Source organism: Streptomyces mabaensis (assembly GCF_053763515.1).
Map to the genome: position 1 here is coordinate 115343 of NZ_JBSOPZ010000007.1, position 55868 is coordinate 171210.

Sequence of the window (55868 nt, forward strand, 5' to 3'; positions counted from 1 at the left end):
GCCCCACCCGTACGTGTAGTCCATGGTGCGCTGCGGGCTCACTCCGCGTTCCGGTACGAGGAAGCGGGCCTCACGCTGGACGACGAGGTCCGACCCGGTGTTGGTGATCAGGGCGAGCGAGCAGACCGTCGAGGGGACGGTGCACTCGCCGAGCGAGAACTCGATCGGGGCGCCGTTCAGCGGCTGGAGGGTGACCGTCGCGTCCAGGTCCGCGAAGCTCCGGGCGCCCTCGTAGATCGTCACGAAGATGACGACGCGCCGCAGCTTGTCCTTGTGGTCCAGGTTGATGGTGAGATTCTCGCCGCTGGCCGATCCGCCGGTGCGGTCGTCGCCGTCGAGGTGGATGAAGGGCGGCTGGTGCAGCGAGCCGAAGGCGTTGCCGAGCGCCTGGACGACTCCCTTGCGGCCGTCGGTCAGTTCGTAGAGCGCGCACAGGTCGAGGTCGAGGTCCGCGTGCATGGCGACGGCGCGGCCGAGCTTGGCCCCCCAGCCCTTGAACTGCTTGCGCACCTGCCAGCTGAGGTTGACCCGCATGGCACCGGAGGTGCCGCCCTGCTTGGTGAGGGAGACCGACGGGGACTCCTTGGTGAGCGTCACCTTGGTCAGCCGTACGGGGGTGCCCGCCGGGGCCGCCGAGGCCTGGGCGGGGGCCGCGACCGGAGCGGGCGGAGCCGGCTGTACGGGCGGCGTGACGGGCGCGGGAGCGGCGACCGGGGCGGGAGCCGGTGGGGCCGCCGGGGCGGCGGCCTGCTGCGGTTCGTCCACACTGATCCCGAAGTCCGTTGCCAGGCCCTGGAGTCCACTGCTGTAGCCCTGCCCGACCGCCCGGAACTTCCAGGCACCCTGGCGGCGGTAGAGCTCGCCGAGGACGAACGCCGTCTCGACGGTGGCGTCCTCGCTGTCGAAGCGCGCGATCTCCGAGCCGTTCGCCGCGTCGACGACCCGGATGTGGAGGCCGGGCACCTGTCCGAAGCCGCCGCCGTCCGAGGAGGCCGCGAGGACCACCGTCTCGATGGCCGGCTCCACGCGCCCGAGGTCGACCGACAGCGTGTCCGTCACGCCGTCGCCGGCCGTCGCCTTGCCCTCGTGGCGCACTGCGCCCGAGGAGTGCACCGCCTGGTTGTAGAAGACGAAGTCCGCGTCGGAACGGACCTTTCCCGACACCAGCAGCAGCGCCGAGGCATCCACGTCCGGTACACCCGGACCTGAACGCCAGCCCAATTCCACGCGCACGGCCTGTGCCGGCACCGGAACGTTCGTTCCCTTACGCATTGACATGCTCGCCCCCATCGCGAGTCCGGGTGCCCGAAACTACGTGCGGCCAACCTATTACCTCGGGTCCACCGGGGTCCCGAAAGGTGTCGGAAGATCGCCGGCCGACCCGCCGGTAACCCCCCACAACCTCGTCCTTTACAGGATCCTGGCGTTTGTGGACGACCGATTTTCCCAAGTTCGCTCACATTGGGGACGCCCGGTCACTCACCGCACAGGAAACAACCCTCTTATCGGGCTCCCCAACCAGCACATCGTGGGCTTAACTTATGTGCCATGACCTCCCCCCGCTCCACCTATGGCGGCGGTTACTACTCCGCGCCGTCTTTCCCGGACACCCCGATCTACGACTCGCTCGTCGCAGAGCGGGGCACGCCCCAGATCGCCCCGATCCGGGTCCCCTCCGCGTACGACACCGGCAACGGCTACCTGCCCGCGCTGCCCTCGGCGCTGCCGGCCCTCCCGGCCGCGCCGTCCCAGTACCAGACGCCCCCGCACGCCTACCAGTACCAGCAGGCCATGCCGCAGCCCGTTCCGCTGCAGCACGCGCCCGCGCCGTACATCCCGCAGCAGTCCGCCGGACCGCGCGGATACCCGGGTCCGCAGCCGCAGCAGCCGCGTCCGGTCGCCACCGGGTACGAGGCCATGCGCCCGGCGGCGCCGCGCCCCGCGCCCGCTCCCTACGAGGACCCGTACGGCCGCCAGTACCAGAGCCGCGGATACTGACCGGGGTCCGTCCTGCCGTCCGCGAGGCTGGCAGGATTGACCTCATGTCGAACTCCTTTCTCCAATCGCTTCATGTCCACCCCGTCAAGTCGGTGGCGGGGTGTGCTCCCGGCGCGGTGGCCGTGGAGCCTTGGGGACCGGCCGGGGACCGCAGGTGGGCGCTGGTCGACGGTGACAGCAAGGTGGTCACCCAACGCCAGCAGCCACGCCTGGCGTTGGCGGCCGCCGAACCGCTGGCCGGCGGGGCGGTCCTGCTGACCGCGCCCGGCCTGGAGCCGCTGACCGTCGACGTGCCCGAACCGCGGGACACCACCGTGATGGAGATCTTCGGACGCAAGGTCGAGGGCGTACTCGCGCACGAGGTCGCGCACGCCTGGTTCAGCGACTGGCTGGGCGCCCCGGTACGGCTGATGCATCTCGACGATCCGGCGCGCCGCCGGCCGATCGACCCGGACTTCGCGCTGCCGGGTGAGACGGTCAGCCTCGCCGACGGCTTTCCGCTGCTCGTCACCACCGTCGCCTCGCTGGACGCCCTCAACTCCCTCATCGCACAGGGCGACCACCCCGACGAGGGCCCGCTGCCCATGAACCGCTTCCGGCCCAACGCCGTCGTCGAGGGCACCGCGCCGTGGGCCGAGGACGACTGGAAGCGCGTCGCGATCGGCGAGGTCACCTTCCGGGTGGCGAAGCCGTGCGGCCGCTGTGTCATCACCACCACCGACCAGCTCACCTCGGAGCGGGGCAAGGAGCCGTTGCGCACGCTCGCCCGCCACCGGCGCTTCGGCGACCAGCTGGTCTTCGGCCAGAACCTGGTCCCCGAGACCACCGGCACGCTCCGGGTCGGCGACCCGGTGCGCGTCCTCGGGTAACGCGGGTCCTCGGGCGGTGCGCGCCCGGCGCGCGCTACGGTGGACCGGACAGATGCTGATCGGCCGTACAGGCCCCGGTCAGTCGCGTCGGTTCGAGGTGGGGGCACAACAGCGCCATGGCACAGGGCACGGTCCAGGTGACGCACACCGGCTCATCGAGGTGGCGCCGCCGCACAGGCGAATACGCCTCTCTCGCTGCGGCCCTGGAGGCCGCCGGAGACGGCGACGTCCTGTCCGTCGCCCCCGGCACCTACCGCGAGAACCTCGTGGTCCGGCGTGCGGTCACGCTGCGCGGGCCCGAGGGGACCGCGGGCTCGGTACGGATCGCCCCGGTGGACGGTGTCGCGCTCACCGTGCACGCCTCCGCGACCCTTCAGGACCTGCATCTGGAGGGCCAGGACTCGGCCGCCCCCGCGCTGCTGATCGAGGACGGCGCACCGGAGTTGTCCGACCTGCGGGTGGTCACGCGTTCGGCCGCCGGTATCGAGGTGCGGGGCGGCGCACGGCCGACCGTCCGCCGCTGTACGGTGGACAACCCGGGCGGGGTCGGCATCGCCGTACTGGACGGCGGCGGCGGGGTGTTCGAGGACTGTGAGGTCGTCTCGGCCGGCCAGTCAGGCATCTCGGTACGCGGCGGCGCGCACCCCCGTCTGGAGCGCTGTCGGGTGCACCACTCCTCCGGCGCCGGGCTGGCCGTCAACGGCGAGGGCAGCGGCCTGGAGGCGATCGGCTGCGAGGTGTACGAGATCAAGGGCACCGGCGTGCAGATCGCGTCCCGGGCCGCCGCCCATCTCACCGACTGCACGGTGCACCGGACTTCGGCCGACGGCATCACCCTGGACACCGACGCCGTCCTCACCCTCTCCGACTGCGACATCCACGACATTCCCGAGAACGCGGTCGACCTGCGCTCCCGCTCGGTGCTGACGCTGACCCGCTCGACCGTGCGGCGGTTCGGACGCAACGGGCTGTCGGTGTGGGACCCGGGCACCCGGGTGGACGCCAACCAGTGCGAGATCCACGACAGTACGGGCGACTATCCGGCGGTCTGGATCAGCGACGGCGCCGCCGCCGTGCTCGACTCCTGCCGGGTGCACGACGTGCCGGACGCGCTGTTCGTCCTCGACCGCGGCTCGCGTGCCGATGTGGTCGACAGCGACCTCTCCCAGGTCCGCAACACCGCCGTCTCGGTGAGCGACGGCGCCACCGCACAGCTGGACGACTGCCGTATCCGGGAGGCGTCGACCGGCGCCTGGTTCCGTGACCACGGCAGCGGCGGCACGCTCGCCAACTGCACCATCGACGGCGCCCAGACGGGAGTCATCGTCACCAAGGGCGCGGACCCGACTTTCGAGCGCTGCACGGTCACGTCACCGGCCGAGGCCGGGTTCTACGTCTCCGCCGGCGGGCGCGGCACGTTCCACGGCTGCCGGGTGACGGGCAGCGGCGGCTTCGGCTTCCACGTCATCGACGGCTGCCGCACGACACTGACCCGCTGCCGCACCGAGCGCTGTGCCCGCGGGGGCTACGAGTTCTCCGAGTCGGGCCCGGTCGCCGAGGACTGCACGAGCGACGAGAGCGGTGTACGGTCCGCCTCTCAGGCGGCGTCCTCTCAGGCGGCATCTGCGCCCGCCGTGCAGACGGCCGCCCAGTCGCCCGGGCTGCTCTCCGCGGTTCCCGGTCCGCGCACCGTGGAGCCCGCGCCGGGACCGGAACCGGAGCCGGCCGTACGCAGCTCGACGGCCGTCCTCGGTGAACTGGACACTCTGGTGGGCCTGGAGAGCGTCAAGCGCGAGGTGCGCGCCCTCACCGACATGATCGAGGTGGGCCGGCGCAGACAGCAGGCGGGCCTCAAGGCCGCGTCCGTGCGCAGGCATCTGGTCTTCACCGGCTCCCCCGGCACCGGCAAGACCACGGTGGCCCGGCTGTACGGCGAGATCCTCGCATCGCTCGGGGTGCTGGAGCGGGGCCACCTCGTCGAGGTCTCGCGGGTCGACCTGGTCGGCGAGCACATCGGCTCGACGGCGATCCGCACCCAGGAAGCGTTCGAACGGGCGCGCGGCGGTGTGCTGTTCATCGACGAGGCGTACGCGCTCTCGCCCGAGGACTCCGGACGTGACTTCGGCCGGGAGGCCATCGACACCCTGGTGAAGCTGATGGAGGATCACCGGGAGGCGGTGGTGGTGATCGTCGCCGGGTACACCGTCGAGATGGAGCGCTTCCTGTCGGTCAACCCCGGGGTGGCGTCCCGTTTCTCACGGACCATCAGGTTCGGCGACTACGCTCCCGGGGAGCTGCTGCGGATCGTGGAGCAGCAGGCCGAGGAGCACGAGTACCGGCTCGGCTGCGGCGCCGCCGAGGCGCTGCTGAAGTACTTCACGGTCCTGCCGAAGGGGCCCGCCTTCGGCAACGGCCGGACCGCGCGCCAGACCTTCGAGTCGATGGTCGAGCGGCACGCGGGCCGGGTGGCCCAGCTCACCGAGCCGAGCACGGACGAGCTCACCCTGCTGTACCCGGAGGATCTGCCGGAGCTTGTGTGAGGCGCTGCCCCGGAACCTCCGGGACATCGGCCACGTCCGGCCCGCCCGGCCCGTCCGGCGCGCACGGCTCCAGGCGGTCGAGCAGGGCGTCGCGCTCGACCGCGAACACGGGGTCGGCCTGGTAGTCGGAGTGGCCCAGGATCGGTTCGGGCAGCGGGCGTTCGGGGGTCCGTCCGTACACCACCGGGTCCTTGAGCGGGCCGCAGTCCACCTCGGGGGTCTCGTCGCCGGGCAGGACCGGGCCGCCGATCGGGTCGGTCGCGCGCCAGAGGTTGCGCCAGCAGTCCAGCTCCCCGTGCAGGGCGGCGAGCGGGCCGGGTCCGAAGTACGCGGGGAACCAGCGCCCGTACAGCCGCTGCAGCGGTGAACCGTAGGTGAGCAGCGCGACCCGGCGCCGGGCCCGCGGCGGCAGCTGCCAGACCGCGGCGGCCGCCAGCACGCTGCCCTGCGAGTGGCCGGAGATGACCAGCCGGCCGCCGGTACGGTCGGTCCAGCCGGCCATCCGCCAGGTCAGGTCGGGGACGGCTCGCTCGGCGTAGCAGGGCGGTGCGAAGGGGTGGGCCGCGCGCGGCCAGAACGTACCGACGTCCCACAGGATCCCGATGGTCCGGCGGGCCGAGGCGTCCTTGTAGGCCCGGCGCCCCCAGGTGACGAACAGTATGAAGCCGAGGCCGATCAGCCAGGAACCCAGTGCCTGCGCGGTCTGCACCCCGGACGCGACGAACGGGTGCGACCCGTCGGCGGCCTCGCCCGGCACCTCGTGGCTCGCCCAGGCGCCGGCGAGGGCCCCGGCACCGAGCAGCAGGGTCACCCCGGAGATCATGCCCACCAGCCGGGGCGCGGCCTCGGTGAGCGCGGCCGTGGCCCGGGCGCTTGCGATGCTGCGGGTACGTGCCGCGTCGGGCCGTTCGCCCGGGTAGTCCGCCTCCACCCGGGCGAGCAGGCGGTTGCGGAACCGCAGGGTGCGCCAGGCGTACCAGACCGCCAGCGCCAGTACGACGACCAGCAGCGGCGGAATGACCGCGGCCTGCCAGGAGAGCAGCACCGGAGGGCCTGCGATGGAGCCGCGGCCCATGCCCGGCGTACCGCCGTCGTCGAGCCAGTCGGCGACCCGCTGGGCCACTCCCCCGGACATCACCCCGCCGAGCGCGCAGGCGAGCATGGCGATGGCCGGCCCGCCGAGTCCCCACAGGGCGGTGGTGGCTTCAGGGGGTGTCGTATGGATCAGGCCGGGCCCGCGACGCCTGGCACCGCGCCTCGCGGCGTTGTCGTCAGTCGCCGATGCTCCGCATCGACTCCCTCCTCCGCCTTGCGATCCACGGCACCAGACGCCGCAGGCTGATCCGGCCTGATCCATACGACACCCCCTCCGCCGGTGGAGCCGCCGGGCGGTCACGGCGAGGGCGACCACCAGCGCCCCTTGGGCGAGGGTGATCACGCCGAAGGTCCGGTCGCCCGGGAGCATGCCGTGGGAGGCCCAGCCCGGGCGGGACCATCCGGCGTACACCAGGGCGAGGACGAGCAGCCCGAGGGCGGCGGCGGGCAGCAGCCCGACCACGGCCGCGTCAAGCCGGGCGTCGGGCCGCGACTCCTTGCGGCCTCTGCGGCACACCACCCAGACGACGGCGAGCGCGCCCACGGCCAGCAGGCCCTCGGTCACCCATCCGCAGATCTCCAGCAGGGCGCTGCCGCCGTCCCGCCGGTCGTAGCGGGCCGCCGCGCCGGCGACCGCAGCCGCCACAGTCAGCAGGCCGGCCGCGGTGTGGGCGGCGCGCAGCCGGGCCACCAGCCGGCGGCCGTACCAGAACCCGGGCCGGCCCATCGCGGGGCGCGGGCCCGGCGCGTGGTCCAGGGCGTCCTGGCCGGAGGGCAGCGGCTGCTGCGATTCGTACGCGCTCCAGGTGCGGTGGGACAGGTACCACAGCAGCCCGGTCAGCGCGGCGGGCACCAGCGCGGCGAGCGCGAGCCGCCGGCCGGGCTGCGACCACCAGCCGGCCCGCTCGGGCGAGAGGAAGCCGAGCCAGGAGCGGGAGGCGGCGCAGCCGGCCGAGCCCGCGCACTGCCAGGCCACCAGGTCGAGCGCGACCTCGCAGGCCGCGGCGGTGAGCAGCACGGTGAGGCTGAGGGCCACCAGGCGGACGAGGACTCCGTACGCACGGACGGTCCCGGCCATCCCCCGGCCCGCGGGCCGCATCCAGTGGGCGAGGTTGGCAACCATGAAGGGGAGCAGCATCAGCCACAGGGCGCGGGCGCTGTTGCCGGAGGTCAGCCGGGACCAGCAGTACGCCTCGGGGATCGGCCGGTCGCGGTACCGCTCGGGGTGGAGTTCCGCGTCGGCGTCGTCGGTGCGCCGGAAGACGGCGGCGGTCTCGTCGCCGGTGATCCGCACGGTGCGCGGGTCGCCGAGCATGCCGGAGGGGGTGGCTCCGCCGACTCCGTGCACCAGCAGTTCGAGGGCGAGTTCCCCGTTCTCCGGGGCGGGGACGGCTCGGGGCACGGCGGCGGCTCCCTCTCGGGTGGATCGAGGCGTGGGTGGGGCAGGCACAAGGATCCCGGCACGGCGGCCCGCCCGGCACCCCTCCTCACCGAATCTCCCCAGCTCCCGGCCCGTTCAGCCGATGGGACAGGGGCCGGTGCCCCATGGCAGGATGTGGAATCCTCAGCACTCCCGTGCTTCACTCCCGTGCTTCACTCGCGTGCTTCATGAACTGGAAGGACCGGCCTGGCGGTGAGCGAGAATCAGAACCTCCTCGCGGAGCAGCGCCGCGCGATGATCCTGGACGAGGTCAGGCGGCGCGGCGGAGTGCGCGTCAACGAGCTCACCCGGAAGCTCAACGTGTCGGACATGACAGTCCGTCGCGATCTGGACGCGCTGGCCAGGCAGGGCGTGATCGAGAAGGTGCACGGGGGTGCCGTGCCGGTGGTCGAGGCGAGCACGCACGAACCGGGGTTCGAGGCGAAGTCGGGCCTGGAGCTCAGCGCCAAGGAGGACATCGCGCGGGCCGCGGCGGCGATGGCCGTGCCAGGCAGCGCGATCGCCCTGTCGGGCGGGACCACGACCTACGCGCTGGCGCACCATCTGCTGGATGTGCCGGATCTGACGGTGGTGACCAACTCGGTGCGGGTGGCCGACGTGTTCCACTCCGCGCAGCGGACGTCCCCGGGAGAGCACGGTGGCGCGGCCACGGTCGTCCTCACCGGTGGGGTGCGCACGCCGTCCGATTCGCTGGTGGGACCGGTGGCCGACCAGGCGATCAGCTCGCTCCACTTCGACACCCTGTTCCTGGGCGTGCACGGGATATCGGTGGAGGCGGGTCTTTCGACACCGAACCTGGCGGAGGCCGAGACGAACCGCAGGTTCGTCCAGGCCGCGCGGCGCGTGGTGGTCGTGGCCGACCACACCAAGTGGGGGACGGTGGGGCTCAGTTCCTTCGCCTCGCTGGCGGACGTCGACACCCTGGTGACGGACTCCGGGCTGCCGGCGGAGGTACGGGCCGAGATCGCCGAGCATCTGCCGGGGCTGATCGTGGTCGGCGGACCGGAGGAACCCGCGGAGCCGGGGACGGACGACGCAGCCGCCGCAGACAACTGACAGTACGTCAGCTATGGTGTCGGGGCCCGTCAACCACCCGATCACCCTGGGGGTCTTCGTCCCATGGCACGCCGACTCCGCCCCGTCGGGCTCGACTTCGTCGAGACCGCTCCGCTTCGTCTGGTCTTCACGGCCGAGGTCGCCGCGCCCCCCGAGGCCGTGTACCGGGGGCTGGCCGACGAGGTCGAGGCCTGGCCCCGCTGGTTCACCTCGGTGACCCTGGCCCGGCCCGTCGCCGGCGGTGCCGGCCGTGAGGTCCGGCTGAAGGGCGGCACCCGGTTCCTGGAGACGATCATGGCGAAGGACCACGCGGAGCGGTACGCGTACCGGGTGGACGAGACCAACGCCCCCGGTCTGCACGCGCTCCTGGAGGAGTGGCGGCTGACTCCCGCGGGGTCCGGCACCCGGATCCAGTGGACGTTCGCGGCGGCCGGCAGCGCGCCCCTGCGGATCTCCCTCAGGCTGGGACGGGCGGCGCTGGGGCGGGCCTTCCGGGACGCGGTGGGAAACCTGGACCGGCGGCTCACCGCCACCGCCACGTAACCGACGCCACCGTCACGTAACCGGCGGTCAGGAGGGCCAGACGCCCGTCGCGAGGAGCGAGTCGATGGTGGCGGAGTACGGCGCGATGTCCAGGCCCTGCTCCGCGAGCCAGTCGTCGGAGTAGTACTTGTCGAGGTAACGGTCGCCCGGGTCGCAGATCAGGGTGACCACACTGCCCTTGCGGCCCTCGGCCACCATCTCCGCGACGATCTTCAGCGCGCTCCACAGCCCGGTGCCGGTGGAGCCGCCCGCCTTGCGGCCGATGGCCTGTTCCAGCGCGCGGACGGCCGCCACGCTCGCCGCGTCCGGCACCTTCATCATCCGGTCGACGGCACCCGGCACGAAGCTCGGTTCCATGCGCGGCCGGCCGATGCCCTCGATACGGGAGCCGCAGTCGCTGCTCGCCAGCGGGTCGTGGTGGGTCCAGCCGTCGAAGAAGCAGGAGTTCTCCGGGTCGGGCACGCAGATACGGGTGTCGTACTGCATGTAGTGGACGTAGCGCGCGATGGTCGCCGACGTGCCGCCGGTACCGGCGGTGGCGACGATCCAGGCGGGTTCCGGATACCGCTCCAACTTCAGCTGCTGGTAGATGGATTCCGCGATGTTGTTGTTGCCACGCCAGTCGGTGGCCCGTTCGGCGTAGGTGAACTGGTCCATGTAGTGGCCGCCGGTCTCCGCCGCGAGTGCGGCCGACTCCTCGTACATCCGGCGCGAGTCGTCCACGAAGTGGCACCGGCCGCCATGGAATTCGATCAGGCGGCATTTCTCCGCGCTCGTCGTACGCGGCATCACTGCGATGAAGGGGACGCCGATCAGCTTGGCGAAGTAGGCCTCGGAGACGGCGGTCGAGCCGCTGGACGCCTCGATCACGGGACGTCCCGGCCGGATCCAGCCGTTGCACAGCCCGTACAGGAAGAGCGACCGGGCGAGCCGGTGCTTGAGACTGCCGGTCGGGTGGGTCGATTCGTCCTTGAGATAGAGATCGATCCCCCACTGCTCGGGCAGTGGGAAGAGCAGCAGATGGGTGTCGGCCGAACGGTTGGCGTCGGCCTGCACCTTGCGTACGGCTTCCTTCAGCCATGCCCGGTAATCCGGATCACTGCGGTCCACATCGGCAGTGCTCAGGGCTCCGCCGGTCCGCGCCTGCTCGGTGGTGCTCATCCGCGCCGCTCCTCGTCGTTTCTGCGCTCCGCACGGTGCCGTCCGGACGCTCGTCCCCCCTCGCAATTTACCCCCCTCACCTGCACAAACGATGACTTTGGGTTTCCATCGGGATCGCTTGTGGAAGGCGCACTGGTGCGGGAGGGCGGGCCCATGCAGACTGCCCACCAGGAGATACCACCTGACGGTCCGCGCGGGGGCGGCGTTCGGCGAGAAGGGGACGACGTGTCATGGCTGAGCCTGAGTTCAGTGCGACGGGCGTACGGATCGAACGATGGCCCCGCGCGCTCACAAGGGCCGGGAAGGTGCTGATCAGGGACGGCAGGCTGTCGTTGCTCACCAGCAACGACACGGAGATCGACAGCGCGCCGCTGGACTCGGTGAGCGCGGGCAGGCCCTGGTTCGCCGGCGGCGAGAGCACGGTGGCCCACGTCAACGGCGCGCGTTACCGGCTGCGGATGGGACAGCGCGACCACACACCCGAGGCCGCCGACGAGGCAGCCGGCCGCTTCCTGGAGGCGGTGCGCCGCGGGCACGACGCGCGGGCGTGAGGGTCACGAGGGGTGGAGCAGCACCGAGTTGCGGAGCGGCACCCCCTGGTTCACGCTGATGTCATCACTCAGGGTTCACCGGCGGTGACGCTGCGAACCAGCCCGCCGGACCACACAGCAGGCAGCCACTGCTGGATCCGATCTTCGTCTTCTTCCGGACCTCATTCGGGGAGTCGCAGCCGTGATCAGCCATCCAAGCAGGCACTGCACGGTGGAGCTCCAGGCTCTGCCGTCGCGGATCGGCCAGGTCCGCAGGATCGTTTGCGCGCATTTGCGCTACTGGCATCTGGACGCGTTGATCGACCGGGCGGCGCTCGGTGTCACCGAGCTGCTCACCAACGTCCACCGGCACGCGCAGCCCGACAAGACCTGCACCGTGGAGATCGAGCTGCTGTTCGACCGGCTGACGGTGTCGGTCCGTGACAACGATCCGCGGCTGCCCGCCGCCGGGCAGGCCGACGACCTCTCCACCGGCGGACGCGGCCTCGCGCTGATAGCGGCCGTGAGCGAGAGCTGGGGCGTACGCCCGGAGAGCAGCGGGGGCAAGGTCGTCTGGTTCACCCTGCCGGCGCCCTCGCCCGCGGAGATGCTGCCGGCTCGCCCGGTGTACGGCGCGACGACCACCGGTCCGTTCGCGGGCCAGGAGCTCGAACCACAGGGTGCGGCGCCCGTACGGGAGCACGCGTCCGCCAGGTCGGCCCTCACGAGCTGACCCGACGGCACCGCGGGGACCCACCCCTGCTCCGCATGTTCCGTTGGAAAATGCCAGAACCGCCTCCCCGGCACGCGACGTTGCGTAGCCTCGTCCTCACTGCCGCACCCGCAGTGACGGAACGATCACCCAGGGGAGAGGGCCGACGCGTGCCCGGAATCGACGAGTGCCTGCTCGAGGCCATGACTCTGCCGGGGGCGCGCGGCGCCGCCGTGGTCGAGTGGATCAGCGGGCTCGCGCTCGGCACGATCGGCGACGCACCGAACGGCAGTCATGAGACAACCGCCGCCGAAACGGCGGAACTTGCCCGGATGGCCGCCGAGCAGACCGCGTTCGCCGACCCGGCGGGCGCGGGCCTCGGCGGCGACGCCGCCAAGGCCGTGCCGGTGGAGGACGTCGTCATCACCACGCCCACCGCGTACCACCTGATGCGTTTCGTCGAAACGGCCTTCGACAACGGCGTGTTCATCCACCTGTGGCTCGGCCGCGACGAAGGCAACCTGGCGCTCGCCCGGATCCGCCTGCGGGACCTGGCGGATCGGCTCGCCCTGATATGAGTGCGGCGATCTCCCCGATGCTCGTCCGGCTGGCGTCCGAACGCGCCACCGGAGCGCTGCTGCGCGACGCCGGCACGCTGTACCTCGTCGACGGCCGGGTCGTACATGCCGAGAGCCCCGCCTCGCCCGGCGTCGACGTCCTGCTGACCGCGACCGGGCGGCTGCCCGCCGAGGGCTGGCAGGAGGCGCTCGACCGGGCCGGAGCCCGCCGTCAGGTGGGCAGGTTCCTGGTGGACAGCGGCCGGCTCACCGACGGCGAGCTGGAGATATGCCATCTGGGCGCGTTGTTCGACGCGGCGTTCTTCGTGCTGGCTCCGGCCAGCGGACCGACCCGCTTCCGCTACGGAGCCGTCCACTGGCTGGGTCCGGTACGTCCGGTGGCCGCCGAGACGGTCGAGCGCGAGACCCTGCGGCGCAGAAAGCTGCTGGAAGACCTGTGGCCGAGCCCGGAGGTGGACAGCGCGCCCGTCGTACGCCGGCAGGCCGTACGCAGTCCGCCGGTCACCCCACGCCAGCGGGCCGTGCTGGACCTCGCGGACGGAGTCCGCACCCCGGCGGCCATCTCCCGGCTGCTGGGCCGCCCCGCCTTCCACACCCTCATCGACGTACGGCGGCTGGCGGCCGCCGGGCATATCGCGACTCCCCGCGCCCCGGACCCGTCCGGCCCCTCCCCCGCTCCCGTCCGGGTCCCGGAAGTCTCCGCCGACCCGGACATCGCCCTGCTGCGCCGGCTCCGTGACGCCCTGGAGGCACACCTGTGATGGTCCGATCCGTCCCTGAGGCTCCCTGCACCCCGCCATGAAACGCGTACTCAGACAGCGCGCCGAGAGGAGGCAGTTGATGGCGGTGGAGCCCGAAGTCCTGGATGAGCTGCGGAGGTTGCGCGCCCGCGTCCCCCATGTGACGGGCGCTGTCGCGGCGAGCATCGACGGTCTGGTGCTCGCCCAGGAGGTGGCGGCCGTGGAGGCCGAGGGGATCGCCGCGCTGACCGCGGCCGCGCTCGGGGTCGCGTTGCGGCTCGCGGACACCACCGGCCAGGGGGAGTTCCGCGAGCTGCTCGTACGGGCCGAGCGCGGTTACGTCGCGACGTACGCGGCGGGTTCGGCGGCCGTCCTCACCGTGCTGGCCGGGCCGCACACCAACGTCGGCCGGCTGCATCTCGAAGGCCGCCGGGCCGGCGCGCGTATCGCGGACCTCGTGGACGCCGCACTCGACCGGCCGGAGAGCAGCACCCCGTAGCGCATCCCCGCAGTCGGCAGATCGACAGATCCACAGATCCACAAGACAAGAGTGTCAACGGAAGGAAGCACGATCATGGCCAACACCGAAACCGCCCTCAAGGAAGCGATGACCTCCATCGAGGGGGCCCTCGGCGTCGCTCTCGTGGACTACGCCAGCGGTATGGCCCTCGGCACCCTGGGCGGTGGCAAGGACCTCGATCTGGCGGTGGCCGCCGCCGGCAACACCGATGTGGTCCGCGCCAAGGCGCGCACCATGGAGCACCTGGGTCTCAAGGACGGCATCGAGGACATCCTGATCACCCTCGGCACCCAGTACCACCTGATCCGGCTCCTGTCGGGGGGCGGCAAGGACAGCCTGTTCCTCTATCTCGCCCTGGACAAGGGCCGGGCGAATCTTGCGATGGCCCGGCACCAGCTCAAGCGGATCGAAGCGGAGCTGGAGGTCTGACACCGATGCGGGCGGCGGGGAGCCGCCGGAACCCGGCCGGCTCCCCGCACCGCGTTCAGGCCAGCGCGGCGAGCGGGTCGTCCAGGACCGGCTGCCAGGCCAACTCGGCCGCGCCGACCAGGCTGTTGTGGTCCAGAGTGCACGGCAGAATCGGTACGCCGCCGCTGCGGCCCCAGAGACTGCGGTCGGCGACGACCGCGCGCAGCCGCTCCGGATCGGCGTCCAGCAGCTCGCGGTGCAGACCGCCGAGGATGATCCGGTCGGGGTTCAGGATGTTGACCAGACCGGCCAGCCCCAGGCCGAGCCGGTCGATCAGCTCCTCGGCCGCGTGCCGCACGTCCGGATCGTCGTACTCCGTGCGCAGCAGGTCGCGGGCCTGCTGCAACAGCGAGACCTCGGGGCCCGGGTCGCGCCGCGCCGCAGTGAGGAAGGCCAGCGGATCGGCCTCGACATCGAGGCAGCCGCGGCTGCCGCAGTGGCAGGGGCGGCCCTCCGGATTGACGGTGAGGTGGCCGACCTCCAGAGCGAGGCCCGAACTGCCGGAGTGCAGACGGCCGTCGAGGACCAGCGCCCCGCCGACGCCGCGATGGCCGGTGGCCACGCACAGCAGGTGCTGCGCGCTGCGGCCGGCGCCGTGCCGGTGTTCGGCCAGGGCCGCGAGGTTGACGTCGTTGCCGGTCAGGGCGGGGCCTTCGATGCCGGCGGCGCGTACCCGCTCGGCGAAGATGTCGCGGACCGGTGCGCCCGCGGGCCAGGCGAGGTGCAGGGGGTTCAGGGCCGTACCTTCCGGTTCGGCGACCGCGGACGGTACGGCGAGACCCGCGCCGATACACCGGCGCCCGGTCTCGCGCAGCAGCGTGGCGCCCGCGTCGACCACGGCGCCGAGCACCTGCGCCGGGTCGGCGGAGACCGTCACACAGCCGGGGGCGGTGGCGACGATCCGGCCGCCGAGCCCGACCAGCGCGGCGCGGAAGCCGTCCGCGTGCACCTGGGCGGCCAGCGCGACCGGGCCCGTCTCGTCGACGGCGAGCCGGTGCGAGGGCCGGCCCTGCGAGCCGCCCGCGATGCCGGGCCGGGAGTCGACGCGGATGAGGCCGAGGGCTTCCAGTTCCGCCGCGACGGCGCCGGCGGTGGCCCGGGTGACGCCGAGTTCGGCCGTGAGGACGGCGCGGGTGGGCGCCCGGCCGGTGTGGACGAGCTCCAGCGCGGGGCCCAGTGCGCCGCGGCCTCTCTCGATCTTGGTCCGCGTGGACACATCCCCCACCCTGCGCGGGGCCGCGTTGCCGTTCATGAAGGCGAGTTTCGCATGATCCGCGGGCCGGCCGTCAGCCGCTCCCGGCGAAGCCGCTGACCCGCAGCGTGATGTTGAGGCGCCCGCTGAGGCCGAGCCCGGCAGGCGCGGTGCCGGGATGGACGCGCGGCACCCCGTGGTGGGCGAGGCGGGAGGGCCCGCCGAAGACGAACAGGTCTCCGCTGCGCAGTTCCACGTCGTGGTACGGACGCCCCCGGGACTCGGCGTTGCCGAAGCGGAACACGCACGAGTCACCGAGGCTGATCGACACCACCGGCGCGTCGGACTTCTCGTCGCTGTCGCGGTGCATGCCCATCCGGGCCTCGGCACCGTAGAAGTTGATCAGCGCGATGTCGTACGGCTCGACGCAGGGCCCCTCGCCGTACGCGTCCTCGACGGCCTTGCGCGCCAGATCGCCCAACCAGTCCGGCAGCGGTTTCACGGGAGCGTGGTCGCCGTCGACGACCGTGCGCGCATATCCGTACGGGTACCAGTGCCACCCGAGGCAGACCTGCTGGGCGGTCATCGTCCCGCCGCCCGGGGTACGGACGGTCCGCAACCCGGCCGGCGGGCGAGCCCACTCGCGGCACGCCGCCACCAGCTCCCGCTGCTGCACGGGCCCCAGCCAGTCCGGCACATGAACGGCACCGGCCGCCGGCGCGGTCCGGTCCCGGGGAAAGAGTTCGGCGTCCATGGGCCTCCATTGTCGCGCCGGGCTTGACGAGCACCTGGTCGGACTCGGCTTGTACGGACCGGGGTCCGGGCTCTACGCTTGTTTTGTGCCGCTCCTAAACAAACTCCGAACGGCCGCAGCAGGAGGACCTGGCGGAGACCCCGTCCCGGCGCCCCTGAGCCGGCTCCGCATCGCCCTGACCGTGTTCTTCGCCCTCGACGGCTTCATCTTCGCCGGCTGGGTCGTCCGTATCCCCGCGATCAAGCAGCAGACCGGCGCCTCCGCGAGCGACCTGGGCCTCGCCCTGCTCGGTGTGTCCGCGGGAGCCGTGATCACCATGACGCTCACCGGACGGCTCTGCCGGCGCCTCGGCAGCCATCCGGTGACCGTCGCGTGCGGGGCGCTGCTCGCGCTCAGCATCGCGCTGCCCCCGCTGACCCACTCGGCGTTCACCCTCGGCCTGGTCCTGCTGGCCTTCGGCGCCGCCTACGGGGGCATCAATGTCGCGATGAACAGCGCGGCGGTCGACCTGGTCACCGCCCTGCGCCGGCCGGTGATGCCCGGCTTCCACGCCGCGTTCAGCCTCGGCGGGATGATCGGCGCGGGTCTCGGCGGGCTGGTGGCGGGCGGCCTCTCCCCCACGGCGCACCTGCTGGCCCTCACCGGCATCGGACTGCTGGTCACGGCCGTGGCCGGGCCGGTTCTGCTGCGGCAACCGGCGCCGGTGGCCGCCGCCCGACGCGTACGAGCGGACTGCCGCCGAGCGGACTTCCACCAAGCGGACTTCCGCGGGCGCGCGGGCGCCGCGGCGCCTCGACGGGCGGACCCGCGCGCTGGTGACGGTGTTCGGCCTGATCGCGCTGTGCACGGCGTACGGCGAAGGCGCCCTGGCCGACTGGGGCGCCCTGCACCTCCAGGCCGATCTCGGCGCGCATCCGGGTGTCGCCGCGGCCGGGTACTCGCTGTTCGCCCTGACGATGACTGCCGGCCGGCTCAGCGGTACGGCGCTGCTGGAGCGGCTCGGCCAGACCCGCACGCTCGTCGTGGGCGGGTCGACCGCCGCGGCCGGCATGCTGCTCGGCGCTCTCGCGCCCACGGTCTGGCTCGCCCTCCTCGGCTTCGCCGTCACCGGACTGGGCCTGGCGAACCTGTTCCCCGTCGCCATCGACCGCGCGGGCGCGCTCGCCGGCCCTACCGGGGTGGCGGCCGCGTCGACGCTCGGCTACGGCGGGATGCTGCTCGGGCCGCCGGCCATCGGGTTCCTGGCGGAGTGGTTCTCACTGCCCGCCGCACTGACGACGGTGGCTCTGCTGGCGGCCGTCGCCGCGCTCATCGGGTACTCGGTACGCCACGTATCCGTACGGGGCGCGGCCTGAGGAATCGCGGTCTCGTTCCTGGTGCAGGCGCTCGCCTTCGGACTGCTGCACCGCCTGCTGAGCGGCGGGGCGCCCGGGCCCATCACCCCCGGGCCTCCTGACCCGCTGGCAGAATCACCGCATGGACATCGCCGCACACATCAAGGCCCTTGAGTCGGAAGGCCGGTTGCTGGCCTCCGCCGCCGAAGAGGCCGGGGCGGACGCGCCCGTTCCCACCTGTCCCGGCTGGCAGATCAGGGACCTGCTCCGGCACACCGGCATGGTTCACCGTTGGGCGACACGGTTCGTCACCGAAGGGGCCACCGCGTTCGTGCCGGACGCGGGCGAGCCCGAGCTGGACGGGGCGGAACTGCTGGACTGGTTCCGCGAGGGTCACGACCTGCTGGTCGCCGCGCTGCGCGCCGCTCCCCCGGACCTGGAGTGCTGGAGCTTCATGCCCGCGCCGTCACCGCTGGCGTTCTGGGCGCGGCGGCAGGCACACGAAACGGCGGTGCACCGGCTGGATGCGGAGTCGGCGCGGGCGACGCGGACCGACGGTCTGGACGCGGCATTCGCCGACGACGGTATCGACGAGCTGCTGCGCGCCTTCCACTCCCGGGCGAAGAGCCGGGTGCGTACGACGGAGCCGTGCGTTCTGCGCGTACGGGCCACGGACACCGGAACCGTCTGGACGGTGCACCTGTCGGACGGGCCGCCACGTACCGAGCGTACGGACGAGGGCCCGGCGGACTGTGAGATCAGCGGACCGGCGGACGTCCTCTACGCGACTTTGTGGAACCGGCTGCCGCTTGCCCGGGTGACCGTGACCGGAGACGCGTCACTGGCCCGGCTGTGGCGGGAGACGTCCGGGATCACCTGGTAGAGAGCCCTGAGGGCCGGTCGGCGAGCATCCGGCAGAGCACCGCGCGCTGCAGCGGTTTGACCTCGGCATGCCGCGCCCGGCCCTCGTCGGTGAGTGCGACCCGTACTCCCCTGCGGTCCTCGCTGCACATCCCCCGGGTGACCAGGCCGTCCTTCTCCAGCCGTGCGACCAGCCGGGACAGCGCGCTCTGGCTCAGATGGACGCGGGCCGACAGCTCCTGCACCCGGTACGCGCAGCCGCCGTCCTCCGCCACGCCCTCGGCAAGCACGTCGAGTACCTCGAAGTCGCTGGCGCCGAGCCCGTGCTGATGCAGCTCGCGATCGAGCTCGCAGGTCGTACGGGCATGGAGGGCGAGGATGTCCCGCCACTCCTCCACCAGTCGGTGATCGGCGTCGTTCGGTGCCATGAGGCGCACGGTAGCAGAAGTACCCACTTTGTTGCATCGGAATTAAATGCGCTTGCATTCAATGCATGTGCATGTACTGTGCTGCCCATGACCTCACCGCTCAACTCCCCTGCCACACAGGAGCGATGGAGCCCCCGCCTGTGGGGCACCCTGCTGGTGCTCTGCGCCGCGATGTTCCTCGACGCACTCGACGTCTCGATGGTCGGCGTCGCGCTGCCCTCCATCGCGACCGACCTCGGCCTGTCCACCTCGACCCTGCAGTGGGTCGTCAGCGGCTACATCCTCGGCTACGGCGGACTGCTGCTGCTCGGCGGCCGCGCCGCCGACCTGCTCGGCCGGCGGAACGTCTTCCTGATCGCCCTCGCGGTCTTCGCGGTCGCCTCGCTGCTGGGCGGGCTCGTCGACTCCGGACCGCTGCTCATCGCCAGCCGCTTCATCAAGGGCCTGAGCGCCGCGTTCACCGCGCCCGCCGGCCTCTCGATCATCACCACGACCTTCCCCGAGGGCCCGCTGCGCAACCGGGCCCTCAGCATCTACACCACCTGCGCCGCCACCGGCTTCTCCATGGGCCTGGTGCTCTCGGGGCTGCTCACCGAGGTGAGCTGGCGGCTCACCATGCTGCTGCCCGCGCCCATCGCGCTCGTCGCGCTGATCGCCGGAATCCGGCTGATCCCGCGCAGCAAGCGGCCGCAGACCCACGGCGGTTACGACCTGCCGGGCGCCGTCACCGGCACCGCCGCGATGCTGCTGCTCGTCTTCACCGTCGTCCAGGCACCGGAGTCCGGCTGGACCTCCGCCCGCACGCTGCTGTCGTTCGCCGCGGTCGCCGCGCTGCTCGCCGCCTTCGTGACCATCGAGCGGCGCACCGCGAGCCCGCTCATCCGGCTCGGCGTACTGCGCTCCGGCAATCAGATCCGGGCCAACCTGGGCGCTGCCGCGTTCTTCGGCTCGTACGTCGGCTTCCAGTTCCTGGTCACGCAGTACATGCAGTCCCTGCTCGGCTGGTCGGCCCTGGAGACCGCGCTCGCCTTCCTCCCCGCCGGCGCGCTGGTCGCCCTCTCGTCCACGAAGATCGGGTCGGTGGTCGACCGCTTCGGCACCCCTCGCGTCATCCTGACGGGCTTCGCCCTGCTGGTCGTCGGCTACGCGCTCTTCCTGCGCATCAGCCTCACCCCGCAGTACGCGGCGGTCATCCTGCCCTCGATGCTGCTGCTCGGCGCGGCCTGCGCGCTGGTCTTCCCCTCGCTCAACATCCAGGCCACCAACGGTGTGGACGACCACGAGCAGGGCATGGTCTCGGGCCTGCTCAACACCTCGATCCAGGTGGGCGGCGCGGTCTTCCTGGCCGTCGTCACCGCGGTCATCACGGCGGGCGGCGACGCGAGCGGCTCGCCGCAGGAGGTGCTGGACAGCTTCCGGCCCGGCCTGGTGGTCGTCACGGTCATCGCGCTCGCCGGGCTGCTGATCACCCTGACCGGACTGCGCCGGAACCGCGTGCCGCGGCAGACGGTCGTCGTCGCCACGTCGGTCCCGCAGGAGAAGTCGGTCCCGCAGGAGGCGGACGCCGAGCGCGTCCCGGCCGCCGCCCGCGACTGACACCTCCTGGCCCGCCGGCCCCGGCCCTGTGACAATGCGGCGCATGGGGAAACGTACGCAGGCCGAGCGGGACGCGATCACGGTGGAGATCGGATACGCGCTCTTCAGCGCGGTCTTCGCGGCCGCGCTGGTGTGCGGCGCGCTCGCCGGACCGGCACTCCTCTTCGCTCTGCCACGGCTGGTGGAGCGGGGACTGGTGCTGGCCGGCGGGACCGCCGCCGCGCTCGTGTTCGTCCTGCGGGTGGTGCACGTGCTGTGGCGGTACGCGAGCGGGCGGCCGGCGGCGGGTCAGCCCGGCGTGGTGGTCAGCTCTGCTCCGTGCCGAGTAGACCCACGCCGTGGGCCAGTTGGACCGCGGCGTGGGCGAAGAACTCCGCGCGCTCCTCGACGATGCGGTTGAACTGACCGAACACCTCGAACGAGACCAGGCCGAAGAGCTGCGACCAGGCGGCCACCAGGGCCGTCATGACCGCGGGCGGCAGGTCGGGGGCGAGGTCGGCGGTGATGCGCAGGGCCTCGGGGCGCAGCGAGCCGGGCAGCGCGGGCACCGCGAGACCGGTGGAGGCGTGGGCGTCGCGGACGACGGAGATCAGCGCGAGACCGACCCGGGAGGCGGGGCCGACGGTGGTACGGGGGGCGGTGTAGCCGGGCACGGGCGAGCCGTAGATGAGGGCGTACTCGTGGGGGTGGCCCAGCGCCCAGGCGCGTACGGACGTACACACGGCGAGCCAGCGGTCCGTGTGAGGGGCGTCGGCGGCGCGGTCGAGGGCGGCCTCGGCGGCCGCGCCCACGGCGTCGTACGCGTCGGTGATCAGGGCGGTCAGCAGGTCGTCGCGGCTCGGGAAGTAACGGTAGAGCGCGGAGGAGACCATGCCGAGTTCGCGGGCGACCGCGCGCAGGGAGAGCTTCGCCGCCCCCTCGGCGGCGAGCTGCCTGCGCGCCTCGTCCTTGATCGCGGCGGTCACTTCGGTACGGGCCCGTTCCCTGGCCCCTCGGATGGCACTCATGTCCGGCAGTCTGTCACGTTCCGGAGCACCGACCAAAGACGAGAGCACTGCTCTTGCTTTGGAGCGGGGGCGGTGGAACGCTGCTCTTGAGCGAGAGCAGTGCTCTCGAAATGGCGACGCACCAGCCCGACAGCCCGGGCAGCCCCGACCGGTGGAGGACACCATGGCCCACTACATCAAGCCCAACCGCTTCGACCATCTGCTCAACAGGACGATCGGCCTGCTCGCCCGCCGGGGCATCAGCCTCGCCGGGACAAACGAGCTGGCCGTGCGCGGCCGCAAGAGCGGCGAATGGCGCCGCGTCCCGGTGAACCCGCTGCCGTACGAGGGCGGCCCGTACCTGGTCTCCGCCCGCGGCCACTCCGAGTGGGTGCGCAACCTGCGGGCCGCGGGCGGCGGACAGCTCCGGGTCGGCCGGAAGACCCGGAGCTTCACCGCCGTCGAGCTCACCGATGACGAGAAGCCCCAGGTCTTGCGCAGCTACCTGGAGCGCTGGGGCTGGGAGGTCGGCCGCTTCTTCGGCGAGGTCAACGCCAAGTCCTCCGACGAGCAACTGCGGGCCGCGGCGCCCCGGCACCCCGTGTTCCGGATCACCGTCACGCGCTGACCTGCTCCTGCTCCCGCTCCCGCTCACCCTGCCGGCGGTCCTCCCTGCGGTCGAACGCCGTCAGCGCGCGCCGGGCCGCGGGATGGGTCCGGACCAGCTCCGCCAGCGACGTCGACCCCCGGGTGATCCGGGCGAACGCCCGCCAGGCCGGCCGGAATCCGGTGATCGCCGCGTGCATCAGACCGGGGCGGCGCTCGAACACTGTGAGCATCCGCCGCCCGACCCCCATCTCCACACCGAGCCCGGCCTTGATGGCGAACGCGTAGTTGAGGGCCTGCCTGCGCGCGTCCACGGCATCCTGGGCCTCGGCGATCCGTACCGCCCACTCGCCCGCGAGGCGCCCCGAACGCAGCGCGAACGAGATCCCCTCCCGCGTCCACGGCTCCAGCAGCCCCGCCGCGTCCCCGCACACCAGCACCCGGCCCCGGGACAGCGGCGAGTCGTCACTGCGGCACCGCGTGAGATGTCCGGACGAGACGGCCGGTTCGAACCCGGCCAGCCCCAGCCGCGCGATGAAGTCCTCGAGGTAGCGCTTGGTGCCTGCGCCCTCACCGCGGGCCGAGATGACCCCGACGGTCAGGGTGTCGCCCTTGGGGAACACCCAGCCGTAACTCCCCGGCATCGGGCCCCAGTCGATGAGCACCCGTCCCGCCCAGTCCTCGGCGACCGTGGCGGGGACGGGGATCTCCGCCTCCAGCCCGAGGTCCACCTGGTCGAGTTTCACGCCGACATGGGCGCCGATCCGGCCGGCGCTGCCGTCCGCGCCGACGACGGCACGCGCCAGAATCGTCTCCCCGCCGGCCAGTACGACGGCGACGGTCCGGCGGTCGGGGACGGCGGGGCCGTGCTGCTCGACCCGGCTCACGGTCACGCCGGTACGCACCGTCGCCCCCGCCTTCCGCGCCTCGTCGACCAGTCCCGCGTCGAACTCGGGACGGTTGATCAGCCCGAAGAGCATGTGCCGGGAGCGGCGGGTGCGGGTCAGCTTCCCGTTCAGAGAGAAGGTGACGGCGTGCACCCGGTCTCTGAGCGGGAGTTCGAAGCCGGGGGGCAGAGCGTCCCGCGACGGGCCGATGATGCCGCCGCCGCACGTCTTGTACCGGGGCAGTTCTGCCTTCTCCACCAGCAGCACGCGCCGCCCGGCGACCGCAGCCGCGTACGCCGCGGAAGCCCCTGCGGGGCCGGCCCCGACCACGACGACGTCCCAGACCGACTCACCGACCGCCGCCTCACCCACCGCCCCGGTCTCCCCGCCGCCGCCCGTACCCTCGTCCGCGCCGCCGGCCGTACCCTCGTCCGCGCCGCCGCTCGTCTCCCCGTCCGCACCGGCGGCCGGCTTCCCGGCCGTCTCCTCCGGGCCGGCGGCCGACTCGTCGCGCTCGCTGCCGGTGTCTGCGTTCTCGCTGCTCACGATGTGCTTCTGCTCCTGATCCGACCAGTTGCTCCGGCTACCGACCGCATCCTACGGCGCGGCCCGCCCGGCCCTGTTGTGGGAGGATCGGCCTCATCCAGCCGTACACGCGTACGTACACCCACACGTACACCAACGTCGCACCCACCAGGAGCGTGCCCATGTCGCCGAATCCGGTCGCCGAGACCGTCGCCTCGCTGCTGCCCCGCGCCAAGGCGGAGCTCGCCGAGCTGGTGGCCTTCCAGTCGGTGGCGGACCCGGCGCAGTTCCCGAAGAGCGAGTGCGAGGCGGCCGCCCGCTGGATCGCCGACGTCCTGGACGCCGAGGGCTTCCAGGACGTGGCGCTGCTCGACACCCCGGACGGCACGCAGTCGGTCTACGGCTACCTGCCCGGCCCCGAGGGCGCGCCCACCGTCCTGCTCTACGCCCACTACGACGTGCAGCCGCCGCTCGACCTGGCCTCCTGGGTCTCCCCGCCGTTCGAGCTGACCGAGCGCGACGGCCGCTGGTTCGGGCGCGGCGCCGCCGACTGCAAGGGCGGGTTCATCATGCACCTGCTCGCGCTGCGCGCCCTGAAGGCCAACGGCGGCGTCCCGGTGGGCGTCAAGGTCATCGTGGAGGGCTCCGAGGAGCAGGGCACCGGCGGCCTGGAGCGGTACGCCGAGGCGCACCCCGAGCTGCTCAGCGCCGACACGATCGTCATCGGGGACACCGGCAACTTCCGGGTGGGTCTGCCGACCGTCACGGCGACCCTGCGCGGCATGACCATGCTCCGCGTCCGTATCGACACCCTCGAAGGCAACCTGCACTCCGGCCAGTTCGGCGGCGCCGCGCCCGACGCGCTCGCCGCACTGATCCACGTACTGGGCTCGCTGCGCGCCGAGGACGGTTCGACGACCGTCGACGGCCTGGAGGCGGACGCGCGCTGGGACGGTCTGGACTACCCGGAGCAGGACTTCCGCCGGGACGCCAAGGTGCTCGACGGCGTCGGTCTGATCAGCCACGGCACCGTCGCCGACCGGATCTGGGCCCGGCCCGCCGTCACCGTGATCGGCATCGACTGCCCGCCGGTCGTCGGCGCCACGCCGTCCCTTCAGGCGAGCGCGCGGGCGCAGATCAGCCTGCGGGTGCCGCCCGGCCAGGACGCCGCGGAGGCCACCAAGCTGCTGACCGCGCACCTGGAGGCGCACACCCCGTGGGGGGCGCGGGTGTCCGTGGAGCAGGTGGGCCAGGGCCAGCCGTTCCAGGCGGACACCAGCAGCCCGGCGTACACCTCGATGGCCGAGGCGATGCGAGTGGCGTACCCGGGTGAGGAGATGCAGTCCTCGGGCATGGGCGGCTCGATCCCGCTGTGCAACACGCTCGCCGCGCTCTACCCCGAGGCGGAGATCCTGCTCATCGGGCTGAGCGAGCCGGAGGCGCAGATCCACGCGGTGAACGAGAGCGTCTCGCCGCAGGAGCTGGAGCGGCTCTCCGTCGCGGAGGCACTGTTCCTGGTCAACTACGCCGAGTCGAAGAAGTCCTGACCGCTTAAGCGCTCAGCGTGATCGCCACGGGCGAATTTCCGTGCGGCGGGGGGCGGCGGGTCCGTACCTTCGCCGGATGGATCTCGTCGAGGTACTCCCCGGGCAACTCCACATGTTCCGCTTCCCGATCGGCCAGGCCTACCTCTGGCGCGACCGCACCGACGACGGTAGCGACGACGGTGCGGAACTGACCCTGATCGACGCCGGGAACGTCACGTCCGGTCCCGAGATCGAGGCGGCGGTACGGAGTCTGGGCCTGCGCCCGGAGAACATCCGCCGGATCGTGCTGACCCACTGCCACCGCGACCACGTCGGCGCGGCCGGTGAACTCGCCGCGCGTCACGGCGCCGAGGTGCTCGCGCACCGGCTCGACGCGCCGGTGATCCGCGGCGAGCAGCCGGTGCCCGAGCCCGTACTCCTGGACTGGGAGCGCCCGTTGTACGCGCACGGGCTCACCGTGCCGCCCGCGCCGGCCACCCGGGTAGACCGAGAGCTCCGGGATGGCGACGGGCTGGGCTTCGGCGACGGGGCCCGGGTCGTGCACGCCCCCGGCCACACGGACGGCAGTATCGGGATCCATTTGCCGCGGCACGGCGTGCTGTTCACCGGTGACTGCGTGGCCGCCGTCGGTCAGGTGATGCTGGGGGTGTTCAACGTCGACCGTGCCCGCGCCGTCGCCTCCTTCCGGCGGCTGGCGGCGCTCGCCCCGTCCACCGTCTGCTTCGGCCACGGCGACCCGCTGACGCAGGACGCCGCGGCCGTGCTGAAGTCGGCGGCCGAGGACTCAGCCGACGGGGACGCCGGCCTCGAGGTTGAGCACTGTTGACCGCTCACGGGCCCGCAGCGCCCAGCGCAGCCGGTCGAAGCGGGCCGGGGGCAGCAGCCCGGACGCCTCCTCCTCGGTGACGAAACGCCAGCCACGCAGCTCGGCGCCCGGCAGCAGCAGGCTCCCGGCCCGCTCGCTGTCGAGCCGGCCGCCGTCGAACAGCAGCCGCAGTCCGCCGAATCCGGGCGGCCTGGGCGGCTCCCAGTCGACCACCAGGAGCCGGGGCACCTCGTCGAGCTGGTAGCCGATCTCCTCCGCGACCTCACGTATCCCGGCCCGGGCCGGCGCCTCGCCGCGCTCGACGACTCCGCCGGGGAACTCCCAGCCGGGCTTGTACGTCGGGTCGACGAGCAGCACCCGGTCGTGCTCGTCGAAGAGCAGCACCCCGGCGGCGAGTGTCTCCGCGGCGGGCTCGGGTGTCTGCACGATGTCGCAGGCCCCGGCCGCCCCGGTCCGTACCGCCTCGGCGATGTGCTCGGCCGTCGCGTACGGGGTGAGGGCGCTGTTGTCGATCACGTGGGCGTCGGCGGTCAGCCAGGGCAGCGCGGCGCGGTACGGCTCGATGTGGTCGTAGGCCCACTGCCGGACGCGCTCGCTGCCTTCCGGGTCGCTCTCGAACTCCTCGCGGGCGGATATGCGGGCGCGCAGGATCGTTTCCTCCGGGGCGATCAGTACATGCCGTACCGGAACGCGGCGGGCGGCGAGCGCTCCGAAGATCTCGTCGCGGTACTCCTGACGCAGCAGGGTCATGGGCACCACCAGCACGCCACCCAGCTCGGCCAGCAGCGAGGCTGCGGTGTCGACGACCATGCGGCGCCAGATGGGCAGGTCCTGGTAGTCGCTCACCTCGGCCAGCCGCTTCTGGGGCAGCAGGTTGCGCAGCCCGGCGCCGATCAGTTCCGGGTCGTAGAACGTGCTGTGCGGGATCAGGTCGATCAGTTCGCGTGCCGCGCTGGTCTTGCCCGCACTGAACGCACCGTTGATCCAGACAATCACGATTCCCCCTCTTCCGTAGCCCCCTGTGGCTTGCCCGCAACACCCTGCCACGGAAACCAGAAAGCGGGCACGGTGCGTTCGTCCTCGGGCGGACGGCGCACCGGTCTGCTGTACCCCGCGGCCGTGAGTCGCCGCGGGGTTGCCGCGTGGGCGTGTCCGGGCTCCCGGTCCGGCAGCGAAGGCGGGGGCGGGTGCGCACCGGCGCGGGTTCGACGAGGGCCCCCTCTTCGCCCGACGCCAGGGCGCGGGTGTGCACCGAGCGCTGCGCGCGGGGCGGTCGCGCGGGCGCGGCCCCCCGGGGCCGGGTGCCGCAGGCGGGCGTGCTCGGATCCGCCGGCAGCGAGGGCCGGATGCGGGTGGCTCCGGCAGCGAGGGCCGGGGGCGGGGAGCGCCGGCGGCTGGGGCCGGGGGCGGGGAGCGACGCCGGCTGGGGTGACCCATGGAAGGCCGGCCCGGCAGGCGGCGGCTCGGCGTCAACGGCCAGGCGCGGAGTCGCCCGCGCGGGGCCGGGCACTCACCCGCCGCGGTCAGCCGGGGATCGCCGCCGGTGTCTCCTCCGCCTCGGCGAGCAGCGCCGTCGCTGCCGCGCCCACCAGACCCGCGTCCGTGCCCGTCAGGGCCGGCACCACCCGCAGGCCCCGGACGAACGACAGCGTCGCGTAGCTCCCCAGGGCGCGGCGCAGCGGGGCGAACAGGACCTCGCCCGCGCCCGCCACTCCCCCGCCGATCACCGCGATGTCGATCTCGACCAGCGTCGCGGTCGCGGCGATCCCGGCGGCCAGCGCCTGCGCCGCCCGCTCGAACGAGGCACGGGCGACCGGGTCGCCGTCTCGTGCGGCGGCGGCCACCGCGGCGGCCGTGAGGTCACCGTCCGGTCCCGGGCGCCAGCCGTTCTCGACCGCGCGCCGCGCGATGTTGGGGCCGCTGGCGATCCGTTCGACGCAGCCGCGCGACCCGCACGGGCACGGATCGCCGTCCAGGTCGACGCTGATGTGCCCGAGGTGGCCCGCGTTGCCGGTCGGTCCCGGATGCAGTCGGCCGCCCAGCACGAGGCCGCCGCCCACCCCGGTCGAGACGACCAGGCACAGCGCGTTGTCGAAGCCCCGGGCGGCACCCCGCCAGTGCTCGGCGGCGGTCATCGCGACCCCGTCGCCGACCAGGGTGACCGGCAGCCCGTCGGCGGCCGCCCGTACCCGCTCGACGAGCGGGAAGCCGCGCCAGCCGGGCACGTTGACCGGGCTGACCGTGCCCGCCGCGGCGTCCACCGGGCCCGCACTGCCGATTCCCACCGCCCGCGCACGCGCCCACAGCGGCGATTCGGCCAACTCGGCGAGCACCGTGCGCACGGCCCGCATCACCGTGGCGCCGTCCTCCTGGGCGGGCGTCGGGCGCTGCGCACGGACCAGAATCCGCCCGCAGCCGTCCACCAGCGCGCCGGCGATCTTGGTACCGCCGATGTCGAGCGCGGCGACGAGGTCGGAGTGCATCGGCGGGGATCTCCAGGTGAGAGGGGGCGAGGCGCGGCTTCGGGGACCAGTCTCCCTATCTCTGACAACGTTGTCCAGGTTCTATGCTCGACACCACACTTATAGGATCCTCCGACGACGTCCATGCCGACGCATCCCGACAACGACAGGACAGCGCACCGTGGCCGAGACCGCCCGCCAGCCCGAGCACCGCTACGGAAACCGGCCGACCATGAAGGACGTCGCCGCCCGCGCCGGAGTCGGCCTCAAGACGGTCTCCCGGGTGGTGAACGGAGAGCCCGGCGTCACCCCGGATACCGAGCGCCGCGTCCAGGAGGCCATCGACGCGCTGGGCTTCCGCCGCAACGACAGCGCCCGGGTGCTGCGCAAGGGCCGTACCGCCAGCATCGGCCTGGTGCTGGAGGATCTCGCCGACCCCTTCTACGGCCCGCTGAGCCGCGCCGTGGAGGAGGTGGCCCGCGCCCACGGCGCGCTGCTCATCAACGGCTCCAGCGCGGAGGACCCCGAGCGCGAGCAGGAACTCGTACTCGCCCTGTGCGCACGCCGCGTGGACGGGCTGATCGTCATCCCGGCCGGTGACGACCACCGTTACCTGGAGCCCGAGATCAAGGCGGGCGTGGCCACCGTCTTCGTGGACCGCCCGGCCGGACGCATCGACGCCGACGTCGTGCTCTCGGACAGCTTCGGCGGCGCGTGCGAGGGCGTCGCGCACCTGATCGCCCGGGGCCACCGCCGGATCGGCTTCATCGGCGACCAGCCGCGGATCCACACCGCGAGCGAGCGGCTGCGCGGCTACCGCGCCGCGATGGACGAGGCCGGGCTGCCGGTGGCCGAGTCCTGGGTCTCGCTCGGCTCCACCGAGCCTTCCCGGGTCCGGGCCGCGGCCACCGCGATGCTGAGCGGGCCGGAACCGGTCACCGCACTGTTCGCGGGCAACAACCGCGTGACGGTGACGGCGGTACGCGTGCTGGCCGGCTGGGACCATCCCGTCGCCCTGGTCGGCTTCGACGACATCGAGCTCGCCGAGCTGCTGCAGCCAGGCCTGACCGTCGTCGCGCAGGACGCGGCGCGGCTGGGCCGGACGGCCGCGGAGCGGCTGTTCCGCCGGCTGGAGGGAGCCGGCGGCGCGCCCGAGCGGATCCAGCTCCCGACGCGGCTGATCCCGCGCGGCTCGGGCGAGATCCCGCCCAGGGCCTGACGGCCGGTTCCACCCGGGTTCCACCCACGTTCCAGCCCGGGTCAGCAGACCGGCAGGCCCGGCACCGGCTGGTCGTTGTCGCCGCCCTTCACGTAGACCACGCTGACATACACGCCGGTGTTGCCGCTGTCGTCGTCGGTCCGGGCCCACCAGACGTTCGTCCACTGCCCGTAGGTCTCGCGGCGGCCGAGGTCGGCCTGGCAGTAGAAGTAGTTGGTGCCCGCGTTGAGCACGCCCATCTCGGTGCCGGAGTGGCTGTAGGACTTCGCGGTGCGCCAGACCTGGCAGTTGTACTTGCCGCCGCCGATGCCGTGGCAGACGGGGGCCGGGGCGGGGTCGCCGCCGCCGGGCGTGCCGGTGGTCCCTCCGCCGCCGGTCGTCGAACCGCCCGACGAGCCGGAACCGGTCGAGCCGCCCGTCGAGCCGGACCCCGACGTGCCCCCGTCCGTACCGCCCGATCGCCCGGCAGCACCGTCTCCGCCTCCCCCGGCGGGCGGTTTCGCCGTGCCGGACGGGGACTTCTCGCCGCTCCCGCCCGCCTTGGACGCGGACGGGGCCGGCGACCCGCTCCGGCCCGCCCCGGACGGCAGGGTCCCAGGGCTGGGCCACTCACCCGCCGAGGCGGAGACGCCCGGCCGCGCGTCGGCGGCCAACTCCCGGCCCGGGGTGGCATCCGGACGGCCGGTCAGTACATACGCCAGGGCGCCGCCCGCGACGAGTACGGCCGCGACCGCCGCAGCGACCACGGCCCCGCCCCGGCCACGGCCGCGCGAGCGCGAGGACGCCGGTACGACGGCGGACGTCTCGGGGAGGCCTCTGACCACCGGCCCGAAACCCTCCGGCTGGTGCGGCACGACGTTGGCCACCGTCGGCACCCGCGGACCAGCGCCCGGCCCCGCGGACGTCTCCGGCGCGGGGCTCACCGGCGCAGGGCTCACCGGCGCCGCTGGACTCACCGCCGGCCCGGCCGCCGAGGGCTCCTGGCCCGAGCCGACCGCCGCGAGCAGCTGCGCCGCCCGCTCGGCGTCGGGGCGCCGCGCGGGGTCCTTGTCCAGCAACTGCCGCAGTACGGGAGCGAGTGGCCCGGCCCGGCGCGGTTCCGGCAGCGGTTCCACGACGATCGCGTTGAGCGTGGACCAGGTCGAGGTGCGGCGGAAGGGCGAGGCGCCCTCGACGGCCGCGTACAGGGTGGCGCCCAGCGCCCAGACGTCGGACGCGGGGCCGGGCTCCTGGCCCTGGGCCCGTTCGGGCGCCAGGTAGTCCAGCGAGCCGACGATCTCGCCGCTGCGGGTGAGATGGGTGGTGGAGCCGTCGCCGGGGTCGTCCATGGCGGCGATACCGAAGTCGGTGAGCACCACCCGGCCGCCGCGGTCCAGCAGGATGTTGCCCGGCTTGACGTCGCGGTGCAGCACGCCGGCCCGGTGCGCGGCGCCCAGCGCCTCGGCGACCCGGGCACCGAGGGCAGCGGCCTCGCGGGCCTCGATGACACCGCGCTCGCCCAACACGCCGTCCAGGGAAGGCCCGTCGATGAGCTCCATCACGATGACGGGCCTGCCGCCCTCCTCGGCGACATCGTGCACGGCGACCACTCCGGGGTGCCGGATGCGCGCGGCGGCCCGCGCCTCGCGCTGCATCCGCAGCCGCAGATCGGCCAGTTCGGGGCCGGAGGAGTCGGTGAACGTCCGCAGTTCCTTGACGGCGACCTCGCGGCCGAGGACTTCGTCGACGGCACGGCAGACGACTCCCATCCCGCCCCGGCCGAGCTGCTCCACGATGCGGTACCGGCCGGCGAGCAGTCTGCCCGCTCCGCCGTCGTACTCGTTCTCCCCCGAAGACACCGCTGCCCCGTTCCCTGTATGGCGACTGTGGTCGCGTACAGGGTACGGGGCAGAAGTGGCGGACCTCGGGGACCCTGTTGGGCGTTACGGAGCGGTGACCGTCAGGGCCGCCCGGCGCGGGATCGCGAACGCCTCCAGGTCGGCGCGGGTCAGGCCGGTGAGCCGGGCGACCTCGTCGGTGTCGAGTGCGCCGCAGTCCAGCCCGCGCAGCAGGTAGCCGCTCAGCGCCTTGGCGGTGGCGGGCTCGTCCATGATGTCGCCCTCCGTCTTGGCCACGTAGGCGGCCAGGCGTGCGGCGGCGGGCTCGAGTCCCTCGCGGTAGAAGGCGAAGACGGCGGCGTAGCGGGTGGGCAGGTGGCCGGGGTGCATGTCCCAGCCCTGGTAGTACGCACGGGCCAGCGCGCGGCGGGTGAGGCCGTAGTGCAGCTTCCACGCCTCGTGGACGTGCGCCGTCGTGCCGATCGGCAGGACGTTGGTGGAGCCGTCCGACACACGCACGCCGGTGCCGGCGGCCGCGACCTGCATGACGGCCTTGGCGTGGTCGGCCGCCGGGTGGTCGCTGGACTGGTAGGCGGCGCTGACGCCGACGCAGGCGCTGTAGTCGAAGGTGCCGTAGTGCAGCCCGGTGGCCCGGCCCTCGGCGGCGTCGATCATGCGGGCGACCGCGGCGGTGCCGTCGGCGGCCAGGATGGACTGGCTGGTCTCGATCTGGATCTCGAAGCCGATCCGGCCCTGCTCCAGGCCGCGCGCCTTCTCGAACTCCTCGACCAGGCGCACCATCGCGGTGACCTGCTCGGGGTAGGTCACCTTGGGCAGGGTGAGGACCAAACCCTCGGGAAGGCCGCCCGCCTCCATCAGTCCGGTGAGGAAGACATCCAGGGTGCGGATGCCGCGGTCGCGGACGGCGGCCTCCATGCACTTCATCCGGATGCCCATGTACGGGGCGGTGTTGGCGGAGGTGCCGTTCGCGAACGCCTCCGCGACCAGACGCGCGGCGCGGGCGGCCGCGGCGTCCTCCTCGTCGTCCGGGCGCGGCCCGTAGCCGTCCTCGAAGTCGATGCGCAGGTCCTCGATGGGCTCCCGCACCAGCTTGGCCCGTACGCGCTCGTATACCGGGCCGGCGAGCTCGTCGGAGATCCCGAGGACACCGGCGAACGTGGCGGCGTCGGGGGCGTGCTCGTCGAGGGCCGCGAGGGCCTGGTCGCCCCAGGAGCGGACGGTCCCGGGCTCGAAGATGTCGCCGGGGACGTAAACGGTGTGGACGGGCTGGCGGGTGCCGGGGTCTCCCGGGTAGCGGCGGGCGAGCTCCGCGTCCACCGGGGCGAGGGAGGCGCTGATGCCCTCGCTGACCGCGCCTGCGAGGCTCGTTGCCACCTTCTCGTGCTGACCCATTCCTGCACCCTCCTGTTTTCCGCTGCACGGAATCAACAATCCGTATAGCAAAATTAGTCTCCCGTGCCGACCTGCGTCAATGGTTGCCGGAAACGGCGCGGGGCCGCGCGGTGAAGATCACCACGCGGCCCCGGGGCACGAGCATCCCCGCAGGTCAGCCCTTGCGGGTCTTGACCTCTTCGGTCAGCTGCGGGACGACCTCGAAGAGGTCGCCGACCACGCCGTAGTCGACCAGGTCGAAGATCGGGGCCTCGGCGTCCTTGTTGATGGCCACGATGGTCTTCGAGGTCTGCATGCCGGCCCGGTGCTGGATCGCGCCGGAGATGCCGGAGGCGATGTACAGCTGCGGCGAGACCGACTTGCCGGTCTGGCCGACCTGGTTGGTGTGCGGGTACCAGCCGGCGTCGACGGCGGCGCGCGAGGCACCGACGGCCGCACCGAGGGAGTCGGCCAGCGCCTCGATGACGTGGAAGTTCTCGGCGCCGTTGACACCGCGGCCGCCGGAGACCACGATCGCGGCCTCGGTCAGCTCGGGGCGGCCGGTGGACTCGCGCGGGGTACGGGAGACGACCTTGGTACCGGCGGCCTGCTCGCCGAAGGTGACCGAGAGCTGCTCGACGGCGCCGGCGGCCGGAGCGGCCTCGACGGGGGCCGAGTTCGGCTTGACCGTGATGACCGGGGTGCCCTTGGAGACACGGGACTTGGTGGTGAAGGCGGCGGCGAACGCCGACTGCGTCGCGACCGGGCCCTCGTCGCCGGCCTCGAGGTCGACGGCGTCGGTGATGATGCCGGAGCCGATACGGACCGCGAGGCGGGCCGCGATCTCCTTGCCCTCGGCGGAGGACGGGACGAGCACGGCGGCCGGGGAGGACACCGCCTCGTACGCGGCCTGGAGCGCGTCGACCTTCGGTACGACGAGGTAGTCGGCGAACTCGGCGGCGTCGGCGGCCAGGACCTTCACCGCGCCGTGCTCACCGAGCACGGAGGCGGCGGCCTCGGCGCCCGCGCCGAGGAAGACGGCGACGGGCTCGCCGATGCGGCGGGCCAGCGTCAGCAGCTCCAGCGTGGGCTTGCGGACGGCGCCGTCCACGTGGTCGACGTAGACGAGAACTTCAGCCATGGGACTTCTTCTCTCCTGCGAATGCGAAGTATGAGGGGGCTTTGGGCTCTGCGCGAGCCTTAAATGAACTTCTGGCTCGCGAGGAACTCGGCCAGCTGCTTGCCGCCCTCGCCCTCGTCCTTGACGATCGTGCCCGCCGTACGGGCCGGACGCTGCGCGGCCGAGTCGACCTTGGTCCAGGAACCCTCGAGGCCGACCTCGTCGGCCTCGATCTCCAGGTCCTCCAGGTCCAGGGACTCCACCGGCTTCTTCTTGGCGGCCATGATGCCCTTGAAGGACGGGTAACGCGCCTCGCCCGACTGGTCGGTCACGGACACGACGGCCGGCAGGGACGCCTCAAGCTGCTCGGACGCGGCGTCGCCGTCCCGACGGCCCTTCACGGTGCCGTCCTCGACCGAGACCTCGGAGAGCAGCGTGACCTGCGGGACGCCCAGGCGCTCGGCGAGGATCGCCGGGAGCACGCCCATGGTGCCGTCGGTGGAGGCCATGCCGCAGATGACCAGGTCGTAGCCGGTCTTCTCGATCGCCTTGGCGAGCACCAGCGAGGTGCCCATGACGTCGGTGCCGTGCAGGTCGTCGTCCTCGACGTGGACGGCCTTGTCGGCGCCCATGGACAGCGCCTTGCGCAGCGCGTCCTTGGCGTCCTCGGGGCCGACGGTCAGCACGGTGATCTCCGCGTCGTCCGCCTCGTCGGCGATCTGCAGCGCCTGCTCGACCGCGTACTCGTCGAGCTCCGACAGCAGGCCGTCGACGTCATCGCGGTCGACGGTCAGGTCATCGGCGAAGTGCCGGTCGCCGGTGGCGTCGGGCACGTACTTCACACAGACAACGATCCTCAAGCTCACGCCGGCTCTCCTACTGCATTGTCTCTATTGAGCTGCCTTGTGCTTGGCAGCATAGGCGCCTTACTGGGCGGATCCCGGTCGGGGCGGGCCGCGCTCCGAACGAAATATTACTCGTCAGTACACCCAGCTGTTTCCCTGTAAGCAAGCGCTTTGAACTGTGACCTTGCCAACGCTCCGTAATCGGCGGCCCTCAGTCCCTCAGCGCGTTGTAGCGTCCCTGGTGGTAAAGGAGAGGCCGCCCCCCTCCCGCCGGGTCACCGACGACCACCTGGGCGACCACGATCCGGTGGTCCCCCGCCGGAATCCGGGCCACCACGCGGCACACCAGCCAGGCCGGCACCCCGTCGAGCAGCGGGACTCCCTCCGGACCCGTGCGCCATGCGGTGGGCGGCGCGAAGCGGTCGGCACCGCTGCGGGCGAAGGTGGCAGCCAGATCCCGCTGGTGCTCGCCGAGTATGTGTACGCCGATGTGCTCGGCCTCGGCGAGTACGGGCCAGCTGGAGGAGCCCGTACCCACCCCGAACGAGATCAGCGGCGGCTCGGCGGCGACCGAGTTGAGCGAGGTGGCGGTGAAGCCCACCGGGCGCTCCCCCTGCGCGGTGATCACCGACACCCCCGCGGCGTGCTGCCGGAAGACGGAGCGCAGCAGTTCGGGTGAAGCGGGCCGGGGAGTCCCGAGTTCGGGCGAAGCCGTCATGGAGCTGTCCTTCTTGCGTGGAGACGAGCGGGGCCGTGGTTGCTCAGCAACCCGGACAGCGCGCGCTCGCGTTGCGGGCGAGGTCCACGTGGACCCGGCCGTGGAGAAGGAGTTGTGGCGGCATGGCGTCAGACTGGCGATTCGTGGTGCTTGCAGTCAAGTGGGTGACGGGATGTGCGAGCAGCGTCACGAAGCCGGTGCTCACACCGCTTCGCCGAGCGCGGCGATGACGTCGGCCCTGCGCGGCTGCCCCGCTGCTCTGCGGACGACGCGTCCCAGGCCGTCCAGAACGAGCACGGTCGGCGTCTTGGTGATCCCCAGCTCCCGCACGAGGCCGAGGTTGTCCTCCGCGTCGAGTTCGACATGCGCGACCCCAGCGACCATGCCCGCCACGTCGGCGAGCGTCCGCCGGGTCGCCCGGCAGGGCTGGCAGAAGGCGCTGGAGAACTGGACGAGCGTCGCACGCGCCCCGAGATCCGTGCCCAGCTCGGCGGCGCCGAGCCGCCTGTCGTCGTCGCGCACCCTTAAGTCCCTCCAGTCCCTCCGCCCCAGGCTCCAGCATCCCCGGGACCGCGAGAATTCCCGGTCCCCTGCGCCTGTCTGCTGCGCAGGGTGACCGCCCGGTCCGGGTGACGTGACGAGAATCTCGCCGCCCACGGGCGGCAGGACTGGCCAGCCGGGCCCACATGGGGCACGATCTGCACCATTGCCGGAACCTACGGCAGCGTAACTTTCCGCCGGGAGAACCCTCCCCAGGCATGAGAGAAGGGTCCCTCCTCCAGATGGCAGAGCTGGTCTATCCCCCGGTGATCGGTGCGGCGCACACTCTCTTCAAGGCGCTCGATCTGCGGATCGACATGAAGGGTACGGAGAACATCCCGCACAAGGGCGGCGCCGTTCTGGTGTCCAACCACATCGGGTACCTGGACTTCATCTTCACCGGACTGACCGCCCGGCCCTCCAGGCGGCTGGTCCGCTTCATGGCCAAGGAGTCGGTGTTCCGGCACCGGGTGTCCGGGCCGCTGATGCGCGCGATGAAGCACATCCCGGTGGACCGGCAGCAGGGCGAGGCGGCCTACGCGCACGCGCTCGACGCGCTGCGGTCGGGCCAGATCATCGGCGTGTTCCCGGAGGCGACGATCTCCCAGTCCTTCACGCTGAAGAGCTTCAAGTCGGGTGCCGTGCGGCTCGCCCAGGAGGCCGGTGTGCCCCTGATCCCGATGGCGCTGTGGGGAACCCAGCGGATCTGGACCAAGGGCCGGCCGCGCAACTTCGGTCGCAGCCACATCCCGGTCACGATGCGCGTCGGCGAGCCGATGCCTGCCCCCACCGACGAGTACGCCGGTGCGATCACCCGGCGGCTGCGCGAGCGGGTCCAGGATCTGCTGGAGGCCGCGCAGCGGTCCTACCCGGTCCGGCCCAAGGACGCGGACGACACCTGGTGGGTCCCCGCCCACCTCGGCGGCACGGCTCCGACGCCCGCTCAGGTGCGCGAGGCAGGCTGACACCCCTGCGCCGCGCCGCCCGCTCCGCCGCTCCGGTCGCCGGCGGCTCCGGCTCACAGCGCGTCCGGGAGCGTCTTCCAGAGGTAGTGCCGGTCCGGCGCCGCCCGCAGCACGTCCAGGACCACCGGGTGCGGTGCGGCGTAGAGGACGGGATAGTCGACCTCGTCGAACTGCGGACGCACTGTCCAGGCCAGTCGTTCGCCGTCCACCGAGAACTGTGCGTCCACACCGGGCTTGTTGCCCCGGGGGTCCTGCCGGTCCCAGCGCTTCCGCCCGGGCAGCCGGAGCGCGACCAGCCCGTGGACGACCGGATTCGAGCCGTCCTCGTCGGCGAGGCGCTGATAGCAGAGGCCGGCGGGGATGGACGCGCCTCGCAGGAGCGCCACGAGGGCGTGCGACTTGGCGTAGCAGATACCGGTGCCCTGCGCGAGGACGTCCGACGCGCGCCAGGTGACCCGGAGGTCGTCGACGTCCTGGGAGTGCGGAATGGTGTCCCGGATGAACTCGAATGCGGACTTGGCGTATGCGTATGCGTCGGAGGCGCCGACCCTGAGGGCGGCTACGGTCTCGCGGATCAGCGGGTGGTCATGGTTGACGGCATCGTCCGCCACAAGGTAGGCGGAGATGTCGGAATTGTCCTGGATCAGCTGCATAAGCAATGAGACTAAGGACACAGCCGACCGGAGTCAATACATTTCCGGTCGGCTGCATAGATATTCAGGATCTTGCTAGGGGGTGTCGTCAAAGTAGCGCCGTCCGCCCGAAGGGCGGGACCCGCGGCGTCTGGTGCGGTGCATCGCAAGGCGGAGGATCATCCTCGTACTGGACGTACTTGGATGACTCCGACAACGCAGCGAGGTGCCGTGCCAGACGCCGCGGGTCAGGCGGGACTTTGACGACGCCCCCTAGCGGCCCATCTCTTCCGCGAGAGCCGCGACAAAGCCGTCCACGTCCTCTTCGGTGGTGTCGAAGGCACACATCCAGCGGACGTCGCCGGCCGCCTCGTCCCAGAAGTAGAAGCGGTAACGCTTCTGCAGCCGCTCGCTGACATCGTGCGGCAGCCGCGCGAAGACCGCGTTCGCCTGGACGGGATGGAGGATCTCCACACCGTCGACCTTGCGGACCCCTTCGGCGAGCCGCTGCGCCATGGCGTTGGCGTGCCGGGCGTTGCGCAGCCACAGGTCCTTGGCGAGCAGCGCCTCCAACTGCACCGAGACGAACCGCATCTTGGAGGCCAGCTGCATCGACAGCTTGCGCAGGTGCTTCATCGCCCGCACGGCGTCCGGGTTCACGACGACCACGGACTCGCCGAAGAGCATGCCGTTCTTGGTGCCGCCGTACGACAGCACGTCCACGCCCACCGTGTTGGTGAAGGTGCGCATCGGCACGTCCAGGGAGGCCGCGGCGTTGGCTATCCGCGCCCCGTCGAGGTGGACCTTCATGCCGCGCTCGTGGGCGTGCTCGCAGATCGCCCGGATCTCGTCCGGCGTGTAGACCGTGCCGAGTTCGGTGTTCTGGGTGATCGAGACGACCTGCGGCATCGCCCGGTGCTCGTCGTCCCAGCCCCAGGCCTGCCGGTCGATGAGCTCGGGGGTGAGCTTGCCGTCCGGCGTGGGTACGGTGAGCAGCTTCAGCCCGCCCATGCGCTCGGGCGCGCCGCCCTCGTCTACGTTGATGTGCGCGGACTCGGCGGCGATGACCGCGCCCCAGCGGTCGGTCAGCGCCTGGAGAGCGACGACGTTGGCCCCGGTGCCGTTGAAGACGGGGAAGGCTTCGGCGTACGGCCCGAAGTGGCTTCGTATGATCTTCTGCAGGTGCTCGGTGTACTCGTCCTCGCCGTAGGCGACCTGGTGGCCGCCGTTGGCGAGCGCGATCGCCGCCAGGATCTCCGGATGCGCTCCCGCGTAGTTGTCGCTGGCGAATCCGCGCACTGCCGGGTCGTGATGCCGGCGGGCGTCGGTTCTCAGGTTTGCGGGGTCAGCCACAGACGGGATCCGTTCACTTCCTGGGCGGGACGGTCCCAGACGCCGGCGATGGCCTCGGCCAGCTCCTTGACGTCCGTGAAGCCCGCGAACTTCGCGTTCGGGCGCTCGGCGCGCATCGCGTCGTGCACCAGTGCCTTGACCACCAGGATCGCAGCCGCCGCGCGCGGCCCCTCCTCGCCCCCCGCCTTGCGGAAGGCGTCGGCCAGCGCGAGCGTCCACGCCTCCGCCGCCGCCTTGGACGCCGCGTAGGCGGCGTTGCCCGCGGTGGGCTTGGAGGCGCCCGCGGCGCTGATCAGCAGGTAGCGGCCGCGGTCGCTGCGCAGCAGCCCGTCGTGGAACGCCAGCGAGGTGTGCTGGACGGTCTTGATGAGCAGCTTCTCCAGCAGCTCCCAGTCGGCCAGGTCGGTCTCCGCGAACGTGGCGCTGCCGCGCCAGCCGCCGACGAGGTGGACCAGGCCGTCGATCCGGCCGAACTCCTTCTCGGTGCGCGTCGCCCACTCCCGGGCCGCACCGAGGTCGAGCAGGTCGACGGTGTCACCGACGACCGTGGCTCCGCCGTGGGCGTAGCGCGCCGCGTCGACCGCCTCCGCCAGGCGGGCCGCGTCGGCGTCGGCCGCGACCACGGTCGCGCCCTCCTCCGCGAGCCTCAGCAGTGTGGCGCGGCCCGCCGGGCCTGCCGCGCCGGCCACCGCGATCACCGCTCCGCTGAGCGTCCCGTTGCCGTTCACGTTCATGGACGTCGCCTCCTGGGCATGTGTGCTCACGCGGCGCTCGCCGCGGTGATGCCCTTGGTGGAGGCAATCACGTCCTTGAGCTTCTTGGAGAGCGCCTCATAGAACATGCTGAGCGGAAACTCGTCCGGAAGCACGTCGTCGACGAGTTTGCGGGGCGGCAGGGTCAGGTCGAGCGCGTCCGGGCCCTTGGCCCAGCGCGATCCGGGGTGCGGGGCGAGGTAGCCGGAGACCAGCTCGTACGCGGCGAACCAGTGGACCAGCTTGGGGCGGTCGATGCCGGAGCGGTACAGCTCCTCGATCTCCGCGCAGAGCTGGTTGGTGACCTGCGGGGCACGCTCCCAGTCGATCTTCAGGGTGTTGTCGGTCCAGCGGACCACGTCGTGCTTGTGGAGGTATGCGAAGAGCAGCTGGCCGCCGAGCCCGTCGTAGTTGCGGACGCGGTCCCCGCTGAGCGGGAAGCGGAACATCCGGTCGAACAGCACGGCGTACTGGACGTCGCGGCCGTGGGAGTTGCCCTCGGCCTCCAGCTTCACGGCCTCCTTGAAGGCGGTGAGGTCGCAGCGCAGTTCCTCCAGCCCGTACATCCAGAACGGCTGCCGCTGCTTGATCATGAACGGGTCGAACGGCAGGTCGCCATGGCTGTGCGTGCGGTCGTGGACCATGTCCCACAGCACGAAGGCCTTCTCGCAGCGCTCCTGGTCGCCGACCATGTCCCGGATGTCGTCGGGGAGTTCGAGGCCGAGAGTGGCCACGGCCGCCTCGGTCACCTTGCGGAAGCGGGCCGCCTCGCGGTCGCAGAAGATGCCGCCCCAGGTGAAGCGCTCCGGCGCCTCGCGCACGGCGATCGTCTCGGGGAAGAGCACCGCGGAGTTGGTGTCGTAACCGGCGGTGAAGTCCTCGAAGGTGATACCGAGGAAGAGCGGGTTGTCGTAGCGGGTGCGCTCCAGCTCGGCGAGCCACTCGGGCCACACCATGCGCAGGACGACGGCCTCGAGGTTGCGGTCGGGGTTGCCGTTCTGCGTGTACATCGGGAACAGCACGAGGTGCTGGAGACCGTCGGCGCGCTGGCCGGCCGGCTGGAAGGCGAGCAGGGAGTCCAGGAAGTCGGGGACCACGAAGCCGCCGGCCGCCCAGGCGCGCAGGTCCTTGACGAGGGCGCGGTGGTAGGCGGCGTTGTGCGGCAGCAGCGGGGCGAGCTCCTCGATCGCGGCGACGGCACGCTCCAGCGTGGCCTCGGCCGTGGCGCGGGAGGGAGCGCCCTCGGCGTCGAAATCGATCGAACCGTCCTTGGACTGCCAGGGGCGGATCTCTTCCACGGCGGTCTTGAGCACGGGCCATGCCGGGTGGTCGACCACCCGCTCGTCGGTGGCTATGGACCCACCGGGCCGGTCCTGCACAAGAATTTCCGTCATGACACTTCCTTCACAGGAGAACCTCGCGTAAGAACACCGTATAGGCGCGAGGCTCTCCTTCTCAAGTGGGATCTCGGGAAATTATCCTGCCTCGACCCCTCCCTCACCGCAATTTTTGCCGTCTGAGGCCGTCGAGGCGATCGCTTCCGCGACTCCGGCGAGAGCGTCCCGCGCGTCGTCCAGGTAGGCCGGCAGCGAGAAGAACCCGTGGAACATCCCCGGGTAGTGCCGCTCGGTGACCTCCACTCCTGCTGCCCGCAGCTTCTCCCCGTAAGCGCGACCCTCGTCACACAGCGGATCGCACCCGGCGGTCACCACATACGCGGGCGGCATGCCCGCCAGGTCCGCCCGCAGCGGCGAGGCGAGCGGATCCGCGCCGTCGCCGTCCGGACCGAGGTACTGCTCCCAGAACCACCGCACGTGCGCGGCCGTGAGGTAGTAGCCGGTGCCGTTCGTCGTGTACGAGGCGGTGTCCTGGCCCGCGTCCAGACCGGGGTAGACGAGCACCTGGAGGGCGGCGTCCGGCCCGCCGCGCTTCCGCGCCAGCAGCAGCGATGCCGCCGCCAGGTTGCCGCCCGCGCTGTCGCCGGCCACGACCAGAGCGCCCGGGTGCCCGCCCAGGTCGCCGAGGTGCTCCGCCGCCCAGCACAGCGCGGCGTAGGCGTCCTCCACGGCCGCGGGGAAGCGCGCCTCGGGTGCCCGGCGGTAGTCGACGGAGACCACGGTGGCGCCCGACGCGCGGCACAGACCGCGGACGGTCGCGTCGTGGGTGTCCAGGTCGCACAGCACCCAGCCGCCGCCGTGGCAGAACACCACGGTCGGCCGGGGCCCGGGCGGCCCGTCCGGCTCGGGCCGGTAAATCCGGACCGGTACCGGGGGCGCGCCCACCGGGCCGGGGACCGTACGGTCGGTGACGGAGCCCACCCGCGGCGGCTCGCCGGGCGGCCGGGGCGCAGCGGCCAGGATGCGCCGGGCCTCGGCGGCATCCGTCACGGCGCCGCCCACGTCGGGGAAGACCGCGGTCAGGGCATCGGCGAAGGGGCGGGCCGCGGGCGCCAGCCGGTCGGCCTCCGGGGTCATGCGCGCTCCCTCTCCTGCTCGGTCCTGAAGTGCGGGATGACCTTCTCGCCCCACTGCCGGAGGGTCTCCAGGCATGCCTCCTGCGGCACGGTGCCCATCTGGATCAGGCACATCACCTCGTCGGCGCCCGCGTCGCGGAGCCGTTCCACGTACGCGATCGCGTCGTCCGCCGTGCCGTAGGCGTGGTCGGCGTTGAACGTGGCGGTGGCGGTGGGGCGGACCGGGATCCGGTGCTCGTGCAGCCGGGCGACGACCTGCTCGGCCGCCTTCCGCATCTCGGCGGCCTCGTCCGTGCCCTCGACGACCGCCTCGTCGGGGATGCCGGCGCCGCCGTACCAGTGACCGATGGACTGGGCGAAGAAACGCTGTCCCCGGATGCCGATGCGCCGGGCCTCCTCCCGGTCGTCCAGCACGATCGTCGGACACAGCACGGAGAAGTGGTCGTTGACGACGGTGGAGACGAACCGGTCGCTCCCCCGCCGCCGGATCGCCCGGTCGTACGCGGCGCGCATCTCCACGATCGCCCCGGGCCCGGCGAAGCCCATGACCAGCGCCCCGATACCCAGCTCGGCGGCCTGGGTGAGCGTCTCCGTACGACTGCAGGCGAGGAAGAGCGGCGGATGCGGGGTCTGCCGCGGACGCGGCAGGATCGGATGCGGATCGATGTCGATCAGTTCGCCGTGGTACTCGAGTTCGTCCTGTTGCCAGGCCTTGCCGACGATGCGCAGCGCCTCCTCCACCTCCTGGGCCGTACGGTCCTTGTCGACCCCGCACAGGGAGGTCTCCTGTGCGGTGCCGCCGCGGCCCGCACCGAGGTCGAGGCGGCCGCCGGAGAGCAGGTCGAGCATGGCCGCCCGCTCGGCGACCCGGGCGGGGTGGTTGAAGTTGAACGGCATGCACACCACGCCGTGGCCGATCCGGATGGTGCTGGTCTTCGCGGCCACCCAGGTCAGGAATATCTCGGGGGCGCTCATATGGGCGTACCACTTGAGCGAGTGGTGCTCGACGGCCCAGACGCGGTCGAAGCCCATCCGCTCGGCGAGCACCGCCTGCTCGACGCTGTCGCGGATGACCTGGTGCTCCCGCTCCACGGTGGGATCGGCCAGCTGGGCTTCGAAGATCACGGAGAATTTCACGCCGCCTCCAGGGGGTTGTGTCCCGCGCAGTGGTGTCCCTCGCCCTGCTCATTTCGATTCGCTATATGACTAGTAGTCATGTCACGAAGAAGCAAGAGCGGGTGGTACGCGTGCCGCCTCGACTCGCGCGTCAAGGTTCGGGGGACGCGCCCACGCACGGGTGACGGGACAGGCGTCCGGGGCGACGCCGGAGGCCGGACGGGCGTGAGCCACCTGGTTCCACCCGGGGGAAACGTGCGGTGTGAGGCCGGTTCCATTGCCGGGCCGGGCCGTTAGGCTGCCTGCCTGCCGCGTGGTCGGTGTCAGGTCGCCGCGCGGGAATGCCGCCGTCGACGGAAGCGAGAGAGACCTTGACTTTCCTCACCATCGGTCATCGCGGGGTCATGGGTGTGGAGCCGGAGAACACCCTGCGGTCCTTCGTCCGCGCGGAGCACGCGGGCATGGACGTCATCGAACTGGACCTGCACCTGAGCAAGGACGGGGCGCTCGTGGTGATGCACGACGCCGAGGTCGACCGCACCACGGACGGCAGGGGCGCCATCGCCGACATGACCCTCGCCGAACTGCGGGAGCTCGACGCCGGCCAGGGCGAGCGCGTCCCGGTCTTCGAGGAGGTCCTCGACGCCGTGCGGTCGCCCCTCCAGGCGGAGATCAAGGACGTGGCCGCGGCCCGGGCCCTCGCCGAGGTCATGCACCGTCGGGACCTCGCCGGGCGCGTGGACGTGTCGTCCTTCCAGGAGGAGGCGGTCACCGAGATCGCGCGGCTGGTACCGGGCGTACGGACCACGCTGATCGCGAGCCACTACGGCACCGACGTGGTGGACCGGGCCCGCGCGGCCGGAGCGGAAGCGGTCGCTCTCAACATCCGCCGGCTCACCCTGGAGACGGTCGAGAGCGCGCACGCCGCCGGGCTGAAGGTCATCGGCTGGGTGGTCAACACCCAGGACCATCTGCGGCTCGTCCGGGCGCTGGAGCTGGACGGCGCGACGACCGACTATCCGGAGATCCGGCGCACCGGCCGCTTCACCGCGTAGCGTGCCCGGCCGGTCCGCCGGCCCGTCAGCCGGTCAGCGGTTTGACCAGCAGCTCGAACTCCAGGTCGTCGCGCTGCGGGATGCCGAACCGCTCGTCGCCGTACGGGAAGGGGGACATCTTCCCGGTACGCCGGTATCCGCGGCGCTCGTACCAGGCGATCAGGTCGTCCCGCGCCGAGATGACGGTCATGTGCATCTCGCGCGCGCTCCAGTTCTCGCGTACGGAACGCTCGGCCTCGGCGATGATCACCTTGCCGAGGCCCGCGCCCTGCAGCTCCGGGCGGACCGCGAACATGCCGAAGTACGCGCTCTCGCCGCGGTGTTCGAGCTGGCAGCAGGCGACGAGCGCCCCCTCGCGCTCCACCACGAGCAGGCGGCTGCCTGCGGCCCTGATCACGTCGAGCACGCCGTCGGGGTCGGTGCGCTGCCCCTGGAGGAGGTCCGCCTCGGTGGTCCAGCCCGCCCGGCTGGCGTCGCCCCGGTAGGCCGACTCGATCAGCCCGACGAGCGCGGGCACATCGGCGTCGGCGGCGTCCCGGAAGGTGAGTTCTGCTGCGGCCCGGCTCGGGGCGGTGTCCATCGGGTGCGGTCTCCGTTTCACGTGCTGGTGTCCCGGTGCCCCGGTCCGGCTCGCGGACGCCGGTCCCGGGCACCCAGAGCGTAACGCGGCCCCGTCCGGCGGTCCGTGTGCTCCCCCACTACCCCGCTGCGCTCGCGTGCGCCCCGGGGGCCGGTGGGCATCACCTCCGGGACACCGTCGAACGGGGAGGTGCGCCGTGCACGGTCCGGTGACGTCCGCATGGCTGCTGGTGGCGCTGTGCGCAGCGACCGGCGCCTACTGCCTGCTGCGGCTGCGCAGTCCGTCCGAGGAACAGCGCAGCGCGGCCGGCAGCGAGGCGGTGATGGGGTTCGGCATGGCCGCCATGGCGGTGCCCGCCGCGGCGGCCGGGCCGCCCCGGCTGACGGGGGCGGTGCTCTGCGCGGTGTTCGGCGTCGCCGCGTTACGGGCGCTGTGGCTGTCCCGGCTGAGCGTTCACCATCTGCACCACCTGCACCATCTCGTCGGATCGCTGGCGATGCTCTACATGGCGGTGACGATGCTGCCGGGCGGCGGCCACACGGGCCATGGCGCGGCCACCGCGGCGGGCGGCGTCCCGCTGCTGACCGGAGCACTGCTGGCGTACTACGGGGTGTACATGCTGCGCACCGGCGCCGGGCTGCTCTCCGTCACCGCTGCCGCCTCGGCCGGGGGGCCGGCGGGCGCCGGCTTCGCCGGGAGTGTGCGGCCGGAGGTGACGGCGGCCTGCCGGCTGGCGATGGGGATCGGGATGTTCGCCATGCTCCTCACCCTGTGAGACGTGGCGTCCGTCACTTGAGGGCCAAGGTCATACCCGCCGGTAGCCCGTGCTCATAGGCTGGGGACCATGATGGTCCCCTTCGCGCTGCTGCTGCTCGGCGCAGTGGCCGCTGTCGTGGCCCCGCGACTGCTGGCCCGGGCCGACTGGCCGGAGCGCGAGCCGGTGGTGGCGCTGTGGGTGTGGCAGTGCGTGGTGGCCGGGGTCCTGCTGTCCTTCGCGCTCTCGATGACCCTCAGTGCGGCCGCCGCCTGGCAGGTCGTGCGGGGCCGCGTCTTCGCCCACGCGCCGAGCGGGGTGGTCGATGCGTACGCACTGGGCATGGGCGGCCCCTGGGCCGCGGGCACCGCGGTCCTGCTCGCCGGCGGCGCGGCCTGGACCGCCGCGATGCTCACCCGGGAGATCCGCCGGACGCGCGCCCGTCGGAGGCAGGGCCGCCGGGAGCTCCTCGTACGCGCTCCGCTGCTGCCGGGCGAGGAGCCCGGCCCCGAGCGGCTGGTCGTGCTCGAAGGCGCGCGCCCCGATGCCTGGTGGCTGCCGGGCGCCGCGCCCCGGCTCGTGATCACCACCGGAGCATTGCAGCGCCTGAAGGGGCGTCAGCTGGATGCCGTGCTCGCCCACGAGCAGGGTCATGCCGCGGCCCGGCACGACTGGTTGCTGCACTGTTCCGCCGCCCTGGCCACCGGCTTCCCGCAGGTGCCGGTGTTCGCCGCGTTCCGCGACGAGATGCACCGGCTGGTGGAACTGGCCGCCGACGATGTCGCCTCGCGCCGGTTCGGCCGGCTGACCATCGCCCTCGCCCTGGTGGAACTCAACGAGGACCGGGGCGTGTTCGGGCCGTGCCCCACCCCGCAGGCCCAGGTGCCGCAGCGGGTGCACCGGCTGCTCGCGGCCGCGCCCCGGCTGACCGCCGGCCGTCGCCTCCGGCTGACCGCCGCCGCCGCGCTGGTGCCGGTCGTTCCGCTGCTCGTCGCGTTCCTCCCCGGCCTCAGCGCTCTGGGTTAGCCCGGAGGCTGCGCCATCGGCGATGATCGCCGCATGCGTGATACGGCCCCGCCCCCCAAGTCCCGTATGCCGTCGCCGCTTCCGCCGCGTGCGGGGGTGATGCTGAACACAGCGCTTTCGCTTTTCGCCGTGCTGTCGGCGGTCCTGGTCGCGCTGGTCTCGGTCGAGTGGTCGCCGCTGCTCGCGTACGACCGCGAGATCGCCGACCTGCTGCACCGCAAGGCGGTCGACGATCCCGGTTTCACCCACCTGAACCGGGTGCTGACGGACTGGGTCTGGGATCCGTGGACGATGCGGGTCCTGCTCGCGGCCGTCGCGGGGTGGCTGCTGTGGCGGGGCGAGCGGCTGCTCGCCTGGTGGGTCGTGGGCACCGCCGCGGTGGGCACGGTCGTACAGCAGGGCCTGAAGGCGGCCGTCGGACGCGAGCGGCCGCGCTGGCCGGACCCGGTTGACTCGGCGCACTACGCGGCCTTCCCGTCCGGGCACGCGATGACGGCGGTGGTCGCCTTCGGGCTGCTGCTGTGGCTGCTGCTGAGGTTCGGGGCGGGCGCCCCGGTGTGGCGGGCGACGCTCGCGGTCGCGGCGGTGTCGGTCGTCGGCGTCGGCCTGACCCGGTTGTACCTGGGCGTGCACTGGTTCTCCGACGTGGTCGGAGGCTGGCTGCTCGGTGCCGCCGTCGTGATGCTCTCGGTGATCCTGTACGAGCGGCGTGCTGCCGGCGGCGGTCCGCGAGGACCGCGCGGCTGAGGACCGGCGGCAGCCGTACGGCGGAGTGCCGCCGGTACTGGACGATCCCCCGCGTCGCCCAGTACCGACAGCCAGCAGCACCAGGGCACCCCGGAAGGGCCCGGTGCGGCATGCGCTGAGTATATTGGCTGGGAGCCAGTCAACGCAGGAGTTAAGCATGTCCCCGCGCAGCGCCTCGGTCAATGAAGAATTGCGCAGGCGTTCCCGGGAACGGCTGCTGCAGGCGACGCTGGACCTGGTCGGTGAGCGCGGGTACGAGGCGACGACCCTGGCGGACATCGCCGACCGGGCGGGTGCGGCCCGCGGACTGGTGTCGTACTACTTTCCCGGGAAGCGTCAGCTTCTGCAGTCCGCGGTGCACCGGCTGATGCACCGCACGCTGGAGGCGGCCCTGGAACGGGAGCCGCGCACCGAGGACGGGCGCGAGCGGCTGGCCCGGGCCATCGACGCGATTCTGGGTCTGGCGCGGGACCATCCGGTGCTGATGCGGACGCACATGGCGGGCATTCTGCAGGCGGAGGGCTTCGTCCAGTGCCCCGAGCAGCAGCGGCTCGCGGAGCTGCTGCGCGACACCGTCGCCCGGTACGGATCGGCGGATGTGGACTCCGACTATCCGCTGCTCCGGGCGCTGCTGATGGGCGCGGTCGTGGCCGTACTGCTGCCGGGCGCGCCGATGCCGCTGCCGCGCCTGCGGCAGGAGCTGTTCCAGCGGTACGGCCTGGACTGGGAGATGGGGGATGTCCGGTCGGCCGGGCCACCCCGGGGAGTTCCGCCGGGCGGGGAGCCGCCCGGCGGAACTGCTGATCAGCGGTAGTCGGGCTGGGTCTGCACGTTGAGCTCGCGCAGCCGGACCTTCTCGGCGCCGTCCGTGCTCCGGTCGTCGAGCTTCAGTACGTCGAAGCCCTTGGCGATGTCGTTCGAGTAGATGTAGCCGTTGTAGTAGTAGGCGGACCAGGAACCCCCGACGGTCAGGGCGCCCGTGGTGATCGGACCGCGCTCGAAGTAGCCGATCTCCTTCGGTGCGGCCGAGTCGGTGAAGTCCCACACGGAGACGCCGCCCTGGTACCAGGCCTGGACCATGATGTCGCGGCCCTTGACCGGGATCAGCGAGCCGTTGTGGGCGACGCAGTTCTCGGTGTCGGCCTGGTGCCGGGGGATCTTGAAGTAGCTCTTGAAGACCAGCTTGCGCTTGTCGCCCTTGCCGGTGAGGTCGTAGATGCCGTTGGCACCGCGGTTGGGGCCGGTCGCCGCGTTGCAGGTGGCGCCGCTGCCGCCGCCCAGCTCGTCGGTGAAGACGACCTTGTTGGCGCGCTCGTTGAAGGACGCCGAGTGCCAGAACGCGAAGTTCACGTTGTCCTGGACGCGGTCGATGACCTTCGGGTTCTCCGGGTCCTCGATGTCGAAGAGGATGCCGTCACCCATGCAGGCGCCGGCGGCCAGGTCCTTCGACGGCAGCACCGTGATGTCGTGGCAGCCGGTGGTCTTGGAGACGCCCGGGTTGGTGGGACCGCCCGGGTTGCCGCCACCGTCCGGACCCTCGCCCGGGAAGAGCACCGGGAAGCCCACGACCGCGGCCTTCTCGGGGGCCTTGCGCGGCACCTTGATGACGGAGATCCCGTCGTGCGGCGGCTGGCAGTCGGGGAAGGCCGCGTTGGGCGAGTACGACGAGACGTACACGTAGACGTTGCGGCGCTCGGGCACCAGGGTGTGCGTGTGCGAGCCGCAGGCGGTCTCGACAGCGGCGACGTACTGCGGGTTCTCCTTGTCGCTGATGTCGAAGATCTTCATGCCCTCCCACGACGACTTCTCGGTCGCCGGCTGCGAGGTGCTGGCGCAGGAGTTGTCGCTGCGTGAGGAGTCGGTGGACAGGAAGAGCAGGTCCCCGGAGACGGAGACGTCGTTCTGCGCTCCGGGGCACAGCACCTGGCTGACCAGCTTCGGGGCCTTCGGCCTGCTGATGTCGAAGATCGCGAAGCCGTCGTAGTTGCCCGCGAAGGCGTACTTGCCCTGGAACGCCAGGTCGGTGTTGAGGCCCTTGAGGGCGTCCTTGGGGATGTTGGCGACGTGCTTGATGTTGTCGCTGTGGACGATCTCGTCCACGCCGGGTATCTCGCCGTTCTCGACGGCGGACCGGGTGTCGGCCGCCACTCCCCTGGAGACCTGTCCCTGGGTCGGGGCGTCTCCGGGGTCGGGTGTGGCAGCAGCGGGGCCGGCCGCCAGAAGTGTGGCGAGCAGCCCGGCCGCGGCTGCGGCCACGCTCAGGTGTCTGCGCCGCACGCGGGTGTTGTGCAACGAGGTCACTGGGTCCTCCCTTGTATCCGTTCGAAGTTGAACGGTTCATGGACCACGGCAGTATCGTCCTTTGCATGCACATTCCAACAGATGGCAACGAAGTTGTATTGGGGGAAACTGTGTTGATCCGTCGTCAGAACAGTTCGCGTGCCCGCCTGTCCGCCGTCGCCCTGTCGGTCGTGGTGGCGGTACTCACCCTCGGCGCCTGCGAGTCGGGCGAAGGCGGCGGGACGGCGGAGAAGGGCGCGGCGCCGGGGCCCTCGGTGGTCGCGCCTGGCCGGCCCGGCGAGCCGGCCAGGACGCTGTCCGCGGCCGAGGCGGCGGCCGAGCGTCCGGACGACAGCCCCAACGGGGCTGATTTCACCTACGCACAGATGATGATCGTGCACCACACCCAAGCGCTGACCATGACCGAACTGGCCCGTAAGCAGGCTGGTTCCGACCAGGTGAAGCGACTCGCCGACCGGATAGCCGCCGCACAGAAGCCGGAGATCGGCGCGATGCAGGGGTGGCTGGACAGCCATGGCGGACCGAAGCAGCATGACGGCCATCAGCACGGCACGATGCCGGGGATGGCCACCGAGCAGCAGCTCGCCGAACTGCGCAGTGCCAGGGGCAAGGCCTTCGACGCCCTCTTCCTGAAGCTGATGATCACTCACCACGACGGTGCGGTCACCATGGCCACCGACGCGCTCACCGACGGGAACAACGTCGCGGTGGAGGAGATGGCGACCGACGTCATCGCCCAGCAGACCGCCGAGATCAGCCGGATGCGGGCCATGAGCACGAAGTCGTGACCGACCGGGACCGCGAGGTCGTGACACACCGGGCCGGCCGGGCCGTGGCCCGGCGGCGGGTCCCGGTGTCATCCTGATAGCACCCAGCGGGAAGGGAGCCCCGCCGTGCTTCGTGTCGCCGTTGTCGGTTCAGGCCCGAGTGGGGTCTACGCCGCCCAGTCGCTTGTCCAGCAGAACGAGGTGCCGGGTGTGCGCGTCGATGTGCTGGACCGGCTCCCGTGCCCGTACGGGCTGGTCCGCTACGGCGTCGCACCCGACCACGAAAAGATCAAATCGCTGCAGGGCGCGCTGCGGACCGTCCTGGAGCACGAGCAGATCTGCTTCGTCGGCAATGTCGAGGTCGGTGGCCCGCAGCTGCCCTCCGAGCGCCTGCTGGAGCTCTACCACGCGGTGGTGTACTGCGTCGGCGCCGCCCAGGACCGCCGGCTCGGTGTACCGGGAGAGGATCTGGCCGGCAGCCATTCGGCCACCGAGTTCGTCGCCTGGTACAGCGCACACCCGGACACCGCCGCACACGAGTTCGCACTGGGGGCCCGCTCCGCGGTGGTCGTCGGCGCGGGCAATGTGGCGGTGGACGTGACCCGCATCCTCGCCCGCGGCGCGGACGAGCTGGTGCCGACCGACATGCCGCAGTCGGCGCTCGGGGCGCTGGCGCTGAGCCAGGTGCGCGACGTGTACATGGTGGCCAGGCGGGGCCCTTCACAGGGCAAGTTCACCACCAAGGAACTGCGCGAACTGGGCTCGCTGCCGGACGCGGAGGTGCTCGTCGACGCGGCGGAGCTGGCTCTCGACCCGGCCTTCCAGGACCCCTCAGGGCTGCCCGCCGTGAACCGGCGCAACGTCGAGGCGCTCCGGGCCTGGGCCGTACAGCCGCCACGGGGCGCGGCCCGCCGGATCCACCTGCGGTTCTTCCTGCGTCCCGTGGAACTGCTCGGCGCGGCGGGCCGGGTCACCGCGGCGCGGTTCGAACACACGCTGCCGGACGGGCACGGCGGGGTGACCGGCACGGGCACGTTCGAGGAGATCGAGACGCAGCTGGTACTGCGGTCGGTCGGCTATCGGGGAGTGCCGATGCCCGGGCTGCCGTTCGATCCGGCGCGCGGCACGGTGCCGAACACGGCGGGGCGGGTACTGCGCGACGGCGTACCGTCCCCCGGGGAGTACGTCGCCGGCTGGATCAAACGCGGGCCCACCGGCGTGATCGGCACCAACCGGCCGTGCGCGAAGGAGACGGTGACCTCGCTGCTGGCGGACGCCGCCCTGCTCGGGCAGCGCGAGATCGTCGCCGAACCCGTCGATGTACTGCGGGCATCAGGGCTGCACCCGGTCGAGTGGCCGGGCTGGCTGGCGATCGAGGACGCGGAAGCGGCCCTCGGGCAGTCGCTCGGCCGGCGGTCGGTGAAGATCGCGGACTGGCCGGGGCTGCTCGCCGCCGCCGGGATTCCGGTGGAGCGCGACGTCAGCCGGCGGTGACCGCGGCGGCGCCCTTCCCGGGCCGGTCCTGCCGGGTTCCGAGCCGGCCCTCCTGGCCGGCGGCCGCGGCGAGCACGCTGTCGAGCAGGCCGGGGAACAGCGCGTCCAGGTCCGCCCGGCGCAGCCCGTTCATCTTGGCCGTCCCCCGGTAGGTCTGCCGGATCACGCCGCTCTCCCGCAGCACCCGGAAGTGGTGGGTGGTCGTCGACTTGGTGACGGGCAGGTCGAAGTACGAACACGACAGCTCGTCCTGCGCGGTGGCGAGATCCCGGACCACGATCAGCCGCATCGGGTCGGAGAGCGCGTGCAGCACGCCCTCGAGGCGGATGTCGTCGCGCCCGGGGTGAGCCAGCTCGCGGCTGCTCGATGCGCTGGTCACGGTGATCCTTCTTCCGTTGTCGTCCTCGCCGCTCCGGGAGGCCATTGTACGAAATCCATCGTAGTTTGACACGCGCGGCGCCAGGTTCCCGCCTACGGACGGAGCATCCCGCCCCCCCGCACAGCCGGACCGTACGCGTACCCGGGGCCCGCCCCCACCCCGATGGCACTCCCTCGGTGGCCTCCTCGCCGGAGCCGGAGCAGTGTGGCAGGGGGACACCAGGAGGTACGACGATGACCCCGTTCACCGACCGGGCGCGCACCCGCATCAACCGGGCTGGCCTGACCCACAAGATCCGCTATGCGGTCCGGCATCCCGACCGGATCGTGCCCCATCTGGGCCGGCTGGGCCGTGACTGGAGGCTGCGGCTGACCGTGCGCGACCACGTGGCGTACTACCGGGCCGTGATGAAGGCGGACGCCGGCAAGAGCCCCTCGGCCGCCGTCGGCAGCGCGTCCCATCAGCGGTGGCTCGCGCTCGGCGAGATGCAGTTCGACTACCTGATCCGGCACGGACTCACCCCGGCCGACCGGATGCTGGAAATCGGGTGCGGCAATCTGCGGGCCGGCTGGCGCTTCATCGACTATCTCGACACCGGCCACTACCACGGCATCGACATCTCACCCGAGATCCTCATCGCGGCGGGCGACACCCTGGCCGAGCGCGGGCTCCAGGCCAAGCTGCCCCATCTCGGTCTGGTCCGCGACCTGCGCCTGTCCTCCCTGCCGGCCGGGTACTTCACGGTGGTGCACGCGCACAGCGTGTTCTCCCACTCCCCGATCGAGGTCATCGACGAGTGTCTGGCCCACATAGCGCGCGTCATGGCCCCGAACGCCTTCTTCGACTTCACCTTCAACCGCACCGAGGGCAAGCAGCACCACGTGCTGCGCGAGGACTTCTACTACCGCACCGAGACGCTCGTCGAGCTCGCCAAGACACACGGACTCAGGGCCCGCCTGATGGAAGACTGGGAGCAGCTCCCCCACAAGCAGTCCAAGATCCGCGTCACCGTCTGACGGCGAGAGCCGGTCTCACGAGCGCAAGTCGGACCCCCTGCGTCGCGGGTCCACCGCGAACTGCGAGCAGTCCGGATTCCGGCACGGACCCCGGCCCCAGGCGGGGACCCACACCCCGAGGGACTTGTGCCGATAGATCGTCTTGGCTACGGGTTGCTTGCACGTCGGACAAACGTGTCCGGCCCGTGGCTCGGTCTCACGCTCTTTGGTGCCCATTTCTCCACGGTATGCCCGTACCGGGGAATCGGACAGTGAAGGCGGGGACTCATCCGGCGCGGGCCCGGACCGCGCGGGGGGCCGCCGCAGGCTCAGTACGACGGAGACCGTAAGGACGACGACGATGACCGCCAGGCTGACCGGCGACGGGATCTCCGGGATGCCGGTGCTGATCAGCTTGTGGGAGGCCTGCAGGATCAGCTTCACGGCGATGAAGGAGAGGATGATCGCGAGGCCCTTGCTCAGGTAGTGGAACCGGTCCAGCATGCCCGAGAGCAGGAAGTACAGCGCCCGCAGACCGAGAATGGCGAACGCGTTGCTGGTGTAGACGATGAAGGCATCGTCGCTGACCGCGAGAACGGCGGGCACGCTGTCGACAGCGAAGATCAGGTCGGCCGCCTCGATCGCGGCGACCACCGCGAGGAGCGGGGTGGCCACGAGCCTGCCGGCCTCCTTGACGAAGAACTTCGTCCCCGCGTACTCGTCCCGCACCGGGATGATCTTGCGCAGCAGCCGCACCGCGAAGGTCTTCCCCGGGTCGTAGCTCTCGTCCTCCTCCTTGATGATCTTGTAGGTGCTGTAGAACAGGACCGCCGCGAAGCCGAACAGGACCGCGGTGAAGCGGTTGACCACCGCGACGCCCAGGGCAAGGAACACCCCGCGGAACACCAGCGCGCCGATGACCCCGAAGAACAGCACGCGGTGCTGGTACGCGCGGGGCACCTTGAAGTACGCGAAGATCAGCGCGAAGACGAACAGGTTGTCGACCGACAGGCTCTTCTCCAGCAGCCACGCGGTGGTGTACTCGGTCCCCGCCGTCACGCCGAGGACGAGGAAGACCACCACGCCGAACACCAGCGCGAGGCCCACCCACAGGGCGCTCCACGCGGTGGCCTCCTTGAAGCCGATGACATGCGCGCTCCGGTGGGCCACCAGATCCACCGCCAGCGACACGATGACGGTCGCGGCGAACGCCCCCCACAACCAGAACGGGACATCGAGCACCTGGACAGACCTCACATGAGCCGCGGAGGCGAATGGATCCCTATAAAGGGAGTCTGCCCCACTGTGCCCCCAACGCGCCTGCCGAGGCTGCTGATTGCCTCGTTCCGGTTACTCGCGAGGACGGCGCGGTTCAACTAGGGTGAGCGCTTCGATCGGGCCCCCACCTGCGGATCCCCCTGAACAACCCCGGATTCGCTTACCGATCGAAGGACGTCCCGTCAATCCGGGACGCAAATCAAGTGCAGGGCGACGTGGTGTCGGCAACACCGCCAGACGTCGGCTCCGTACGAGCCGGCCTGCCCTCGTCCTGTCATCCGGGACTCGATGGCGGCGGTCTCCTCTCAATCACCTACCTCGCGAAGGCAAGGCAGAGATGGCACGACTCCCCCGACAATCCGCCCGACAGTCCTCCCGACAGTCCTCTCGGCGGCAGACGCATCCCGTCGACGAACTGCTCCCCCTCCCCAAGCTCACCCTCTACGGCTTCCAGCACATCCTCGCGTTCTACGCGGCCGCCGTGATCGTCCCGGTCCTGCTCGGGAACGCGCTGGGCCTCTCCCCCGAAGAGCTCGTCTACCTGATCAACGCCGACCTGCTGACCTGCGGTGTCGCCTCGATCATCCAGGCCCTCGGCATCTGGAAGATCGGCGCCAGGCTCCCGCTGGTCCAGGGCGTCACGTTCACCGCGGTCTCGCCCATGATCGCCATCGGCATCGGCGCGGGCGGCGGCACCGCCGGGCTGCTCGTCGTCTACGGTGCCGTGATCACGGCGGGCATCGCGACGTTCCTCTTCGCACCGTTCTTCAGCAAACTGGTGAAGTACTTCCCGCCCATCGTCATCGGCACGATCCTCACCATCATCGGCATCACGCTGATCCCGGTGGGCCTCCAGGACGCGGCCGGCGGTGCGCATCTGATCGGCGAGCCCGCGTACGGGGATCCGAAGAACCTCGCGTACGCCCTGGGTACCCTGCTCTTCATCCTGGCCGTGGTCCGGGTCGGCAAGCCGTTTCTCAGCAGTCTCGCCGTCCTGCTCGGGCTGGTCGCCGGTACCACGGTGGCCTGGATCCTCGGCGACGCTCACTTCGGCGCGGTCCGCGACGCCGACTGGTTCGGAGTCAGCACGCCGTTCCACTACGGCATGCCGAAGTTCGAACTGCTTCCGATCATCGCCATGACCGTCGTCATGCTCATCACCATGGTGGAGACCACCGGCGACGTGTACGCCATCGGGGAGATCACGCGCAAGAAGGTCGACAGCGACACCGTCGCCAGGGCCCTGCGCGCCGACGGAGTCGCCACCGTCCTCGGCGGCGTCTTCAACTCGTTCC

General features: G+C 71.9%; 53 protein-coding genes and 2 pseudogenes (2 of these 55 running past the window's edge). 29 read left to right on the top strand and 26 right to left on the bottom strand.

The window, feature by feature from the left end; translation table 11 throughout:
• Nucleotides 1–1278 carry the 5' portion of a TerD family protein gene (locus tag ACWV17_RS08365; RefSeq protein ID WP_455359144.1) on the bottom strand. It extends 27 nt beyond the left edge of the window, so the window shows 1278 of its 1305 coding nt (coding positions 1–1278); the start codon lies at nt 1276–1278; its stop codon lies beyond the left edge, outside the window.
• Between the two features lie 270 nt (nt 1279–1548).
• Here ACWV17_RS08365 and ACWV17_RS08370 point away from each other — a divergent pair, with 270 nt between their 5' ends.
• The 3 genes from ACWV17_RS08370 to ACWV17_RS08380 all read left to right on the top strand — a co-directional run bounded on the left by ACWV17_RS08370 (nt 1549) and on the right by ACWV17_RS08380 (nt 5407).
• A complete protein-coding gene (locus ACWV17_RS08370; protein WP_455353925.1) occupies nt 1549–1998 on the top strand; it encodes a DUF6643 family protein in 450 nt (149 codons plus the stop codon).
• 44 nt (nt 1999–2042) lie between these two features.
• Complete coding sequence (locus tag ACWV17_RS08375) at nt 2043–2867, top strand: MOSC domain-containing protein (protein ID WP_455359145.1); 825 nt, start codon at nt 2043–2045, stop codon at nt 2865–2867.
• A 116-nt stretch (nt 2868–2983) separates the two neighbouring features.
• Complete coding sequence (locus ACWV17_RS08380) at nt 2984–5407, top strand: right-handed parallel beta-helix repeat-containing protein (protein WP_455359146.1); 2424 nt, start codon at nt 2984–2986, stop codon at nt 5405–5407.
• On the opposite strand, the gene ACWV17_RS08385 is transcribed toward ACWV17_RS08380, so the two are convergent.
• Nucleotides 5367–7904, bottom strand: coding sequence for a hypothetical protein (locus ACWV17_RS08385; protein WP_455359147.1), 2538 nt, complete (start codon nt 7902–7904; stop codon nt 5367–5369). The two genes, ACWV17_RS08380 and ACWV17_RS08385, sit on opposite strands and share 41 nt — an antisense overlap.
• A 231-nt stretch (nt 7905–8135) precedes the next feature.
• Here ACWV17_RS08385 and ACWV17_RS08390 point away from each other — a divergent pair, with 231 nt between their 5' ends.
• Together ACWV17_RS08390 and ACWV17_RS08395 are read left to right on the top strand one after the other, a co-directional pair.
• On the top strand, nt 8136–8999 hold the full coding sequence (locus ACWV17_RS08390; protein WP_455353929.1) for a DeoR/GlpR family DNA-binding transcription regulator: 864 nt from the start codon (nt 8136–8138) through the stop codon (nt 8997–8999).
• A gap of 63 nt (nt 9000–9062) precedes the next feature.
• Complete coding sequence (locus ACWV17_RS08395) at nt 9063–9542, top strand: SRPBCC family protein (RefSeq protein ID WP_455359148.1); 480 nt, start codon at nt 9063–9065, stop codon at nt 9540–9542.
• A gap of 27 nt (nt 9543–9569) precedes the next feature.
• On the opposite strand, the gene ACWV17_RS08400 is transcribed toward ACWV17_RS08395, so the two are convergent.
• Nucleotides 9570–10703: a PLP-dependent cysteine synthase family protein gene (locus ACWV17_RS08400; RefSeq protein ID WP_455359149.1), complete on the bottom strand. Its 1134-nt coding sequence runs from the start codon at nt 10701–10703 to the stop codon at nt 9570–9572.
• A gap of 230 nt (nt 10704–10933) precedes the next feature.
• On the opposite strand from ACWV17_RS08400, the gene ACWV17_RS08405 reads away from it, so the two are divergent.
• The 6 genes from ACWV17_RS08405 (at nt 10934) to ACWV17_RS08430 (ending at nt 14212) form a co-directional block, all read left to right on the top strand.
• The gene (locus tag ACWV17_RS08405) at nt 10934–11254 is read left to right on the top strand and encodes a hypothetical protein (RefSeq protein WP_455359150.1); all 321 of its coding nucleotides are present in this window, start codon (nt 10934–10936) and stop codon (nt 11252–11254) included.
• 181 nt (nt 11255–11435) lie between these two features.
• The gene (locus tag ACWV17_RS08410) at nt 11436–11966 is read left to right on the top strand and encodes an ATP-binding protein (protein ID WP_455359151.1); all 531 of its coding nucleotides are present in this window, start codon (nt 11436–11438) and stop codon (nt 11964–11966) included.
• 149 nt (nt 11967–12115) lie between these two features.
• A complete protein-coding gene (locus ACWV17_RS08415; protein ID WP_455359152.1) occupies nt 12116–12523 on the top strand; it encodes a hypothetical protein in 408 nt (135 codons plus the stop codon).
• The gene (locus tag ACWV17_RS08420; RefSeq protein WP_455359153.1) at nt 12520–13284 is read left to right on the top strand and encodes a transcriptional regulator; all 765 of its coding nucleotides are present in this window, start codon (nt 12520–12522) and stop codon (nt 13282–13284) included. The genes ACWV17_RS08415 and ACWV17_RS08420 overlap by 4 nt, the downstream gene beginning before the upstream one ends.
• A gap of 37 nt (nt 13285–13321) precedes the next feature.
• Nucleotides 13322–13762, top strand: a complete 441-nt coding sequence (locus ACWV17_RS08425; protein WP_455359154.1) for a roadblock/LC7 domain-containing protein — start codon at nt 13322–13324, stop codon at nt 13760–13762.
• Between the two features lie 75 nt (nt 13763–13837).
• Nucleotides 13838–14212, top strand: coding sequence for a hypothetical protein (locus ACWV17_RS08430; RefSeq protein ID WP_455359155.1), 375 nt, complete (start codon nt 13838–13840; stop codon nt 14210–14212).
• Between the two features lie 55 nt (nt 14213–14267).
• On the opposite strand, the gene ACWV17_RS08435 is transcribed toward ACWV17_RS08430, so the two are convergent.
• On the bottom strand, nt 14268–15503 hold the full coding sequence (locus ACWV17_RS08435; protein WP_455359156.1) for an ROK family protein: 1236 nt from the start codon (nt 15501–15503) through the stop codon (nt 14268–14270).
• A gap of 34 nt (nt 15504–15537) precedes the next feature.
• A complete protein-coding gene (locus tag ACWV17_RS08440) occupies nt 15538–16197 on the bottom strand; it encodes an alpha-ketoglutarate-dependent dioxygenase AlkB family protein (RefSeq protein WP_455353939.1) in 660 nt (219 codons plus the stop codon).
• An 85-nt stretch (nt 16198–16282) separates the two neighbouring features.
• Here ACWV17_RS08440 and ACWV17_RS08445 point away from each other — a divergent pair.
• Nucleotides 16283–17552: pseudogene (locus ACWV17_RS08445) on the top strand (MFS transporter).
• 121 nt (nt 17553–17673) lie between these two features.
• Entirely contained in the window at nt 17674–18414 is a 741-nt protein-coding gene (locus ACWV17_RS08450; RefSeq protein WP_455359157.1) for a maleylpyruvate isomerase family mycothiol-dependent enzyme, read from the top strand.
• Here ACWV17_RS08450 and ACWV17_RS08455 read toward each other — a convergent pair.
• Nucleotides 18404–18820, bottom strand: coding sequence for a MarR family winged helix-turn-helix transcriptional regulator (locus ACWV17_RS08455; protein WP_455359158.1), 417 nt, complete (start codon nt 18818–18820; stop codon nt 18404–18406). The two genes, ACWV17_RS08450 and ACWV17_RS08455, sit on opposite strands and share 11 nt — an antisense overlap.
• A gap of 87 nt (nt 18821–18907) precedes the next feature.
• Here ACWV17_RS08455 and ACWV17_RS08460 point away from each other — a divergent pair, with 87 nt between their 5' ends.
• Both ACWV17_RS08460 and ACWV17_RS08465 read left to right on the top strand, forming a co-directional pair.
• Nucleotides 18908–20416, top strand: a complete 1509-nt coding sequence (locus ACWV17_RS08460) for an MFS transporter (protein WP_455359159.1) — start codon at nt 18908–18910, stop codon at nt 20414–20416.
• Between the two features lie 43 nt (nt 20417–20459).
• Complete coding sequence (locus tag ACWV17_RS08465; protein WP_455359160.1) at nt 20460–20816, top strand: DUF6332 family protein; 357 nt, start codon at nt 20460–20462, stop codon at nt 20814–20816.
• On the opposite strand, the gene ACWV17_RS08470 is transcribed toward ACWV17_RS08465, so the two are convergent.
• On the bottom strand, nt 20722–21423 hold the full coding sequence (locus ACWV17_RS08470; protein WP_455359161.1) for a TetR/AcrR family transcriptional regulator: 702 nt from the start codon (nt 21421–21423) through the stop codon (nt 20722–20724). The two genes, ACWV17_RS08465 and ACWV17_RS08470, sit on opposite strands and share 95 nt — an antisense overlap.
• Before the next feature lie 163 nt (nt 21424–21586).
• On the opposite strand from ACWV17_RS08470, the gene ACWV17_RS08475 reads away from it, so the two are divergent.
• Entirely contained in the window at nt 21587–22030 is a 444-nt protein-coding gene (locus ACWV17_RS08475; RefSeq protein WP_455359162.1) for a nitroreductase family deazaflavin-dependent oxidoreductase, read from the top strand.
• Here ACWV17_RS08475 and ACWV17_RS08480 read toward each other — a convergent pair.
• Nucleotides 22020–23441, bottom strand: coding sequence for a geranylgeranyl reductase family protein (locus ACWV17_RS08480; protein WP_455359163.1), 1422 nt, complete (start codon nt 23439–23441; stop codon nt 22020–22022). The genes ACWV17_RS08475 and ACWV17_RS08480 overlap by 11 nt on opposite strands.
• 161 nt (nt 23442–23602) lie before the next feature.
• Here ACWV17_RS08480 and ACWV17_RS08485 point away from each other — a divergent pair, with 161 nt between their 5' ends.
• Together ACWV17_RS08485 and ACWV17_RS08490 are read left to right on the top strand one after the other, a co-directional pair.
• Entirely contained in the window at nt 23603–24967 is a 1365-nt protein-coding gene (locus ACWV17_RS08485; RefSeq protein WP_455359164.1) for a M20/M25/M40 family metallo-hydrolase, read from the top strand.
• A gap of 76 nt (nt 24968–25043) precedes the next feature.
• Nucleotides 25044–25793, top strand: coding sequence for an MBL fold metallo-hydrolase (locus ACWV17_RS08490; RefSeq protein ID WP_455359165.1), 750 nt, complete (start codon nt 25044–25046; stop codon nt 25791–25793).
• Here ACWV17_RS08490 and ACWV17_RS08495 read toward each other — a convergent pair.
• On the bottom strand, nt 25752–26789 hold the full coding sequence (locus ACWV17_RS08495; RefSeq protein ID WP_455353950.1) for an NUDIX domain-containing protein: 1038 nt from the start codon (nt 26787–26789) through the stop codon (nt 25752–25754). The two genes, ACWV17_RS08490 and ACWV17_RS08495, sit on opposite strands and share 42 nt — an antisense overlap.
• Before the next feature lie 527 nt (nt 26790–27316).
• Nucleotides 27317–28276, bottom strand: a complete 960-nt coding sequence (locus ACWV17_RS08500) for an ROK family protein (RefSeq protein ID WP_455359166.1) — start codon at nt 28274–28276, stop codon at nt 27317–27319.
• Nucleotides 28277–28487: 211 nt separating this feature from the next.
• Between ACWV17_RS08500 and ACWV17_RS08505 the strand changes: the two genes are divergently transcribed.
• Nucleotides 28488–29474: a LacI family DNA-binding transcriptional regulator gene (locus ACWV17_RS08505; RefSeq protein WP_455359213.1), complete on the top strand. Its 987-nt coding sequence runs from the start codon at nt 28488–28490 to the stop codon at nt 29472–29474.
• Nucleotides 29475–29515: 41 nt separating this feature from the next.
• On the opposite strand, the gene ACWV17_RS08510 is transcribed toward ACWV17_RS08505, so the two are convergent.
• The 6 genes from ACWV17_RS08510 to ACWV17_RS08535 all read right to left on the bottom strand — a co-directional run bounded on the left by ACWV17_RS08510 (nt 29516) and on the right by ACWV17_RS08535 (nt 35918).
• Entirely contained in the window at nt 29516–31312 is a 1797-nt protein-coding gene (locus tag ACWV17_RS08510; protein ID WP_455359167.1) for a protein kinase domain-containing protein, read from the bottom strand.
• Between the two features lie 84 nt (nt 31313–31396).
• Nucleotides 31397–32704, bottom strand: a complete 1308-nt coding sequence (locus ACWV17_RS08515; RefSeq protein ID WP_455359168.1) for a DUF6986 family protein — start codon at nt 32702–32704, stop codon at nt 31397–31399.
• Between the two features lie 154 nt (nt 32705–32858).
• Nucleotides 32859–33824 (bottom strand): electron transfer flavoprotein subunit alpha/FixB family protein, encoded by a 966-nt coding sequence (locus ACWV17_RS08520; protein WP_455359169.1) that lies wholly within the window; start codon nt 33822–33824, stop codon nt 32859–32861.
• Nucleotides 33825–33883: 59 nt separating this feature from the next.
• Nucleotides 33884–34669, bottom strand: coding sequence for an electron transfer flavoprotein subunit beta/FixA family protein (locus tag ACWV17_RS08525; protein WP_455353955.1), 786 nt, complete (start codon nt 34667–34669; stop codon nt 33884–33886).
• Nucleotides 34670–34859: 190 nt separating this feature from the next.
• Nucleotides 34860–35366 (bottom strand): flavin reductase family protein, encoded by a 507-nt coding sequence (locus tag ACWV17_RS08530; RefSeq protein ID WP_455353956.1) that lies wholly within the window; start codon nt 35364–35366, stop codon nt 34860–34862.
• Between the two features lie 201 nt (nt 35367–35567).
• Nucleotides 35568–35918 (bottom strand): thioredoxin family protein, encoded by a 351-nt coding sequence (locus tag ACWV17_RS08535; protein ID WP_455359214.1) that lies wholly within the window; start codon nt 35916–35918, stop codon nt 35568–35570.
• Nucleotides 35919–36148: 230 nt separating this feature from the next.
• On the opposite strand from ACWV17_RS08535, the gene ACWV17_RS08540 reads away from it, so the two are divergent.
• Complete coding sequence (locus ACWV17_RS08540; RefSeq protein WP_455359215.1) at nt 36149–36871, top strand: lysophospholipid acyltransferase family protein; 723 nt, start codon at nt 36149–36151, stop codon at nt 36869–36871.
• Nucleotides 36872–36924: 53 nt separating this feature from the next.
• Here ACWV17_RS08540 and ACWV17_RS08545 read toward each other — a convergent pair whose 3' ends face one another.
• From ACWV17_RS08545 to ACWV17_RS08570, 6 genes are all read right to left on the bottom strand, one after another.
• Nucleotides 36925–37524, bottom strand: a complete 600-nt coding sequence (locus ACWV17_RS08545; RefSeq protein WP_455353958.1) for a transglutaminase-like domain-containing protein — start codon at nt 37522–37524, stop codon at nt 36925–36927.
• A gap of 252 nt (nt 37525–37776) precedes the next feature.
• The gene (locus ACWV17_RS08550; RefSeq protein WP_455354029.1) at nt 37777–38838 is read right to left on the bottom strand and encodes a threonine aldolase family protein; all 1062 of its coding nucleotides are present in this window, start codon (nt 38836–38838) and stop codon (nt 37777–37779) included.
• Nucleotides 38835–39590 (bottom strand): SDR family NAD(P)-dependent oxidoreductase, encoded by a 756-nt coding sequence (locus ACWV17_RS08555; protein WP_455353959.1) that lies wholly within the window; start codon nt 39588–39590, stop codon nt 38835–38837. Before ACWV17_RS08555 ends, ACWV17_RS08550 begins: the two co-directional genes overlap by 4 nt.
• Nucleotides 39591–39616: 26 nt before the next feature.
• Nucleotides 39617–41002: a DUF6421 family protein gene (locus ACWV17_RS08560; RefSeq protein WP_455359170.1), complete on the bottom strand. Its 1386-nt coding sequence runs from the start codon at nt 41000–41002 to the stop codon at nt 39617–39619.
• A gap of 81 nt (nt 41003–41083) precedes the next feature.
• The gene (locus ACWV17_RS08565; RefSeq protein ID WP_455359171.1) at nt 41084–42082 is read right to left on the bottom strand and encodes an alpha/beta hydrolase; all 999 of its coding nucleotides are present in this window, start codon (nt 42080–42082) and stop codon (nt 41084–41086) included.
• A complete protein-coding gene (locus tag ACWV17_RS08570; protein ID WP_455359172.1) occupies nt 42079–43218 on the bottom strand; it encodes an LLM class flavin-dependent oxidoreductase in 1140 nt (379 codons plus the stop codon). The genes ACWV17_RS08565 and ACWV17_RS08570 overlap by 4 nt, the downstream gene beginning before the upstream one ends.
• 350 nt (nt 43219–43568) lie before the next feature.
• On the opposite strand from ACWV17_RS08570, the gene ACWV17_RS08575 reads away from it, so the two are divergent.
• Complete coding sequence (locus ACWV17_RS08575; protein WP_455353963.1) at nt 43569–44252, top strand: glycerophosphodiester phosphodiesterase; 684 nt, start codon at nt 43569–43571, stop codon at nt 44250–44252.
• A gap of 25 nt (nt 44253–44277) precedes the next feature.
• Here the strand turns inward: ACWV17_RS08575 and ACWV17_RS08580 are convergent, their stop codons facing one another.
• Nucleotides 44278–44832, bottom strand: a complete 555-nt coding sequence (locus tag ACWV17_RS08580) for a GNAT family N-acetyltransferase (protein ID WP_455359173.1) — start codon at nt 44830–44832, stop codon at nt 44278–44280.
• A gap of 196 nt (nt 44833–45028) precedes the next feature.
• On the opposite strand from ACWV17_RS08580, the gene ACWV17_RS08585 reads away from it, so the two are divergent.
• From ACWV17_RS08585 to ACWV17_RS08600, 4 genes are all read left to right on the top strand, one after another.
• A complete protein-coding gene (locus ACWV17_RS08585; protein WP_455359174.1) occupies nt 45029–45607 on the top strand; it encodes a DUF5134 domain-containing protein in 579 nt (192 codons plus the stop codon).
• A gap of 69 nt (nt 45608–45676) precedes the next feature.
• Nucleotides 45677–46612 (top strand): M56 family metallopeptidase, encoded by a 936-nt coding sequence (locus tag ACWV17_RS08590; protein ID WP_455353966.1) that lies wholly within the window; start codon nt 45677–45679, stop codon nt 46610–46612.
• A 33-nt stretch (nt 46613–46645) separates the two neighbouring features.
• Nucleotides 46646–47359 carry a phosphatase PAP2 family protein gene (locus ACWV17_RS08595; RefSeq protein WP_455359175.1) on the top strand — a complete coding sequence of 238 codons (714 nt, stop codon included), beginning with the start codon at nt 46646–46648 and terminating at the stop codon, nt 47357–47359.
• A gap of 157 nt (nt 47360–47516) precedes the next feature.
• On the top strand, nt 47517–48173 hold the full coding sequence (locus ACWV17_RS08600) for a TetR/AcrR family transcriptional regulator (protein WP_455359176.1): 657 nt from the start codon (nt 47517–47519) through the stop codon (nt 48171–48173).
• Here the strand turns inward: ACWV17_RS08600 and ACWV17_RS08605 are convergent.
• Entirely contained in the window at nt 48164–49660 is a 1497-nt protein-coding gene (locus ACWV17_RS08605) for an LVIVD repeat-containing protein (RefSeq protein WP_455359177.1), read from the bottom strand. The genes ACWV17_RS08600 and ACWV17_RS08605 overlap by 10 nt on opposite strands.
• A gap of 113 nt (nt 49661–49773) precedes the next feature.
• Here ACWV17_RS08605 and ACWV17_RS08610 point away from each other — a divergent pair, with 113 nt between their 5' ends.
• Together ACWV17_RS08610 and ACWV17_RS08615 are read left to right on the top strand one after the other, a co-directional pair.
• Nucleotides 49774–50448 (top strand): DUF305 domain-containing protein, encoded by a 675-nt coding sequence (locus ACWV17_RS08610; protein WP_455359178.1) that lies wholly within the window; start codon nt 49774–49776, stop codon nt 50446–50448.
• A gap of 105 nt (nt 50449–50553) precedes the next feature.
• Nucleotides 50554–51921 carry an FAD-dependent oxidoreductase gene (locus ACWV17_RS08615; RefSeq protein WP_455359179.1) on the top strand — a complete coding sequence of 456 codons (1368 nt, stop codon included), beginning with the start codon at nt 50554–50556 and terminating at the stop codon, nt 51919–51921.
• Here ACWV17_RS08615 and ACWV17_RS08620 read toward each other — a convergent pair.
• Nucleotides 51908–52300, bottom strand: a complete 393-nt coding sequence (locus ACWV17_RS08620; RefSeq protein WP_455353972.1) for an ArsR/SmtB family transcription factor — start codon at nt 52298–52300, stop codon at nt 51908–51910. The genes ACWV17_RS08615 and ACWV17_RS08620 overlap by 14 nt on opposite strands.
• Nucleotides 52301–52533: 233 nt before the next feature.
• On the opposite strand from ACWV17_RS08620, the gene ACWV17_RS08625 reads away from it, so the two are divergent.
• Nucleotides 52534–53316 (top strand): class I SAM-dependent methyltransferase, encoded by a 783-nt coding sequence (locus tag ACWV17_RS08625; protein ID WP_455359180.1) that lies wholly within the window; start codon nt 52534–52536, stop codon nt 53314–53316.
• Between the two features lie 255 nt (nt 53317–53571).
• Here the strand turns inward: ACWV17_RS08625 and ACWV17_RS08630 are convergent.
• Nucleotides 53572–54537, bottom strand: a pseudogene (locus tag ACWV17_RS08630) (TerC family protein); the annotation flags it as partial.
• A 373-nt stretch (nt 54538–54910) separates the two neighbouring features.
• On the opposite strand from ACWV17_RS08630, the gene ACWV17_RS08635 reads away from it, so the two are divergent.
• Nucleotides 54911–55868 carry the 5' portion of a nucleobase:cation symporter-2 family protein gene (locus ACWV17_RS08635; protein WP_455359181.1) on the top strand. The gene runs 485 nt beyond the window's last position, so only the first 958 of its 1443 coding nucleotides appear in the window; it begins with the start codon at nt 54911–54913; its stop codon lies beyond the right edge, outside the window.

Coding starts and splice junctions, on each gene's coding strand:
- ACWV17_RS08370 (WP_455353925.1), top strand. CDS start 1,549: ATGACCTCCCCCCGCTCCACCTATGGCGGCGGTTACTACTCCGCGCCG.
- ACWV17_RS08375 (WP_455359145.1), top strand. CDS start 2,043: ATGTCGAACTCCTTTCTCCAATCGCTTCATGTCCACCCCGTCAAGTCG.
- ACWV17_RS08380 (WP_455359146.1), top strand. CDS start 2,984: ATGGCACAGGGCACGGTCCAGGTGACGCACACCGGCTCATCGAGGTGG.
- ACWV17_RS08395 (WP_455359148.1), top strand. CDS start 9,063: ATGGCACGCCGACTCCGCCCCGTCGGGCTCGACTTCGTCGAGACCGCT.
- ACWV17_RS08400 (WP_455359149.1), bottom strand. CDS start 10,703: ATGAGCACCACCGAGCAGGCGCGGACCGGCGGAGCCCTGAGCACTGCC.
- ACWV17_RS08405 (WP_455359150.1), top strand. CDS start 10,934: ATGGCTGAGCCTGAGTTCAGTGCGACGGGCGTACGGATCGAACGATGG.
- ACWV17_RS08420 (WP_455359153.1), top strand. CDS start 12,520: ATGAGTGCGGCGATCTCCCCGATGCTCGTCCGGCTGGCGTCCGAACGC.
- ACWV17_RS08425 (WP_455359154.1), top strand. CDS start 13,322: ATGAAACGCGTACTCAGACAGCGCGCCGAGAGGAGGCAGTTGATGGCG.
- ACWV17_RS08430 (WP_455359155.1), top strand. CDS start 13,838: ATGGCCAACACCGAAACCGCCCTCAAGGAAGCGATGACCTCCATCGAG.
- ACWV17_RS08435 (WP_455359156.1), bottom strand. CDS start 15,503: ATGAACGGCAACGCGGCCCCGCGCAGGGTGGGGGATGTGTCCACGCGG.
- ACWV17_RS08440 (WP_455353939.1), bottom strand. CDS start 16,197: ATGGACGCCGAACTCTTTCCCCGGGACCGGACCGCGCCGGCGGCCGGT.
- ACWV17_RS08450 (WP_455359157.1), top strand. CDS start 17,674: ATGGACATCGCCGCACACATCAAGGCCCTTGAGTCGGAAGGCCGGTTG.
- ACWV17_RS08455 (WP_455359158.1), bottom strand. CDS start 18,820: ATGGCACCGAACGACGCCGATCACCGACTGGTGGAGGAGTGGCGGGAC.
- ACWV17_RS08460 (WP_455359159.1), top strand. CDS start 18,908: ATGACCTCACCGCTCAACTCCCCTGCCACACAGGAGCGATGGAGCCCC.
- ACWV17_RS08465 (WP_455359160.1), top strand. CDS start 20,460: ATGGGGAAACGTACGCAGGCCGAGCGGGACGCGATCACGGTGGAGATC.
- ACWV17_RS08470 (WP_455359161.1), bottom strand. CDS start 21,423: ATGAGTGCCATCCGAGGGGCCAGGGAACGGGCCCGTACCGAAGTGACC.
- ACWV17_RS08475 (WP_455359162.1), top strand. CDS start 21,587: ATGGCCCACTACATCAAGCCCAACCGCTTCGACCATCTGCTCAACAGG.
- ACWV17_RS08485 (WP_455359164.1), top strand. CDS start 23,603: ATGTCGCCGAATCCGGTCGCCGAGACCGTCGCCTCGCTGCTGCCCCGC.
- ACWV17_RS08490 (WP_455359165.1), top strand. CDS start 25,044: ATGGATCTCGTCGAGGTACTCCCCGGGCAACTCCACATGTTCCGCTTC.
- ACWV17_RS08500 (WP_455359166.1), bottom strand. CDS start 28,276: ATGCACTCCGACCTCGTCGCCGCGCTCGACATCGGCGGTACCAAGATC.
- ACWV17_RS08505 (WP_455359213.1), top strand. CDS start 28,488: ATGAAGGACGTCGCCGCCCGCGCCGGAGTCGGCCTCAAGACGGTCTCC.
- ACWV17_RS08515 (WP_455359168.1), bottom strand. CDS start 32,704: ATGGGTCAGCACGAGAAGGTGGCAACGAGCCTCGCAGGCGCGGTCAGC.
- ACWV17_RS08520 (WP_455359169.1), bottom strand. CDS start 33,824: ATGGCTGAAGTTCTCGTCTACGTCGACCACGTGGACGGCGCCGTCCGC.
- ACWV17_RS08530 (WP_455353956.1), bottom strand. CDS start 35,366: ATGACGGCTTCGCCCGAACTCGGGACTCCCCGGCCCGCTTCACCCGAA.
- ACWV17_RS08540 (WP_455359215.1), top strand. CDS start 36,149: ATGGCAGAGCTGGTCTATCCCCCGGTGATCGGTGCGGCGCACACTCTC.
- ACWV17_RS08545 (WP_455353958.1), bottom strand. CDS start 37,524: ATGCAGCTGATCCAGGACAATTCCGACATCTCCGCCTACCTTGTGGCG.
- ACWV17_RS08555 (WP_455353959.1), bottom strand. CDS start 39,590: ATGAACGTGAACGGCAACGGGACGCTCAGCGGAGCGGTGATCGCGGTG.
- ACWV17_RS08560 (WP_455359170.1), bottom strand. CDS start 41,002: ATGACGGAAATTCTTGTGCAGGACCGGCCCGGTGGGTCCATAGCCACC.
- ACWV17_RS08565 (WP_455359171.1), bottom strand. CDS start 42,082: ATGACCCCGGAGGCCGACCGGCTGGCGCCCGCGGCCCGCCCCTTCGCC.
- ACWV17_RS08580 (WP_455359173.1), bottom strand. CDS start 44,832: ATGGACACCGCCCCGAGCCGGGCCGCAGCAGAACTCACCTTCCGGGAC.
- ACWV17_RS08590 (WP_455353966.1), top strand. CDS start 45,677: ATGATGGTCCCCTTCGCGCTGCTGCTGCTCGGCGCAGTGGCCGCTGTC.
- ACWV17_RS08595 (WP_455359175.1), top strand. CDS start 46,646: ATGCGTGATACGGCCCCGCCCCCCAAGTCCCGTATGCCGTCGCCGCTT.
- ACWV17_RS08600 (WP_455359176.1), top strand. CDS start 47,517: ATGTCCCCGCGCAGCGCCTCGGTCAATGAAGAATTGCGCAGGCGTTCC.
- ACWV17_RS08625 (WP_455359180.1), top strand. CDS start 52,534: ATGACCCCGTTCACCGACCGGGCGCGCACCCGCATCAACCGGGCTGGC.